The sequence below is a fragment of the Streptomyces sp. NPDC051041 genome (assembly GCF_044456065.1).
GTDB lineage: Bacteria > Actinomycetota > Actinomycetes > Streptomycetales > Streptomycetaceae > Streptomyces > Streptomyces glaucus.
Window position 1 is genome coordinate 228,497 of sequence record NZ_JBITFM010000006.1, and the last position, 55,216, is coordinate 283,712.

General features: G+C 72.0%; 53 protein-coding genes, 1 tRNA gene and 3 pseudogenes (1 of these 57 only partly in view). 29 read left to right on the forward strand and 28 right to left on the reverse strand.

Features of this window, described 5'->3' with window-relative positions:
• The first annotated feature begins 105 nt into the window (after nt 1-105).
• Nucleotides 106-267, forward strand: a complete 162-nt coding sequence (locus ACIBAI_RS13425) for a hypothetical protein (RefSeq protein WP_399033765.1) — start codon at nt 106-108, stop codon at nt 265-267.
• Between the two features lie 65 nt (nt 268-332).
• Here ACIBAI_RS13425 and ACIBAI_RS13430 read toward each other — a convergent pair.
• Nucleotides 333-518, reverse strand: a pseudogene (locus ACIBAI_RS13430) (DUF397 domain-containing protein); the annotation flags it as partial.
• 109 nt (nt 519-627) lie between these two features.
• Between ACIBAI_RS13430 and ACIBAI_RS13435 the strand changes: the two are divergent.
• Entirely contained in the window at nt 628-2,307 is a 1,680-nt protein-coding gene (locus ACIBAI_RS13435) for a glycoside hydrolase family 13 protein (RefSeq protein WP_399033767.1), read from the forward strand.
• Nucleotides 2,308-2,358: 51 nt separating this feature from the next.
• Here ACIBAI_RS13435 and ACIBAI_RS13440 read toward each other — a convergent pair whose 3' ends face one another.
• A complete protein-coding gene (locus ACIBAI_RS13440) occupies nt 2,359-2,757 on the reverse strand; it encodes a hypothetical protein (RefSeq protein ID WP_399033768.1) in 399 nt (132 codons plus the stop codon).
• A 134-nt stretch (nt 2,758-2,891) separates the two neighbouring features.
• On the reverse strand, nt 2,892-3,344 hold the full coding sequence (locus ACIBAI_RS13445; protein WP_399033770.1) for an Hsp20/alpha crystallin family protein: 453 nt from the start codon (nt 3,342-3,344) through the stop codon (nt 2,892-2,894).
• 202 nt (nt 3,345-3,546) lie between these two features.
• Between ACIBAI_RS13445 and ACIBAI_RS13450 the strand changes: the two genes are divergently transcribed.
• The 3 genes from ACIBAI_RS13450 to grpE (ACIBAI_RS13460) all read left to right on the forward strand — a co-directional run bounded on the left by ACIBAI_RS13450 (nt 3,547) and on the right by grpE (ACIBAI_RS13460) (nt 4,887).
• A complete protein-coding gene (locus ACIBAI_RS13450) occupies nt 3,547-3,867 on the forward strand; it encodes a J domain-containing protein (protein ID WP_399033772.1) in 321 nt (106 codons plus the stop codon).
• Nucleotides 3,868-3,958: 91 nt separating this feature from the next.
• Nucleotides 3,959-4,150 carry a hypothetical protein gene (locus tag ACIBAI_RS13455; RefSeq protein ID WP_399033775.1) on the forward strand — a complete coding sequence of 64 codons (192 nt, stop codon included), beginning with the start codon at nt 3,959-3,961 and terminating at the stop codon, nt 4,148-4,150.
• A gap of 2 nt (nt 4,151-4,152) precedes the next feature.
• A complete protein-coding gene (gene grpE / locus ACIBAI_RS13460) occupies nt 4,153-4,887 on the forward strand; it encodes a nucleotide exchange factor GrpE (protein WP_399033777.1) in 735 nt (244 codons plus the stop codon).
• 128 nt (nt 4,888-5,015) lie between these two features.
• Here grpE (ACIBAI_RS13460) and ACIBAI_RS13465 read toward each other — a convergent pair whose 3' ends face one another.
• The 4 genes from ACIBAI_RS13465 to ACIBAI_RS13480 form a co-directional block, all read right to left on the reverse strand.
• Entirely contained in the window at nt 5,016-5,387 is a 372-nt protein-coding gene (locus ACIBAI_RS13465; protein WP_399033779.1) for a DUF6479 family protein, read from the reverse strand.
• A 258-nt stretch (nt 5,388-5,645) separates the two neighbouring features.
• Nucleotides 5,646-6,458 carry a hypothetical protein gene (locus ACIBAI_RS13470; RefSeq protein ID WP_399033781.1) on the reverse strand — a complete coding sequence of 271 codons (813 nt, stop codon included), beginning with the start codon at nt 6,456-6,458 and terminating at the stop codon, nt 5,646-5,648.
• A gap of 350 nt (nt 6,459-6,808) precedes the next feature.
• Nucleotides 6,809-7,597, reverse strand: coding sequence for a hypothetical protein (locus ACIBAI_RS13475; protein ID WP_399033783.1), 789 nt, complete (start codon nt 7,595-7,597; stop codon nt 6,809-6,811).
• 168 nt (nt 7,598-7,765) lie between these two features.
• Nucleotides 7,766-7,990 carry a hypothetical protein gene (locus ACIBAI_RS13480; protein WP_399033785.1) on the reverse strand — a complete coding sequence of 75 codons (225 nt, stop codon included), beginning with the start codon at nt 7,988-7,990 and terminating at the stop codon, nt 7,766-7,768.
• Nucleotides 7,991-8,321: 331 nt separating this feature from the next.
• Here ACIBAI_RS13480 and ACIBAI_RS13485 point away from each other — a divergent pair, with 331 nt between their 5' ends.
• The 4 genes from ACIBAI_RS13485 to ACIBAI_RS13500 all read left to right on the forward strand — a co-directional run bounded on the left by ACIBAI_RS13485 (nt 8,322) and on the right by ACIBAI_RS13500 (nt 11,476).
• Entirely contained in the window at nt 8,322-8,516 is a 195-nt protein-coding gene (locus ACIBAI_RS13485; RefSeq protein WP_399033787.1) for a hypothetical protein, read from the forward strand.
• A 762-nt stretch (nt 8,517-9,278) separates the two neighbouring features.
• The gene (locus ACIBAI_RS13490) at nt 9,279-9,761 is read left to right on the forward strand and encodes a hypothetical protein (RefSeq protein WP_399033789.1); all 483 of its coding nucleotides are present in this window, start codon (nt 9,279-9,281) and stop codon (nt 9,759-9,761) included.
• Nucleotides 9,758-10,492, forward strand: a complete 735-nt coding sequence (locus tag ACIBAI_RS13495; RefSeq protein ID WP_399033791.1) for a hypothetical protein — start codon at nt 9,758-9,760, stop codon at nt 10,490-10,492. The genes ACIBAI_RS13490 and ACIBAI_RS13495 overlap by 4 nt, the downstream gene beginning before the upstream one ends.
• 93 nt (nt 10,493-10,585) lie before the next feature.
• On the forward strand, nt 10,586-11,476 hold the full coding sequence (locus ACIBAI_RS13500) for a transporter substrate-binding domain-containing protein (protein ID WP_399033792.1): 891 nt from the start codon (nt 10,586-10,588) through the stop codon (nt 11,474-11,476).
• Nucleotides 11,477-11,549: 73 nt separating this feature from the next.
• Here ACIBAI_RS13500 and ACIBAI_RS13505 read toward each other — a convergent pair whose 3' ends face one another.
• From ACIBAI_RS13505 to ACIBAI_RS13535, 7 genes are all read right to left on the reverse strand, one after another.
• Nucleotides 11,550-12,527, reverse strand: coding sequence for an NAD(P)H-dependent flavin oxidoreductase (locus ACIBAI_RS13505; RefSeq protein ID WP_399033793.1), 978 nt, complete (start codon nt 12,525-12,527; stop codon nt 11,550-11,552).
• Nucleotides 12,528-12,867: 340 nt separating this feature from the next.
• Nucleotides 12,868-13,599, reverse strand: a complete 732-nt coding sequence (locus ACIBAI_RS13510; RefSeq protein WP_399033794.1) for a hypothetical protein — start codon at nt 13,597-13,599, stop codon at nt 12,868-12,870.
• Between the two features lie 663 nt (nt 13,600-14,262).
• Nucleotides 14,263-14,613 (reverse strand): MerR family transcriptional regulator, encoded by a 351-nt coding sequence (locus ACIBAI_RS13515; RefSeq protein WP_399033795.1) that lies wholly within the window; start codon nt 14,611-14,613, stop codon nt 14,263-14,265.
• Between the two features lie 908 nt (nt 14,614-15,521).
• Complete coding sequence (locus ACIBAI_RS13520) at nt 15,522-15,839, reverse strand: SCO5918 family protein (RefSeq protein ID WP_399033797.1); 318 nt, start codon at nt 15,837-15,839, stop codon at nt 15,522-15,524.
• 53 nt (nt 15,840-15,892) lie between these two features.
• A complete protein-coding gene (locus ACIBAI_RS13525) occupies nt 15,893-16,240 on the reverse strand; it encodes a CBS domain-containing protein (RefSeq protein WP_399033799.1) in 348 nt (115 codons plus the stop codon).
• A gap of 47 nt (nt 16,241-16,287) precedes the next feature.
• Complete coding sequence (locus tag ACIBAI_RS13530; protein ID WP_399033801.1) at nt 16,288-17,787, reverse strand: DEAD/DEAH box helicase; 1,500 nt, start codon at nt 17,785-17,787, stop codon at nt 16,288-16,290.
• Nucleotides 17,788-18,019: 232 nt separating this feature from the next.
• Nucleotides 18,020-18,223 (reverse strand): cold-shock protein, encoded by a 204-nt coding sequence (locus ACIBAI_RS13535; protein WP_028799214.1) that lies wholly within the window; start codon nt 18,221-18,223, stop codon nt 18,020-18,022.
• A gap of 659 nt (nt 18,224-18,882) precedes the next feature.
• Here ACIBAI_RS13535 and ACIBAI_RS13540 point away from each other — a divergent pair.
• Nucleotides 18,883-19,755 carry an aldo/keto reductase family oxidoreductase gene (locus tag ACIBAI_RS13540; protein ID WP_399033802.1) on the forward strand — a complete coding sequence of 291 codons (873 nt, stop codon included), beginning with the start codon at nt 18,883-18,885 and terminating at the stop codon, nt 19,753-19,755.
• Between the two features lie 402 nt (nt 19,756-20,157).
• Here the strand turns inward: ACIBAI_RS13540 and ACIBAI_RS13545 are convergent, their stop codons facing one another.
• Nucleotides 20,158-20,601 carry a winged helix-turn-helix transcriptional regulator gene (locus ACIBAI_RS13545; protein ID WP_399033804.1) on the reverse strand — a complete coding sequence of 148 codons (444 nt, stop codon included), beginning with the start codon at nt 20,599-20,601 and terminating at the stop codon, nt 20,158-20,160.
• Between the two features lie 200 nt (nt 20,602-20,801).
• Here ACIBAI_RS13545 and ACIBAI_RS13550 point away from each other — a divergent pair, with 200 nt between their 5' ends.
• Entirely contained in the window at nt 20,802-21,131 is a 330-nt protein-coding gene (locus tag ACIBAI_RS13550) for a hypothetical protein (protein WP_399033806.1), read from the forward strand.
• A gap of 241 nt (nt 21,132-21,372) precedes the next feature.
• The gene (locus tag ACIBAI_RS13555) at nt 21,373-21,813 is read left to right on the forward strand and encodes a hypothetical protein (protein WP_399033808.1); all 441 of its coding nucleotides are present in this window, start codon (nt 21,373-21,375) and stop codon (nt 21,811-21,813) included.
• 392 nt (nt 21,814-22,205) lie between these two features.
• On the opposite strand, the gene ACIBAI_RS13560 is transcribed toward ACIBAI_RS13555, so the two are convergent.
• The 6 genes and pseudogenes from ACIBAI_RS13560 to ACIBAI_RS13585 all read right to left on the reverse strand — a co-directional run.
• Nucleotides 22,206-22,772, reverse strand: coding sequence for a GPP34 family phosphoprotein (locus tag ACIBAI_RS13560; protein WP_399033809.1), 567 nt, complete (start codon nt 22,770-22,772; stop codon nt 22,206-22,208).
• Complete coding sequence (locus ACIBAI_RS13565; RefSeq protein ID WP_399033990.1) at nt 22,733-22,924, reverse strand: hypothetical protein; 192 nt, start codon at nt 22,922-22,924, stop codon at nt 22,733-22,735. The genes ACIBAI_RS13560 and ACIBAI_RS13565 overlap by 40 nt, the downstream gene beginning before the upstream one ends.
• A gap of 115 nt (nt 22,925-23,039) precedes the next feature.
• Nucleotides 23,040-23,264 carry a cold-shock protein gene (locus ACIBAI_RS13570; protein WP_399033811.1) on the reverse strand — a complete coding sequence of 75 codons (225 nt, stop codon included), beginning with the start codon at nt 23,262-23,264 and terminating at the stop codon, nt 23,040-23,042.
• Between the two features lie 278 nt (nt 23,265-23,542).
• On the reverse strand, nt 23,543-24,016 hold the full coding sequence (locus ACIBAI_RS13575) for a DUF6924 domain-containing protein (protein ID WP_399033813.1): 474 nt from the start codon (nt 24,014-24,016) through the stop codon (nt 23,543-23,545).
• Nucleotides 24,013-24,330, reverse strand: a complete 318-nt coding sequence (locus ACIBAI_RS13580) for a transposase family protein (RefSeq protein ID WP_399033979.1) — start codon at nt 24,328-24,330, stop codon at nt 24,013-24,015. The genes ACIBAI_RS13575 and ACIBAI_RS13580 overlap by 4 nt, the downstream gene beginning before the upstream one ends.
• A 75-nt stretch (nt 24,331-24,405) precedes the next feature.
• Nucleotides 24,406-24,907 (reverse strand): annotated as a pseudogene (locus ACIBAI_RS13585) (DUF1152 domain-containing protein); the annotation flags it as partial.
• Between ACIBAI_RS13585 and ACIBAI_RS13590 the strand changes: the two are divergent.
• From ACIBAI_RS13590 to ACIBAI_RS13600, 3 genes are all read left to right on the forward strand, one after another.
• Nucleotides 24,908-25,123 carry a UTRA domain-containing protein gene (locus ACIBAI_RS13590; protein WP_399033815.1) on the forward strand — a complete coding sequence of 72 codons (216 nt, stop codon included), beginning with the start codon at nt 24,908-24,910 and terminating at the stop codon, nt 25,121-25,123.
• 59 nt (nt 25,124-25,182) lie between these two features.
• Nucleotides 25,183-25,956, forward strand: a complete 774-nt coding sequence (locus ACIBAI_RS13595) for a class I SAM-dependent methyltransferase (protein WP_399033817.1) — start codon at nt 25,183-25,185, stop codon at nt 25,954-25,956.
• Nucleotides 25,957-26,115: 159 nt separating this feature from the next.
• A complete protein-coding gene (locus ACIBAI_RS13600) occupies nt 26,116-27,090 on the forward strand; it encodes a transposase (protein ID WP_399033981.1) in 975 nt (324 codons plus the stop codon).
• 143 nt (nt 27,091-27,233) lie between these two features.
• Here ACIBAI_RS13600 and nhaA read toward each other — a convergent pair whose 3' ends face one another.
• Nucleotides 27,234-28,559: a Na+/H+ antiporter NhaA gene (nhaA, locus tag ACIBAI_RS13605; protein ID WP_399033819.1), complete on the reverse strand. Its 1,326-nt coding sequence runs from the start codon at nt 28,557-28,559 to the stop codon at nt 27,234-27,236.
• Between the two features lie 401 nt (nt 28,560-28,960).
• Here nhaA and ACIBAI_RS13610 point away from each other — a divergent pair, with 401 nt between their 5' ends.
• The 3 genes from ACIBAI_RS13610 to ACIBAI_RS13620 all read left to right on the forward strand — a co-directional run bounded on the left by ACIBAI_RS13610 (nt 28,961) and on the right by ACIBAI_RS13620 (nt 31,435).
• A complete protein-coding gene (locus tag ACIBAI_RS13610) occupies nt 28,961-29,554 on the forward strand; it encodes a DUF5994 family protein (RefSeq protein WP_399033821.1) in 594 nt (197 codons plus the stop codon).
• A gap of 305 nt (nt 29,555-29,859) precedes the next feature.
• Entirely contained in the window at nt 29,860-30,297 is a 438-nt protein-coding gene (locus tag ACIBAI_RS13615; RefSeq protein WP_399033823.1) for an NfeD family protein, read from the forward strand.
• Nucleotides 30,298-30,328: 31 nt separating this feature from the next.
• Nucleotides 30,329-31,435 (forward strand): SPFH domain-containing protein, encoded by a 1,107-nt coding sequence (locus ACIBAI_RS13620; RefSeq protein WP_399033825.1) that lies wholly within the window; start codon nt 30,329-30,331, stop codon nt 31,433-31,435.
• A 485-nt stretch (nt 31,436-31,920) separates the two neighbouring features.
• Here ACIBAI_RS13620 and ACIBAI_RS13625 read toward each other — a convergent pair.
• Together ACIBAI_RS13625 and ACIBAI_RS13630 are read right to left on the reverse strand one after the other, a co-directional pair.
• Nucleotides 31,921-33,635, reverse strand: a pseudogene (locus tag ACIBAI_RS13625) (SpoIIE family protein phosphatase).
• Between the two features lie 1,021 nt (nt 33,636-34,656).
• Nucleotides 34,657-34,730, reverse strand: a tRNA-Gly gene (locus ACIBAI_RS13630).
• Nucleotides 34,731-35,375: 645 nt separating this feature from the next.
• Here ACIBAI_RS13630 and dcd point away from each other — a divergent pair.
• Both dcd and ACIBAI_RS13640 read left to right on the forward strand, forming a co-directional pair.
• The gene (gene dcd / locus ACIBAI_RS13635; RefSeq protein ID WP_344605534.1) at nt 35,376-35,951 is read left to right on the forward strand and encodes a dCTP deaminase; all 576 of its coding nucleotides are present in this window, start codon (nt 35,376-35,378) and stop codon (nt 35,949-35,951) included.
• A gap of 10 nt (nt 35,952-35,961) precedes the next feature.
• Nucleotides 35,962-36,459, forward strand: a complete 498-nt coding sequence (locus ACIBAI_RS13640; RefSeq protein ID WP_344605532.1) for a phosphoribosyltransferase — start codon at nt 35,962-35,964, stop codon at nt 36,457-36,459.
• A 69-nt stretch (nt 36,460-36,528) separates the two neighbouring features.
• Here the strand turns inward: ACIBAI_RS13640 and ACIBAI_RS13645 are convergent, their stop codons facing one another.
• Entirely contained in the window at nt 36,529-37,533 is a 1,005-nt protein-coding gene (locus tag ACIBAI_RS13645) for a Yip1 family protein (RefSeq protein ID WP_399033828.1), read from the reverse strand.
• A 327-nt stretch (nt 37,534-37,860) separates the two neighbouring features.
• On the reverse strand, nt 37,861-40,155 hold the full coding sequence (locus tag ACIBAI_RS13650) for a (Fe-S)-binding protein (RefSeq protein WP_399033830.1): 2,295 nt from the start codon (nt 40,153-40,155) through the stop codon (nt 37,861-37,863).
• Nucleotides 40,156-40,393: 238 nt separating this feature from the next.
• Between ACIBAI_RS13650 and ACIBAI_RS13655 the strand changes: the two genes are divergently transcribed.
• From ACIBAI_RS13655 to ACIBAI_RS13675, 5 genes are all read left to right on the forward strand, one after another.
• Complete coding sequence (locus ACIBAI_RS13655) at nt 40,394-41,635, forward strand: MraY family glycosyltransferase (protein WP_399033831.1); 1,242 nt, start codon at nt 40,394-40,396, stop codon at nt 41,633-41,635.
• 94 nt (nt 41,636-41,729) lie between these two features.
• Nucleotides 41,730-43,574: a molecular chaperone DnaK gene (dnaK, locus tag ACIBAI_RS13660; protein WP_399033833.1), complete on the forward strand. Its 1,845-nt coding sequence runs from the start codon at nt 41,730-41,732 to the stop codon at nt 43,572-43,574.
• Nucleotides 43,571-44,260, forward strand: a complete 690-nt coding sequence (gene grpE / locus ACIBAI_RS13665; RefSeq protein ID WP_399033835.1) for a nucleotide exchange factor GrpE — start codon at nt 43,571-43,573, stop codon at nt 44,258-44,260. Before dnaK ends, grpE (ACIBAI_RS13665) begins: the two co-directional genes overlap by 4 nt.
• Before the next feature lie 36 nt (nt 44,261-44,296).
• A complete protein-coding gene (gene dnaJ, locus ACIBAI_RS13670; RefSeq protein ID WP_344605520.1) occupies nt 44,297-45,463 on the forward strand; it encodes a molecular chaperone DnaJ in 1,167 nt (388 codons plus the stop codon).
• Between the two features lie 5 nt (nt 45,464-45,468).
• Nucleotides 45,469-45,921, forward strand: coding sequence for a heat shock protein transcriptional repressor HspR (locus ACIBAI_RS13675; RefSeq protein ID WP_344605518.1), 453 nt, complete (start codon nt 45,469-45,471; stop codon nt 45,919-45,921).
• A gap of 63 nt (nt 45,922-45,984) precedes the next feature.
• Here ACIBAI_RS13675 and ACIBAI_RS13680 read toward each other — a convergent pair whose 3' ends face one another.
• Nucleotides 45,985-47,709, reverse strand: coding sequence for a PA14 domain-containing protein (locus tag ACIBAI_RS13680; protein WP_399033837.1), 1,725 nt, complete (start codon nt 47,707-47,709; stop codon nt 45,985-45,987).
• Between the two features lie 295 nt (nt 47,710-48,004).
• Here ACIBAI_RS13680 and ACIBAI_RS13685 point away from each other — a divergent pair, with 295 nt between their 5' ends.
• Nucleotides 48,005-49,105 carry a sugar ABC transporter substrate-binding protein gene (locus ACIBAI_RS13685; RefSeq protein WP_399033839.1) on the forward strand — a complete coding sequence of 367 codons (1,101 nt, stop codon included), beginning with the start codon at nt 48,005-48,007 and terminating at the stop codon, nt 49,103-49,105.
• A 488-nt stretch (nt 49,106-49,593) separates the two neighbouring features.
• A complete protein-coding gene (locus ACIBAI_RS13690) occupies nt 49,594-50,631 on the forward strand; it encodes a LuxR C-terminal-related transcriptional regulator (protein WP_399033841.1) in 1,038 nt (345 codons plus the stop codon).
• Between the two features lie 28 nt (nt 50,632-50,659).
• On the opposite strand, the gene ACIBAI_RS13695 is transcribed toward ACIBAI_RS13690, so the two are convergent.
• The gene (locus ACIBAI_RS13695; protein WP_399033843.1) at nt 50,660-51,604 is read right to left on the reverse strand and encodes a helix-turn-helix transcriptional regulator; all 945 of its coding nucleotides are present in this window, start codon (nt 51,602-51,604) and stop codon (nt 50,660-50,662) included.
• Nucleotides 51,605-51,973: 369 nt separating this feature from the next.
• On the opposite strand from ACIBAI_RS13695, the gene ACIBAI_RS13700 reads away from it, so the two are divergent.
• Nucleotides 51,974-52,309: a hypothetical protein gene (locus ACIBAI_RS13700; RefSeq protein WP_399033845.1), complete on the forward strand. Its 336-nt coding sequence runs from the start codon at nt 51,974-51,976 to the stop codon at nt 52,307-52,309.
• A gap of 492 nt (nt 52,310-52,801) precedes the next feature.
• Nucleotides 52,802-55,216: the 5' portion of an ATP-dependent chaperone ClpB gene (gene clpB, locus ACIBAI_RS13705; RefSeq protein WP_399033847.1), read on the forward strand. 183 nt of this gene lie beyond the right edge of the window; the window shows 2,415 of its 2,598 coding nt (coding positions 1-2,415); it begins with the start codon at nt 52,802-52,804; its stop codon lies off the right edge, out of view.

Consider the following 55,216-nt stretch of genomic DNA (forward strand, 5'->3'; position numbering starts at 1 on the left):
GGCATCGGCGGCGGACACCGGGTGGGACACCCGGACCGGACACCGATGCCGGACACCGCCGCACCACGCCACCCCCCACCCCACCGTCGCCGTTGCGAGGTCGCCGTGCTCGAACGCACACGCACCGCAGAGCGTTACACCAGAGGCTTCACCGCGGCCGTCATCGCCGTGACCGCCCTGCTCCTGGCCGCGTACGCGGGTCCCGGGGGAGCGGCGGAGGGGGAGCCGGTCAGCTCCGGGGACAACGCCGTGTCCGTGCGGCGGTAGGCGGAGGACTCCGCCCGGGCCGTCCTCCCCCGGATCCCCGCGGAGGGCGACGGTTCCGGGGAGACGGTGACGGTCCCGGCCCCGGGGTTCTCGGAGTCGCGGACGGCTGTGCGGGGGGCGAGGCGGGCGACCTCGACGCAGTCGCCGCCGTTGCTGCTGCTGCGGCTGGACCTGCGACCGCGACACCCGGAGCGCGCGCCGGTCGCACCGGGAGTGAGCGATCCGGGGGATGCTGGGTCCACCGGTCGCACGGGCCGCTGGAACCGCCTGTTCCGATCCGCCCCCGGTGTTCACTTTTCCGGTGTTGTGGACAGATTTCTGCTGTCGCCCGTCCGCACCGCACCCCGCAGAGGAGGCCGCGTGACCGTACGCACCGACGAGTCGCACTCCACGCCCGACCTGTCGTCCCGGGACCCCAACTGGTGGCGGCAGGCCGTCATCTACCAGATCTATCCGCGCAGCTTCGCCGACGCCGACGGCGACGGGTTCGGTGACCTGCGCGGAGCCACCCAGCGCCTGACCCACCTCGCCGCCCTCGGCGTCGACGCCCTGTGGCTGAGCCCGTTCTACCCCTCCGAGCTGGCCGACGGCGGCTACGACGTCGAGGACTACCGCGACGTCGACCCCCGCCTCGGCACCCTCGGCGACTTCGGCGCCCTGGTCGCCGAGGCGCACCGGCTGGGGCTGAAGGTCCTCGTCGACCTGGTGCCCAACCACACCTCGCACCGGCACGCGTGGTTCCAGGAGGCGCTGAGCGCGGGACCCGGCTCCCCGGCCCGCGACCGGTACGTCTTCCGCGACGGCCGCGGCGAGCACGGCGAGCTCCCGCCCACCGACTGGCAGTCCGTCTTCGGCGGCAGCGCCTGGCGGCGGGTGCCCGACGGGCAGTGGTACCTGCACCTGTTCACGCCCCAGCAGCCCGATCTCAACTGGGCGAACGAGGAGGTGCGGGCCGACTTCCGCACCACCCTGAGGTTCTGGTCCGACCGGGGCGTGGACGGCTTCCGGATCGACGTCGCCCACGCCCTCGCCAAGGACCTCGACGAGCCGCTGCGCGACCTCGGCGCCCCCTGGGTGCGCGGCGAGGCGGCCCTGGCGCGGTTCGCGCCGGGCGAGCACCCCTTCTACGACCGCGACGAGGTGCACGAGATCTACCGCGACTGGCGCAAGATCCTCGACGCCTACAGCCCGCCCCGCATGGCGGTCGCCGAGGCCTGGGTGCCGGGCGCCCGGCGCGCGCTGTACGCCCGCCCGGACGAGCTGGGCCAGGCCTTCAACTTCGAGTACCTCCAGACCCACTGGGACGCCGGCGAGCTGCGGCGGGTCATCACCGGCGCGCTGGCCGACGCGGCCGCCGCCGGGGCCTCGGCGACCTGGGTCCTGTCCAACCACGACGTCGTGCGGCACGCCTCCCGCCTGATGCTCCCGCCGGGCACCGACGCCAACGCCTGGCTGCTGTCCGGCGGCCACGCCCCGGCCGTCGACGAGGCCGCCGGGCTGCGCCGGGCCCGCGCCGCGACCCTGCTGATGCTGGCGCTGCCCGGGTCGGCGTACCTCTACCAGGGCGAGGAACTCGGCCTGCCCGAGGTCGCCGACCTGCCCACCGAGGTGCTCCAGGACCCGGTCTGGGAGCAGACGGGCCATGTCCGCAAGGGCCGCGACGGCTGCCGGGTGCCGCTGCCGTGGACGACGACCGGGCCGTCGTACGGCTTCGGGCCGGGCGGCGCCTGGCTGCCGCAGCCGCCGGGCTTCGCGGCGTACGCCGTCGAGGCGCAGGACGGGGTCGAGGGCTCGACCCTGGAGCTGTACCGCACGGCCCTCAAACTGCGCCGCAAGCTGCTCGGCGGGGAGTCGCTGACCTGGGCGGACGACGTCCCGGAGGGGGTGCTCCAGTTCGACCGCACCAGCGGCTGGCGGTGCGTCGCCAACCTGTCCGGCGCACCGGTCCGGCTGCCGGCCGGCGAGGTGCTGCTGAGCAGCGCGCCGCTGGAGGAGGACGGACGGCTGGGTCCGGACACGACCGTGTGGCTGGGGCTGTAGGGGCCCGGAGGCGGCTCCGGAGCCGCCTCCGGGCCGCGCCGGAGGAGTCCCTCAGGAGATCCGCCCGGCCTCCTCGGGGGTCCCGGCCTCCCGCGGAGCGCCGGGCGCCGGCTGCCGGTGATCCCCGGCCTCCAGCAGCGGGGCCGTGTGGCGTTCGGGGCGGTGGGCGCCCTCCGCCGGCACGCGGCTGCGGGGCGCGCCGGGCGCGCCGGGCAGCGGGACGGGGCGCCGGGCCACGAGGCGGCCCACCCAGCGCCGGCCGCAGTGCGCGCAGGCCGGCGCGCCCTCCGGGGTGTAGGGGGAGGGGACGGCGGCGTTGTCCCGGTGGAAGTACTCCCACTCGTCCCCGCGGTCGTCCAGGCAGCGCTGGACGTCGTAGTCGACGCTCCAGCGGTGCCAGCAGGTCCCGCAGGTGAACTCGACGCGTTCCACGGCCAGTTCGGTGATCATCGCGGCACACCTCCGTTCGGACGGGCCGGGGCGCGGGCTCCGGACGGGCAGGCGCCCGCTCCCCGGGCTCTCCGGGCTCCCGACTGCCCGGTCCCCCGGTTCCCCGGCTCGCTCACCTGGTTCGGCGGGACGGTTCACGCGGTGCTCCGCGGCGCCTCCCGGCTCCCGCCGTCGCCGCCGTCCGCGGCCGTGCGGCCGACCCGGACGCGGCGCGGCTTCGGCTCCTCGGCGGCCGGCACGGTGACGGTGAGCACGCCGGCCTCGTAACGGGCGCTGATCCGCTCCGTGTCCAGGGTGTCGTCCAGGATCAGCAGACGGCTGAAGGCGCCGTGCGGGCGTTCGGCGACCAGCAGGTCGGCGCCCTCGGCGGCGGGGCCGGGGCGCTCGGCGCGGACGGTCAGGACGTTGCGCTCGACGCTGAGGTCGACGGCGGCGGGGTCGACGCCGGGCAGGTCGAAGTGGAGGACGAGGTCCTCACCGCTGCGGTAGGCGTCGAGGGGCATCGCGGCCGGCCTGGCGAGGGTGCCGAGCGTCTGCTCGGTGAGCCGGTCGAGGTCCCGGAGGGGATCCGTACGGACGAGCGTCACTGTTCCACTCCTTTCGCCCGGTGGGTGCCGTCGGAACCGGTCGTGATCGGGCCGGATCGACCCGCGGCTGGTCACGCGGGTCTACACACGGCTATACCTCGACGATCCATACTTGACAAGGGGGCGCTCAAGTTTTATTCAGGCTATGAGGCAAGACGGAGGCGAAAGCGCAGCTCGCGGCGGGTGAGGAGGCAGCCGGGCGATGCGGGAACCGGACCTGTACGCGGTGCTCGGGGTGACGCCCTCGGCGTCGGCCGAGGCGATCACGTCCGCGTTCCGCCGCCGGGTGCGGGAACTGCGTCCCGACACCCGCGTGGACGCCGTCACCGCGGAGCGGTTCGGACGGGTCCGGGCGGCGTACGAGACCCTCCGCGATCCCGTGCTGCGGGCCGCCTACGACCGCGAGCGGGCCCCCGCCCCGGCGGCCCCCCGCCCCGTGCGCCGGGCCCGTCCGGCCGGCGCCGCGCAGCCGCCGGCACCGCCGCTGCGCGCGGGCCCGGTCCGGTGGGAGCGCGGCCCCTGACCGGGCCCGGGGCCCGTGAGCCATCAGCGGCACGAGGCGCTTGACCAGCGGTACGAGGTACTTGACCAGCGGCACGAGAGGGAGGATGCGGATGGCGCGCTCGGTCGGCATCGGCCCCGGCACGACGGACTCGGTGGTCCCGGTCCTCGACGGCGGCGAGCCCGCCGCCGTCACCGGCACGGAAGGGGGCGGGACCACGCCTCCTGCCGCGGCCTTCGCGGGGAACGGCGACGGGGCGGACGCCGGGACGGCGGGCGACGACAGCGACTCGCGGGCGGGTTGACCATGGACGGGAGCCAGGCACGGAGCACGGAGGAGCTGCGCCGGCTGCTCCGGGAACGCACCGCCGATCTGCAGCGGGTGAAGGCCGAGTACGACAACTACCGCAAGCGGGTGCGGCGCGACCGCCTGGCCGTGCGCCGGATCGCGGTGGCCAACGTGCTCACCGCCCTCCTGCCGGTGCTGGACGCCGTCGACCGCGCCCGCGCGCACGAGCCGATGACACCGGGGCTGAAGGACATCGCCGACACGCTGGAGAGCCGGACCGGCGGCCTGGGACTGGTGGCGTTCGGGGAGGTGGGCGACGAGTTCGACCCGGCCCGCCACGACGCCCTCGCCCACCACGTCTCCGAGGACGCCGACCGCCTCGTCTGCACGGCGGTCCTCCGCCCCGGCTACCGCATCGGCGACCAGCTCCTGCGCCCGGCCCAGGTGGAGGTCACGGGACCGCGGTGGACCCCGGGGACACCTTCCGCACCGGCGCCGGCGCGGCCTTCGGAACCGGCGCGGTCTCCCGCGCGGGCGCTGTTCCCCCGGCCGCCGTCGCCGCCTGGGCCGGCGGCGTCGCCGAGGCCACTGCGGTCACCGGAACCACTCGCATCACCCGGATCGCCGCCGTCACCACCATCGCTGCCGCCCCCGCAGCCGCGCCCGTCGCTCAAGCCGTCGGAATCACCGAAGCCGACGGGGGCGCCGGGGTCGCCGGGGCCGTCCGAGCCGCCCGGCGGCGACCGTCGCTGACGGTTCCGTCCGTCCGGCTCGGGCGGATCCGTCGGCCCGGCACCCGGCACCCGGCACCCGGCACCTGTCATCCGCCGTCCGCCGGCGGACCGAGGCGCACGTGCCGGGGCCCGGAGCCGGGGCACGGGTCACACGTGCCCCAGGCCCCCGCTGCCGAAGGAGCCGCTGGACCCGGGCTGCCAGCGCCGTCGGCTCTGGTCCTTGCACGTCCGGGTGTTGGCGTGGTGGAGCTCGTACGGCATGAGCCGTGGCCCCCCGTTCACGATCGGGACCTCGTCCGGCTCCCGCTGCTCCCGGATCTCGCGGACCGGCCCGCTGTCGGGCAGCTTCGGCTGCTCCTCCGGGCGTGGGTGTCCGGTGTCCTTGTCCATCAGGCGCATACCGACGGGTACGGCCCAGATCAGCAGACCGGCCACGACCATCCCGCCGATGAACGCCGCGGTCATGTTGAGCGCGTGCTCGGACGACGCGGTCAGCAGTTCATGCGTTGCCGTAGTCATATTCCGATTATGACCGACGGAATGCCAATAAGCTCCCGAAATGTCCGATTGTTAAATCGGTGACCGGCGAGTGCCGCGGAGGCCGGCGGATGCCCGTGGCGAGGCCCGCGCCCCGTGGGTCCCCTCCGGCGCCACCTGGCCGGGCGGCCGGGCCGCGGGCAACGACCTCACCGCCCGGTACGCGCCGGCCGGGCGTCCACCGCCCCGCCACGCGCCGGCCGGGCGCCGGCGCCCGCGTGCCCGAACCCGTTCCCGGCGTCAGCCGAGGCACAACCAGAGCAGGCACACCCGGCCCGAGGGCGAGGGGGAGGCGGCCGGCGTGGGGCTCGGCTGCGCCGTCGGCGGTTCCGCGGCCGGGACCGACGGCGGCGCGGACGTCTTCGTACGGGAGGGGGAGGCGGTCGTCGGCGGGACCGCCGCCGTCCGCGTGCCGACGGGCGTGGGGGTGGGGCCGGGGCCGGGACCGGGGTCGGAACCGGGGCCGGGTGCGGAGGCGGGGCCGGAGGCCCGGTCGGTGGTCCTCGGACCCGCCTGCGGAACCGGCCGGCCGGAAGCGGTCCGGCGAGCGGCGGGGGACGGCGGCACCGACCGGGCGCCGGGCTCCTGCGCCGCGTCCCGCGTGGCGCCCGGGCCGGTGAGGCCGGGGACGGGGACGTCCGGTGCCGTGGCCGCCTCGGCGCGGTCGGGGAAGTTCCGGTCCGGCACGGTGACGACCAGAACGCCGCCGAGGAGGGTGACGACCACCGCGACCAGGGCCCGCCGCCGGTTCCTCCTGCGCCGGGCCGACCGCCGCCGGGCCGCCCGCCCCCGCGGGACGGGTGTCGCCCCGGCGGGCTCACCACCGAATTCACCGCCCGGCTGCTCGCCGTCCGGTTCCTTCCCGTCCGGCTCTTCGCCGTCCGGCTGTTCGCCGTCCGGCTCTTCGCCGTCCGGCTCTTCGCCGTCCGGCTGTTCGCCGTCCGGCTCTTCGCCGTCCGGCTCTTCGCCGTCCGGTTCTTCGTCGGTTCGCGGACGTCCGTCGTCCCCCGAGCCGGAGTTCGCCGCCCGTCCCGCGACGGTCCGTCCGGTCACGGCCTCCGGGGCGATGTCCGGGGTGTAGGCACCACACCCCGGACACACCAGGGCGCCATTGAGGTGCCGGCGACACGGGGAGCAGTAGTCCATCCGCACTCTTCCTGGGTCGGCCGGGTCAACGATCGGCAAGATCGAAAACGGGAGGCCAGAACGGTAGCGAGGCTTTGGACGGACGGTGTGTGCCCTGTGTGTCGTTCCTGCGTGAATTCCCGTAACACACCGTGTACGCGCGGTACCGCCGCCACCGGCACCCTCCCGGCCGGCCCAGCCGCCGGACGGACCGCGTACGGCCGGCTCCGTCCGGCGGCGGGGCCGGCCGTACGCCACGGGACCCCGGCGGCCCGCTCCTACCGGTAGGGGGAGAAATGCCCCGCGCCGCCGGGACCCGGCGTGCCGGGCCGCGGGGGAGCCGCCTCGGCCTGCTCCCCCGGAGCCATAGCCGCAGCCGCAGCCGGGCCCTGCATCTGGGCCGTGGCCTGGGCGGGGACCTGGGCCGCGGCGGCGGCCTGCACACGGTGCCGGGGCATCGTCCGCCGGGGCGGACGGGTCAGGGTGATCTGGCGGACCAGTTGCTGGAAGCACGCCAGGGACGCGAGCCCCGGCAGCGCCGCCGCCGCGGTGTCGACGACGGTCCTGGGCGCCTGCACGACGCACAGCATCATCGCCACGGAGGAGAAGAACAGCACCACGCACCAGGCGTGGACCGCGCGCCGCTGGTGCAGCGCGGCGCGCAGCACGGACAGCGACGACACCAGCCACGGCCCGTAGATCAGCAGCGGCCACCAGGCAGCGATGCCGCCCTCGACGCGGGGCACGGCGGACAGGCGCAGGGGGACGTAGGCGACCATCCCGCCGAAGAAGCTCACGCTGCAGGCGATGAGCGCGGTCACCGCGGCGATGAGATGACTGACGGTCCGCAGACCGTTCTTCCCGCCGCGTTCCCGGGCCTTGCGATGGCCCCTGGGGGAGTCCTTCAACGGCGGCAGTTCCGCGGTGATCTCCTGGAGGTTCTCCAGTGGTGTGCCGGGGGCGGGCGCGGCGGCCGGCCCGTCGTCCGCGGAGTGGGGGGAGGCGACCTGGGGGACGACGTGGGGGGCGATATGGGGGGCGTGTTCCACCATGGCGTCCTGGAGCATGAACGCCAGTTCCTCGGCCGGATCCCAGTCCGGCGGTACCAAGGGCTGCGGGAAGGGTTCGGACGGGCCCCGATGGCGGCCGGTGCCCCTCTCGTTGAACATCCCCGCGTGCGGGTCTGCGTGTTCTCGACGGTGATCCGTTCGTCCGCGATACATGACACCGTCTGGTTATTCGGCCGGCCTGCGGCCGGGTGTTCCCTGCGCCGTGATCCACCGTCTGCCGAGATCGGCTTCCAGCTCCGCCAGGATGTCCAGGAAATTCCGCAGAATGGGCTCGGTCACCCGCAGCGTGACGGGGAGTCCGCCTTTGGTGAGGGCGCCGTTGGGAACGGGGGATCCGTGCGCCGGGGCGGGGAGATAGGTGTAGGGCCCCAACCTGGTTGCCTTGGTCATGTCTCGACTAACGCGGCCTTCATTCCACCGGATGCGCGGCAAAAGAGTGAAGGATTACGCAGACAAGTATCTCTTTCATAGGGCCGGGTTAAATGAGATCTTGCGTACGTCACCGCGTAACCGCCGGTGGCGCGCCGCGCGTTGGTGGTCCAAGGCAAGACGCTCCGCTTCCCGCGGGGAGATGCAGGTGCAAGGCCTGCCCAACGCTCCACCGGATCCCGGCCGCGGGACGTCCCGGCCGGGTCCTCACTCGAACGGCCCTCACCGTTTCACTCCTGGGCGGTCATGGCGTGTCCTGGGAGAAAGACACGTCCAACCTGGGAGGCCGGACATGTACGAGATGCATGCGGGCCCGGATAAGTCGGGTGGAACGCTGGTGTGGCATGTGATGGCCAAACAGGCCGATCTCACGCTCTGCGGGCAGAAGCGGTTCGCGGGGGTGGAGGCGTCCGATGCGCAGCAGGCGGGCCACTGCACGTCGTGCATGGCGCTGTTCACGGAGTTGATGACGTCCGCGCAGCAGTGAGCTTTTCAGACAGGTCGCCGATCGGGTGACGGACGCCGTCGGCGGAGGCAGATTCCGCCGCAGGCGAAGGGCCGGTCCGCCGAAAGGCGTTGTCCACCCCGAGGAGCGGCTGCTGAAAAAACCCGGTGGGCCGGGCCGTTCCCGGCGACGGCGTCCCGGGGCGCCGGGTGGCCGAACGTCCCTCGCCGCACGGCCGATCGCGCGCGACGGGACGCGCACCACGGCCGGGGCCCGCGCCTCGACGGGTGCGGGCCCCGGCCGTGCCGTACGCCTCTGGACGGCCCGCGCCGTCACCGCAGTCACCGGCATCACCGCTGTCACTGCCGTCACCGCCGTCACCGGTGTCGTCACCGTCGCCGCCGTCACCGCTGTCCGGGGCCCGGCGGACACCGGCGGGCGTTCCGGGTCCGGGGGCGCGACGGGTCCGCGGCCATCAGGCGGGGGAGCGGCAGGTCCAGGGCCGCGGCTCCCGCCAGGACGCCCGAGGTGCCCGCGCGGCTCTGCGCGAAGGGCCGTCGGCGTCCTCCTCCGGCGATACGGGTCCTCCTCCGGCGATACGGACGGCCCCGGCGCGACAGCGCTCCGCACGCTCCTCCCCGGAGGGCCGTTCCCGGTCGCTTCCCGGTCGCTTCCCGTGACGTCTCCCGCGGCGCCTCCCGCGATGTCCAGGTATGGAGTGGGGGGTACATGGGTAACTCCCTTTCCCCACAGTTCCGTTGAAGACTCATGTCGTCATGGCCAACGGTGGCGGAGGACGCTCGCATGACCGATCTCATGACCCTGGCGGCTCAGGTAGCCCCATATCTCACGCTCGCCGCCGCCTCCATGGGGCAGAGCTTCCTCACCTCCGTGCAGACCCGGATCACCGACAACGCGGTGGACCGGGGGAGGCTCTTCCTGGAGCGTGCGCTGAGGAGGGAGGAGGCGGAGCAGCACCGGGCGGAGGAGGGGGCGGACGTGCCGGCCCGGCAGGTCCAGGACCTGATCGAGGGGCTGAGCGCCGCCGACCGGGCGGTCCTGGAAGCGGCGCTGGGGCAGTGGCTCACCGACCCTGAGAGCCGTGACCACGCGGGCCGTCCGACCGTGGCGGCCCTGGAGCGGCACATCCGCGAGCAGGCCGCGCCGGTCCAGTCGGGGCCGGTCTTCTTCAGCGTGCAGGCCACCGGTCCGGGCGCCCAGGCGATCGGGCAGGTCGTGGGAGACGTGCACGGGGGATACCGGTCCGCGACCGGGGACGGGAGATGACGGCGTCCTCGTCCGGCGGACAGAGCCACTACAGCGCGCACAGCGAGGGCTCGAACGCGCTCAGCATCGGCCAGGTCGTGGGGAACCTGATCCTCAAGTTCTTCACCGGCGTGGGCGATGTCGAGAGGTGGAGCGTATGGAACTGGGTGCCCTGCGGGGTCGTCCTGGCGCTGTGCGCCGTGTCGGCGCTGCTCGTCCCGGAAGGTCCCTGGACCCAGTTCGCCGGGGCGGCCGTGTGTTTGGCGCTTCCTCTGGTCGCCACGTTCTGGCGGGCCATATGGGGGCGCGACCGGGCCATGTGGTGGCGGGCCCTGCTGTCCTGGGGCTCCGTCGCGCTCGCGGTCGCCGGCCTGGCCCAGACGGTCCATCTCCGCGCGCACGGTGAGGTCGACGTCAAGGGCAGCACCAGCATCAGGCCCGATTCACCGGTCGGCGACGGCGCGGCCCTGACGGTCACCGTGGACAGCGGGACGGTCCGCCGCCACCTGCGCCTGACGCTCGGCGTCGCGGAAGGATCCGTCGGCACCCAGTCCTGCGCACCGGACACCACCTTCGACGTGGCACTCGCCGGGCGGCAGCCCGAGGCGGAGAACCGCTCGCTCACCTCCGGTACGACCGCCGACATCGCCCTCGGCGGGCAGCCGACCGACGTACGCGTCTCCGTCACCGTGCACACCCTGCCGGGTTGCCTGATGGAGATCTCCGTGGACAGCGCAGTCCTCCATGACTGACGCGACGACTCCGGTGACGACGGAACACGGCGGGCGAACGAGACGGACGAACGAGACGGGCGAACGAGACGGGCGAACGAGGAGGACAGGCCGATGACCACCTGGCTCGCGGGCGGAAGGGCACGAAAAACGCGGACGCGGTGGGCCGCGGCCCTGGCCGTGGCCGGTCTCCTGGCCGTCTGCGCCTGTTCCGATCCCGAACCCACCTTCCTCGGCAAGGAACGCATCACCATCGCCCACAAGAACGACCAGCCGGGCACCTCCTACAAACCCGACTACAACTACTCCGGTTTCGACTACCTCCTCGGCAACCGCATCGCCGACGAACTGGGGATCAAGGCGAACCGCCTCGACGTTCCCTCCGACGAGCGGGTCACCGCCCTCACCGAGGGCGACGTCGACCTGGTGATCGCGACGTTCTCGATCACCGACGAACGCATGGAACTGGTCGACTTCGTCGGCCCTTACGCCGTCACCTACCAGGGCTTCATGGTGGCCGAGGACAGCGATGACATCCGTACCGTCGAGGACCTGCGCGGACGCAGCGTGTGCACCTGGGGAGGCACCACCTCCGCCGAAGTCCTGGACAGCCCGGCCTACGAGGACATCGAGGACTACGAGGCCGGCGACGCCTCCGACTGTCTCGAAGACATCCGGCGGGGACGGGCGGACGCGGTCTCCACGGACCAGATGATCCTCTACGGTTTCGCCGAGCAGTACGCCGGCGAGGGGCTGCGGGTCCTGTCCGGCGTGACCATCGGCCCCCCGCAGTACTACGGCATCGGCATGTCCAAGGGCCACCGGGCCGACTGCGAGAGACTGCGCGAGATCGTGAAGAGGTACGTCGGCAGCAGCGACTGGCTCGCGGACCTCAGGCAGTCGCTGAGCCTGATCCCGGAGAAGGAGAGGAACTGGCAGACGCAGTACCGCCCCAGCGACACGGACATCGACGCCAGGTCGTGCCAGGACCGGACGAGTCCGTGAGCCGCGGGCGGACCGCCCGGCGGGCACGCCCGTCCGGAATCCGCACCACCAGCCGTTGCGCTCCGGCCGGCGCTCAGTGCGCTGTGCCGCGGGTGTACGCATCGGCGGCCCGGCGGAGAGCCGTCTCCGCCTCGTCGACGATCCTCCGCACGATCTCGGCCGCCGGGAGGACGTCGTGGACGAGGGCCGCGGACTGGCCGGTGAACGGCAGGAACTCGTGCCCGCGTCCGCTCAGCATGGCCTCCACGATGCGGGGACCGGCTTCGGCCGGCCGCACCCGCTCGGGATGCGCTTCGGCCTCCTCGAGGAAGGGCGTACGCAGCGACCGGGGAAAGGCGTAGCCGCCGGGCCGGGAGAAGGGCGGCATGAATCGGTCGCTGTGCGCCAGCTTGACCGTGTCGCGCGCCTCGGCGGCGACGATGCGGTTCTTCCACTCCTCGGCGATGTTCATCTCGGTCGACGCGAGCAGCCGCGTACCGATGGACACGCCCTGGGCGCCCAGCGCGAGCGCCGCCGCCAGCCCCCGCCCGTCCGCGATGCCGCCCGCGGCGACGACCGGGATCCCCTCCGCGACGTCCACGACCTGAGGGACCAGCACCATGGTGGCCACCTCGCCGCCCTGACCGCCCGCCTCGCCGCCCTGGGCGACGATGACGTCGACGCCCGCGCGCACCGCCTGTTCGGCCTGCCGGACGTCCATGACCTGCTGGATCCACCGGACGCCCGCGTCGTGGGCGCGCTCGACCAGGTCGTCCGGAACCCCGAGGTGGAAGGAGATCGCGGCCGGCCGCTCGTCCAGCGTCGCCTGGAAGGCCTCCTCGTCCAGCGGGCGGAGGGTGTGGTTGACGGCGAACGGCCGGTCGGTCAGCTCCCGCATCCGGGCCCACTGGCGCCGCAGGTCGGCGACCGGGCGCACCGCCGTGCCCAGGCTGCCGAGGGCCCCCGCCCGGCACACGGCCGCCGCGAGATCGACCTGTTCGTACGGCCCGTACGGTGCGCCGATGACGGGCACCTCGATACCGAGTACGTCGCACAGCCGCGTCCGCAGCATCCTCGCCTCCTCCCCGCATGTCGGGTCGGGCGCAATGAAGCCGTCCCGACCCATCCTGCTCCGCCGGCGGGTCCGGCGCACGGCGAGGACGAGCCCCGCTTGCGGGACCCGCGGCTCCGGCACCCGCCGCCCGTCACGCGCCGTGCCCCCGGAGCGCCCGCTCGGGCGCTCCGGCCGGCCGCCGGACGGGCGCGCCCCGGGAAGCCCGCGTCCCATGGGGCCGACGGTTCGCCGGCCCGCCGCGGAGCGGCGCCATGGCCGGAGGGCGCGCTGAGCGCGCCGAGAGGAGGGCCGCGTCAGCGGCCCGGTCCGAGCCGGCTCCGCCCGCGGCCGTCGTCCGTCATCGCCGGCCGCCCGCCGGCAGTCCCGCGGCGGCCCGGGGCTCCTCACCGCCCAGGGTGCCGCGTAGCGCGGCGGTGGCGAACGCCGCCATGGAGGCCAGGAGGAGCAGCGCGAGCACCCCCCAGACCGCCGGGATCGTCCACAGGGGCCAGTCGTTGGCGGCCTGCACCCACAGGGTCAGGATGGCCGCGGCGCCCAGGCCGACGCCGTGCCACCGCACCACGGCAGCGGCTGTCAGGTGACCGCGTCGACCTCGTGCGAGGAGCGGCCACAGCGTTCCGGCGAGGGCGGTCACACCGAACGAGACGCAGGCGAGCGCGCCGCCGAGGCGGTCCTCGGGCCACCCCACGGGCCCGTCGGACGTCTGCTGCCGCCGCCCGTCGGCGTCCCGCACCTCGACGACCTGCCCGTGCCAGATCAGGCCCACGACCTTGTCGCCGGGCTTCATCCGCGACGCCACCGGACCGGTGTTGCGGAACGTCACCTCCCACGGCTCGCCGGACGGCAGCGACAGCTCCGCCTCCGGCGACTCGCCCCGCTCCCCGTTGTGCATGTCGGCCCGCCGCACGGCGAAGTCCTGCTCCCACAGGCATCCCGACGCCTCCACCGGGACGGAGGCGCACGCCGGTGCGGCACGGAACTCCCGCTCCCGTTCCAGCGCCCCGCGGACCTCGAGGGCCGACGCCACCCCCGCGACGAGCGTCACGACAGCGAGCACCAGCCACGTCACGGTCCGTGCCGTTCTCTCCACCTTCGACTTCACCGCGCCCCCGTGCTTCCCGGGCCTCTCACTCCCCCCATCCGAGCACATCGGCCGGCAGCTGCCCATGCCCACGACCGGCAGCGTGCGGCGCTCCGGGGCTGCCGGAGGAAGGAAACCGGCCCGGGCCCGCCCCCGAGGCGCGCCGGCGGACGGCCGCGCGGTCGGCGCAGTCCGGGGGTCCCGACGGGCGCGCCGGGCTCCGTCGAGCGCGATCAGCAGCCGGGGAAGTGAAGGGCCGGCTCCCTGGCCTGCGGCCGTGCGACCGATCGACGCCGCGACCTGCGGCCCGGCCGTCGCCGGTGATCGGCCCCGGGCGACCCCGGACGGCCCGGGGGCGAGCAGCCGGCGGGCGGCTTCGGCCGGGGGGGGCGAGGGCAGGTACGCCCGGTCGGGCTCGTGGTTCGCCCGACAAGTCCGACCCGCCGCTCACCCGGCTCCCGTCCGCCGTCGGCCCGCACACCTGCGGAGCGGGCGTGGCCCGGGAGGCCGGGCTCGGGAAAATGTGCGTCCGGGCCCGCGGGGAGCGATTCCTCTCCGCTCACCCGTCGGGGCGGGTCACCCGTGTGCGTCTTCCCCCATGCGCATCGCGGAGCCGTACGTGCCCGACCCGGCCCGTCCGTGCCCGCGGGGTCAGCTCGAACCGGGACCGGGCCCGCCGGACGCTTCGTTCGCGGCCCGGCGGTACTCGGCGTTGATGCGCTGCGCCTCCTCGAGCTGGTCCTCGAGGATGATGATGCGGCAAGCAGCCTCGATCGGGGTGCCCCTGTCGACGAGCTCGCGGGCGCGAGCGGCGATCCGCAGTTGGTAGCGGGAGAACCGGCGATGTCCGCCCTCCGAGCGCAGCGGAGTGATCAGACGGGCCTCACTGATGGCCCGGAGGAAGCCGGGGGTGGTGCCGAGCATCTCGGCGGCCCGGCCCATGGTGTAGGCGGGGTAGTCGTCGTCGTCCAGGCGGTCGCTGAGTGGAGTGTCTGCTGCCATGTCACCTCGTTGTACAACGCGTCAAGGGGCCCTGGTGCCGTACGGCACCAGGGCCCCGAAGGGAATTCAACACCATCTGTCGGCCCTCGTGCTGTGCCGACCTTCTGTTTCCGCTATCCGGCCCCGCGAGGGGAGGGATGCGGGGATCGCGGCTGCGTGACCGGGGACCACCATCCGTTCCGGGGTCTTGCGGTACCCGGACCGAGCGTTTCTCGGGCCGGGCGATCCTGATGGCGTCTGCTCCTCCGTTCTTCCTCCGAACCGACCACTGGGTGAACGGGTGCTGCGGTACTGCTCGGTGATGCTGTCGGCAGCCCCTCGGCCTGCGGGCCGCCCGGTGCGGCTCCCAGCCCCGTCACCGTTCTGCGAAAACCTTGGCTTCGGAACTCCAGAGCCGCACCGACCTGCGAACTTCAAGTGTCGCTACCCGCCAGTTCGTGTCTGCCGGGTCTTGTTCGACCGTGTCAACGGGAAAGACACTAACCGCGACCCGGGGCAATGTCTACTCTGACAAAAGTAGATTTTGGTTTTCGCGGATCACAGGGATCCTGTGATCCGCGGTAACGGATGGAGCAAGTCGTCGCGGACGGCGGAACGTGACCGGGGCTCTCGGAGCCCGGTCGGGCAGTCACCTCCGGCCGCCCCGGCGGCCGCCTCGCGCGCGGGGGGGGGCGGTGCCGAACAGGCCGGTGCGCGCGTGGGGGTGCGTGGGCCGGCGGTCCCGGGGGACGGCGTCCGGCTCGGCCGCCGTGGGCGGTGGGACGCCGCCTCGCCCCTCCGCCCGGCCAGGGAGCCCTCGCACGGACGGCGAGAGGGCGATACGGAGGGCGATACGACGGTGAGGGCCCTGCCGACGCGCGTCGGCAGGGCCCTCACCGGGTCCGTGATGGCGGTTCTCCGCCCCTTTCTCACGCCTCCTGGGAGGAGGCGGTGCCTCCGAGCAGCGCCGACGCGGCCTGGAGCGGAGTGGGGACGTCCGCCGGCGCGGTCCCGGGGTGCTCGTGGCAGGTGAAGCCGAGGCGGGTCATGGCCCGGACGACTTCGCCGCTGGTGAAGTCGCGGCGGTCCTGCCGGGTGATGACCTGGCCCACCTGCTTGACCGGGTAGCGGCGGCGGCCGATGGTCACGGACTCACCCGTGACGGGCTCGGGCGTGACGTCCTTCATCGAGGCCAGCACTCCGTTCTTGGTCAGCTCGAACGGGTACCGGGCGATGACACAGCGCATGATGCCTCACAAGGAAGAGGAGAAGGGGGAGCGGGCCGACCGGGCGGGACGGATCAGCGGACAGGGACGAGGGGGCCCGGGGCCCGGTCGTGCTCCCCGACGGCGCCGGGGCGAGCGCCGGGAGAGGTGAACGGACCGGCGAGGACGTCCCGTAGACGGATCCGGTCCGTGTAGGCGGGGCTGTTGCGGAGAACGATGAGCCGAGCCAGGGTGATCAGGCCCGTCCCCTGGTCGTCCCCGTCGCAGAGGACGAGGTGATCGACCCGGGCACCGGCCATCAGGGACAGGGCCACCTCGACCGTCATGTCGTCACGGACCCGAGGCCCGGACGCGTCCTTGTCGTCGACCACGGCCTTGGGGGAGGGGACCACCGCATGGTGCTGCGTCCGAGTCGGCGTCATGGGTGCCTCCTGCCGGAAATGGGGCGTACTTGTGGTCACAGCGGTTGCTAGGCGGCCGAGCCGAAGCCGGAGCCGGACCGCTGCCGTGCCCCGCGGCGCGCCGCTTCGCCGAGCGGCCGGCCCTGGCCGGCGCGGCCCCGGCGACGTGGACGGCCCTGGGACGAGGAGGACGCGCCGCGGGGACGCTCCACGCTCGGCGGGGTGACGACGACCGGGACGCCGGACGGGGTCCGGGCGCCGGTGATGCGGCTCAGCTCCGCCTCGCCCGAACGTACCTGGGCGATCCGGGGGGTGATGCCCGCCGAGACCATCAGCCGGTTCATACCGCGGCGCTGGCCGGGGGTCACCAGGGTGACGACGCTGCCGGAGGCGCCGGCGCGGGCGGTGCGTCCGCCGCGGTGCAGGTAGTCCTTGTGGTCACTGGGCGGATCCACGTTGACGACCAGGTCGAGGTCGTCGACGTGGATGCCGCGCGCCGCGACGTTGGTCGCCACCAGGACCGTCACCTGTCCGCTCTTGAACTGGGCGAGGGTCCGGGTGCGCTGCGGCTGGGACTTGCCGCCGTGCAGGGCGGCGGCGCGGACGCCGTTGCTCAGCAGGCACCTGGTCAGCCGGTCCGCCGCGTGCTTGGTGTCCAGGAACATGATCACACGACCGTCCCGGGCGGCGATCTCGAGGGTGGTCTGCTGCTTGTCCGTGTCGTGCACGTGCAGGACGTGGTGCTCCATGGTGGAGACCGCGGCCGCCGACGGGTCGACGGAGTGGACGACGGGGTCGGTCAGGTAGCGGCGGACCAGCCGGTCGACGTTGCGGTCGAGGGTGGCCGAGAACAGCATCCGCTGCCCCTCGGGACGCACCTGGTCGAGCAGGGCGGTGACCTGCGGCATGAAGCCCATGTCGGTCATCTGGTCGGCCTCGTCGAGGACCGTGATGCCGACATCGTCCAGCCGGCAGTCGCCGCGGTCGATGAGGTCCTTGAGCCGCCCGGGCGTCGCGACGACCACCTCCGCGCCGGACCGCAGCGCACCGGCCTGCCGGCCGATGGACATCCCGCCGACCACGGTGGCCAGCCGCAGGCTCACGGCGCGGGCGTACGGAGCGAGGGCGTCGGTGACCTGCTGGGCGAGCTCGCGGGTGGGGACGAGGACGAGGGCCAGCGGCCGCCGGGGCTCGGCGCGCCGGCCCGCCGTACGGGCCAGCACCGCGAGGCCGAAGGCGAGGGTCTTGCCGGAACCGGTCCGGCCCCGGCCGAGTACGTCCCGCCCGGTCAGGGAGTTCGGCAGGGTGGCCGCCTGGATCGGGAACGGCACGGTCACGCCTTCACGGCCGAGGGCGGCCAGCAACCGTTCGGGCAGGGCGAGATCGGCGAACGACTCGACGGCGGGCAGTGCGGGCGTGACCGTTTCCGGCAGCGCGAACTCGCCCCGCGCGGCCTGTCCGGACCGCCGGTCTCCGTAGTTCCTGAAACGGCGCGGACCACCGGAGCGGTCGGCACCGGTGCCCCCTCCGGAGCGGTCGTGGGTGCGGGATGTGTGGGCACGCTTCATGCGGGACCTTCCTTGATGGGGCGCGTAGCAAGGAATTCCCGCAGCAGATGAGCGGCGCAGAGAATCTCGAGACGAGCCGAAGACGATATGGGCCGAGTCGAACCGACGGAGAAAGTGCCACCGGCCGGTGATGCGGTGGATTCTTCCCGTCGCGCGCCCTGAAATGCGGCGAGCCGGGGCCCGCACCCCAGAGGTGCGGGCCCCGGCTGCGAAATAAGCGTCAGCGCCGAGGTCAGGCGGGAACGATGTTCTCGGCCGTCGGGCCCTTCTGGCCCTGCGCGATGTCGAACGACACCTTCTGACCTTCCAGCAGCTCACGGAAGCCCTGGGTGGCGATGTTCGAGTAGTGGGCGAAGACGTCGGCGCCGCCGCCGTCCTGCTCGATGAAGCCGAAGCCCTTTTCCGCGTTGAACCACTTCACGGTGCCAGTAGCCATGTTGTTTCTCCTTCGGAGACGGTGTCAGAAATTCGCCCTGTGCGAATTCCGTGTCGCCGTGATGATTACCCCGTCGGAAATGAACCTTCTGGCAACCACACCTGCAACTGACAACGACAGTAGCACGGTGCGATCAGCCCTGCACGGTCGATGATTACACTCCGCCCGGCGACCCGGAAATACTCGCCGCGCCCCGCGCCTATTTCTCATGTCGCGGGCATAGATATTGCTTTTCGCGGGTGCAGTCTTCCTGTCGTGCCCTCCCCTGCGCAGCCCTGTGACCTCGGTCGACGGGGGATGTGCCGCTGCCGCCGTCGTCGGCGGGCGGCGCGGCGGCGAACGCGCCGAGACCCCGCTGCCGCGATGAAGGTCACATCACCGGGAGGAGCGCGAGGGCGATGGCCGGCGGGCGGTCGCACGTGACCGCACGCGCGTCGCCCCTCGGCGCGCGCGGCCGGTGCGGGCCGCCACCCGTGCGCGCGCCCCACCCCTGCCCGCGTCCCGGTCCGGCCCGCCGGCACCGTCACCGTCCGGCTCTCCTCCCACCCGCGGGTGCCTTACGCACTTCGAAGTGCCTTCTTCCTGTGAAGGAGCCACTCACCCACGATGAGCAGGGCGCTGTCAGGCACCACCTCCTCGATCCACGCGAAAGGCAAGCAATGAGCACGTTCCCCGCCTCGCTTCCCGGCGGCACCTGGACCCTGGGCGACCTGACCGTCACCCGGTTCGGCTACGGCGCCATGCAGCTCGCCGGCCCCCACGTCATGGGCCCGCCCGCCGACCACGACGGCGCGCTCGCCGTCCTGCGCGAGGTCGTCCGCCTCGGCATCACCCACATCGACACCGCCGACGTCTACGGGCCGCGCGTCACCAACCGGCTGATCCGCGAAGCGCTGCACCCGTACTCCGACTCGCTGCACATCGTGACCAAGGTCGGCGCGGTCCGGGACGAGCAGGGAGGCTGGCCCCCGGCCCGCGAGCCCGAGGACCTGCGCCGGGCCGTCCACCGCAACCTGGAGGACCTCGGTCTGGAGACGCTGGACGTGGTCAACCTCCGGCTCGGCGACGCCCGGGGCCCCCGGCCCGGCTCGCTCGCCGAGGCGCTCGGGACGCTCGTCGAACTCCAGCAGCAGGGCCTGATCCGGCACCTCGGCGTGAGCAACGCGACGGCGGAGCAGGTCGCCGAGGCACGCTCGATCGCGCCGATCGTGTGCGTGCAGAACATGTACAACCTCGCCCACCGCCAGGACGACGAGCTGATCGACGAGCTCGCCGAGCAGGGCATCGCCTACGTGCCCTTCTTCCCGCTCGGCGGCTTCACGCCGCTGCAGTCCTCGGCGCTCATGGCCGTGGCCTCCCGACTGGACGCGACGCCGATGTCGGTCGCCCTGGCCTGGCTGCTGCGGCGGTCGCCGAACATCCTGCTCATCCCCGGAACCTCCTCGGTGGCGCACCTGCGCGAGAACGCCGCGGGCGCGGGACTCGCGCTCTCCGACGAGGATCTCGCCGAACTGGACAAGATCGGCCGCTGACGGCGGCAGGCGAGGGCCTTCCCCGCGGCACGGGGCGGACCCCCGCACGCCCCCCGCGGCCGAGCACAGGACCCGGCCGCGGGGGCACCGACGGGACCATGCGCCGGGACGCCGGCGCCGGCCCGGCCGCCGCCACCGACGGATCCCAGCCCGTCGAGCACCACACGATCACCCGCAGATCCCGCCCGGAGCCGGCGCCCCGGCCGTCGCCGCGGAGCCCGGGGCCCGCCACCCCGGCGGCCCCGACGCCCACCCCGGCGGCATCCGCCCTCGCCCGGCCGTGCCGGACGCCCCCGGCCGCCCGGATCACCGGTCGAACCGCCAGAGGCCGGAGCCGGAAGTCACCTGGCCGACGGCACCTGCCGAAGACAGTGGGAGAGACCCGTACGGCGTGGCGCCTTCTCAGGCGACGCGGGCGTCGTACGTCTCGCGGTGGGCGAGCACATCGTCCATGTGCACCTCGGCCCAGGCCTTGAGACCGCGCACCGTCTCGTACAGCGACAGGCCGAGATCGGTCAGCTCGTAGGAGACGGTGACGGGCACGGTCGGCACCACGGTGCGCGCCACCAGGCCGTCGCGCTCCAGGGAACGCAGCGTCTGCGTGAGCATCTTCTGGCTGACGCCGGCCAGCAGGCGGGACAGCTCCGAGTAGCGCATCGCCCGCGGCTCGCCCGCGCACTCGGCACCCGGCCGGTGCGTGCTGTCGCTGCCGAGCGCGGCCAGGACCAGCGTGACCCATTTGTTGGAGATCCGGTCGAGCAGCTTGCGGCTGGGGCAGGCCGCCACGAAGGCGTCGTACTCCGCCTTGGCCTGCTCCCTCCGCTGGGCCGCCGTCATCGTCGCCATCCGCCGCTCCTCTCACCGGTGAGCGCTGCACGCACTCCTCAACACCAGCTTCCTGTCGGGAAGTTGCATCCCCATCATGATGCAAGGTTCTGCCAGAGGCCGCCCCGGGCCGCCTGCGGACGGCGCGAACCGCTGAGCTCACCCACTGCGCCGAGAAGACGTGGACGGCACGAGAACCGCGACGGGCCGGCGCGGAGACCGTGGCCGATCCCGGCGCCGCAGCGGTACCGCACCTGCTCGCACCCGAGAACGCCTTCGGACTGGCGGCGATGGGGTCGGCCAACGAGATCTGCGCCGACGTGTGGATCCCGCACTTCACGGACGCGCCGGCGGACGCGCGCCCCCGCACCGGGGACGGACCGCGGGTGGTGCGCGCAGGCGCCGGCGACCTCTCTCCATGGCAGGGCTGCGACGAGTGGCTGCTGCTGCTCTCCGCCACCCGCTACGAGTTCCAGGACTTCACCGCGGTCCGCCCGGCCGCGCCCGTGCCGACCGGTCGGGAAGACGCCGGGCACGGAGGCGACACGTAGACAGGACGCGCGCCCTGGGAGGTCCGGCACAGCGACAGGTCCCCTGCCGGCGGAAGAACCCCGAACAGGGGGCCTGGGGGGGGCGGGCCCACTTCTCCTCCTGGAGCTTGCCGGGAATCTTGGCGAACTGGGGTTTCCCCGATCAGAGGCGGTGGACCTGTGTGCCTGGTGGTCGTCGTCGGCCCCTGTCGCGCAGGCGTGTCGCTTCGCCGGCTCCGCGTGCAAGGATCACCTCGTGGTCATGTGCGAGTACTTCTCGGCCTCCGACGACGATGCCGCCGTCCGAGTGCTGGACCAGCCCGGTGGCCCTCACCGGTCTGCGTTTGATGTGGTCCCGCTCAAAGGGTTCGATCCGGTGGTGGTGATGGCCCGCCTGGAAGCGGTCCTCACCGGGTGCACTTACGAGGAGGCCTCGGAGCGGCCTCGCTCTGGACAGGTGCTGTCGTCCCCGGAAGCCGAGAGCGCGTTCATCCTCAGCGTTTCCGACAGCCTGCAGGAGGCGCTGGCGTCGGCCTCGCACACATCCCTGATTGACGCCGCTGGGCGGTGGGCCGAAACCGATGAACTGCGGCAGTTCGGAGTCGCCCCTGAGACCGCGCTGGAAGCACTGGTCCAACTTGGCGGACTGGCCGACCGGGCGCGGTCGGCAGGGTTCCGGTTGTTCTGCTGGTGGGCGCTCTGAGATTCGAGGGCCGCAGCGCTTGCGGCACGACTCGTGCTGCCGGCGGGCTGAGGAGGCGATCAGTCACCGGTCTACTGACCACCGGTTCCGCTGACCAGCGGAACAGAAGAAGCGCACGGCTCCGACCAGGTCGGACGCCGTGGGCTTCTGTCGTTGTCGGTCGGTGTTGGGCGACCCCGTACAGCCCGGGGACGGCCCAGTGCCCGCGTTGTGTCTGCCCCTTTGCGGCCCCGTCGATGATGGCCCGGAATTCCGATTCATAGTTCCACAAGGACGGGCGATGAGGTTTACAGGATCGCCGTTCAGCTCTTCGGAGTCGTCGCCGACCATGATCGGCTGCTGAGGCTGCTGTACTTCTGGCAGGCCGCCTTTTCCTTCGACATCGCATTTCTCTACAGGGCGGGCTCGGCGATGACCGCGGCGAGAGCCGCCACTGTATCGCGGACCGTCTCTGCGAGTGCCGCGGCCGGCCCCTGCCCCTCGGCGATCGCGACGAACCGGGATTCGGCCGCTGCCGTATCGGCACTGTGGGACATGACAGACCGGAGGCCCGCGTGGTGCAGTACGGTGATCAGTGCGGCTATCCGCTCGTTGGAATTCCGGTCTTGGGTGAGCGCGGCGGCCAACCGCTCGCGCAGTGCCACGAGCACCGCGAGGTCCGTGACCGGATACCTGATCGATCCGAAGGCGCCGAGGACCCGACGATCCTGCCTGCGTACCAACTGCCTTGCTGACAGTCCGCCGTACACGGCGACGAATTCCTGCTCGCGTACGGCCAACAGCCATTCCCGAAACGTCTCCTCGGGATGGTTTCGCATGTGTTCAGCCATGACCGCTGCCGCCGGATCCGCCGGCGCAGGCGCCGATGTCCGGGCCGGGACGAGTGCGCCGTCACGCACTACTGCGTGCCCGGTTAAGGTCAGCTCCAGCGAGGCAGCCGCCGAAACGGCCAGAGACACCCGTAGTGGCGCCTCCCGCAGGGCGCCGCTCTTTTCACCAGGGCAAGCAGCACGATCTGTTCGCCGATTGTCAGATTCTCAATCATTTGTTCCCCTTCTTGACGCAGGAACGCGCCGGGGAATCCTTGTTTCCCGTTGAGAATCTCGGCCATCGGTTCAGGAGTTCGGGCAACGCGGTCCCAGGAGCTTCGGGTACCCGGCAGGCGAGACTGTGACGGACCGCTCGTAGCTACTGCCGTACGTCGTCGTCGGTGTCAGCTGTGGATGTCAGACTGGCTGAGGGAAAATGTTCACCGCTCGGTAGTCGTACCCGTCTTGCTTGAAGCCAGGGGCCTCCCACTCGAGGTCCACCCGCTGTCCCGGCGACAGCGTGCGGAAGCCTTCCATCTGGATATGGGAGTAGTGGCCCCAGCAACCGCCGGGCGTCTCCGGCGAGTCGAGCACGCCCCACCCTTCCTCGTCGTGCCACTCACGGACAGTCGCAGTCACCATGCGGGGAACCTTACAAGGTCGATCACCGGCGACCGCCGATATCGGTCAACCGAGCCCACGCCTGGGCCGATTGTCCAGTAAGGCCCGGCATCGGTCGCTGCTGTTCACGCTTGTCGGTGTCAGCCGGTGATGTCGGCAGCCGCATTCAGTTTTGACGGGTGCGGTTCTTCACTCCGGTGTGGAGTGCCGGCTTGAAAGGTCGTCACCACCGGACCGGGTCCGTTCCGGGGGAGGCCGGCTTGCGGAACGGTATGCATGGATCATGAGTGCATGCATCCTCAGGACCGGTAGATCCCCTCGGGATCATCGTGAGCCCATGCCGCGTACTCCTCGAAGCCCAGGTTGCCGATGCTCAGATTCGCGTGGACGTCGTGGACACCTGCGGGGATGGCGCGGAACTCGCGGCCGAACTCGGTCAGCTGTTCGTAGTCCTCCTCGTCCACGCACTCCTCCCGCGTCAGCGTGGTGACCGCCAGCAGCGCATGGCCCTCGGCCTGCATGGTTGTACGGTCGGCGAGAAAAACAACCGCCAGGTCGTCGTCGTCGCGGACCGCGGTCAGCACCTCGTCAACGGTCGCCCCCGCCCAGACCGGATCGTCGACGAAGTGGACGTGCGCCTCGTACTGCCTGTCACCCCAGGGCTCCATCAACGCCGCCGCCACGTCCTGCCACGCATGGTCGTCGTGGTAGTCGGTCCTGACGACCAGGACATCGAACTCATCACGTCTGGTGATGGCGGGCAACGCTCTCATGGATCCTTCTCCTCGGTGACGATCGGTGAGCCGTGCCCGACTGTCTCACGGGCCGTTCTCGAGGATGCGGGTCCGCAGAAGTATCGGCGCACCCGCAACCGGATGATGACCCGGCGCGACCCCAACGACCTTTCGTCCACGGTGCGTTGGTACGTGCTGTGTACGCGGCGGGCCTGCTTGCGCCGATTCGGGCACCGGCCTGGGCTGGCCGGTGACACCGCTTCCACCACCAGAATGCCGGAGGAGCCGCTCACCCCCTCCACCCGCACATCGATCCCGGGAAACAGCACATCCTCAACCGTCTTGCTCGCCATGGCAGGAAGGACGCTGCCGAAACGGCCAGCGTTCTTGCCGCTGACCTGGGGATTCACGGAACCGCGGACGGAGCCGCTCTGGGTGATGCCGCGGCTTCGGGGGCGGCCCCGAACCGGTCGAGCCGGGGCAGCACCGCCTCGGCGGCCAGCTCCGCCGCCGGCTGCTCCTTGAGCCACAGCGCCTTGCTGCGCTCGTAGTCGATCTCGGAGAAGCCGCACACCTCACGACTGAGGGCCTCGACCTCGTCCAGGGTGGCCGTCGTCATGATCGCGCGGGCCAGTCGGTTGCGGCTCAGGGCCTCGTCCAGGTCGACTTCGTGGATCGCCGGGCCCTCGTCGGTGAGGGGGACGGGGAGTCCCGCGTCCCGGACCTCGCAGGCGCCGCGTACTCCGCGGGCCGTCGCCGCGAGCATCCCGGTGGCCCCGGAGGGGTGCCACTCCAGAACTGAGCCGACCGGCTCCGCGTCCTTGGCCGTGAGGGTGTGGACGACCGGCCGAGCATGCCGCGCAGGTCGGCGACCGGCAGTTCCCCGTCCAGGCCCGGCCCCGCGATCAGCAACCGGATGCGCGCGTTCACGTGGCGGCGTGGAAGAAGGTCCGCTTCGACCACGTGACGGAACGGGTCTCGGCCCGGCTGCCCGAACGTGCCGAAGCCGAACTCCGCGGCCTCCCGGACGGCGTTCCCGTCCTCAGCGTCCTGGTCGTCGCGTGCGACGCCTCCGGGCAGGCGCTGCAAGTCTCCGACGTCCTGCTCCCGCCGAGCGGCAGGAACTGGAAGACACCCACCGGCTGAATTGAGTCGGCCCGTGGTGAGCTCCCGCAGACGGAGCATGTGACTACTAGGCTGCGACGATGGAACGCGTAACCGGCGTGCCCGAGAGTCCCGCTCAGCCTGCGGATCCGGTCCAGGCGAACGACTACGACAGCTTCGCCGAGGCGTACGCGGCGGAGAACGAGAACAACCTCGTGAACGCGCACTACGAGCGGCCCGCGATGCTGGCCCTCGCCGGGGACGTGACCGGCCGCCGCGTCCTGGACGCCGGCTGCGGCTCGGGCCCCCTGTCCGCCGCCCTGCGCGACCGCGGCGCCGTTGTCACCGGCATCGACGCCAGCGCCGGGATGCTGGCGCTGGCCAGGCGGCGACTCGGTGGCGACGTGGCCCTGCACATGGCCGACCTGCGTGACCGGCTGCCGTTCGGCGACGGCGCGTTCGACGACGTGGTCGCGTCACTGGTCCTGCACTACCTGGAGGACTGGGGGCCGACGCTGGCCGAGATACGGCGCGTGCTCAGGCCCGGCGGCCGGCTGATCGCGTCGGTGGACCACCCCTTCGTGGCCTACGCGATCCAGGATCCCCGGCCCGATTACTTCGCGTCCACCAGCTACACCTTCGACTGGACGTTCGACGGGCAGTCCTTCCCGATGAGGTTCTGGCGCAAGCCGCTGCACGCGATGACCGATGCCTTCACCACCGCCGGCTTCCGCATGTCCGTCATCAGTGAGCCGCAGCCCGACCCGGCCGCCCGTGACCTGTTCCCCGACGACTTCCACGCCCTGTCGACCAAACCGTGCTTCCTGTTCTTCGTCGTCGAGGTACCGGCGTCGGCCGCGAGTCCGGACGGCTAGTACCCCAGCCTGGTTTCACGATCTTGTGGCCGTACCCGGATGGGAACGGGTACGGCCACCGCGTGATCACCGGTTGGTGTGTGAACGAACGAAGATCGTGCGGTAGCCGCGGGCCATGGCGTAGACCCCGCCCGTTGTCGGGAGATGTTCGACCAGGCCATGGCCCGGATCGCGGGCCGTGTCGGCCGAGTCGAGCCGGGGGCGAGTGCCCGTGCCCGTCCGCTCGGGCTGCTGTCGAACGCGGAGCGGAAGAACTGCCGGCAGCCGGCCGAACAGGCCGGCCCGACCTGGCCGGGGCCGATGCGGCGCCTGCTGCGCTACGCCCGCTGGGATGCCGACGCCGTCCGTGATGACCTGCGTGCCTACGCCGTCGAACACCTCGGCACCGACGGCGCGGTGCTGATCGTGGACGAGACCGGCTTCATGAGGAAGGAGTACGCCTCGGCGGGAGTGCAACGCCAGTACACCGGCACCGCGGGGCGCATCGGGAACGCCCAGTTCGGGGTCTTCCTCGCCTGCACCACCAGCCGCGGGCGGGCGCTGGTCGACCGCCGGTTCCACCTGCCCGAGCACTCCTGGGTGACGGTGACGAAGCCTACGGGCAGGACCCTCGGCTTCGTGCCGCCCTTGAAGCCGCGCGGCACCGGCTACGTGATGGTCGTCGCCTGCTCGAGACGGATGCGGATCAACGCAGGCCCGCACGCCTGCCTGCGCGGACACCGTCGCCGCACGCCTGCCCGCCACCGCCTGGCAGCGGCACAGCGCGGGCAACGGCGCGAAGGGCCCGCGCCACTGCGACTGGGCCTGGATTCACACCGGCACCGACGAACACCGCCCCCTCCTGATCCGCCGCAACCGCACCACCGGCGAACTCGCCTTCTGCCTGTGCTGATCACCCACCACGGTCACCCTTGCGGAGCCGGTCCGCGTCGCCGGCGTCCGCTGGAGCGTCGAAGAGTGCCTCCAGGCAGCGAAGGGCCAGGTCGGACTCGACCACTACCAAGTCAGGCACTGGACCTCGTGGCACCGGCACATCACCCTCGCCGTGCTCGCCCTGGCCTTCCTGGCCGCCGTCGCCGCCGACGCGGCACCGAAGCGGCCCACCGATCCGCACCGCCCAGCCCGCAGCAGTGAACGGATCTCCTTGACCATCCCGGAGATCCGCCACCTGCTTACCGCCGTCCTCGGCCCACCGCTCGGCGCCAGGCGAGACCGTGGGCAGCCACGACGCGGCCACAGCACCCGCAGGGGGGCGGCCGGTGGGTGCTGTCCGGCGTTCAGTGCTCGCCCGGGGCGCCGGGCGCGGGTCTGTCCGTGCCCTGCTGGTGGACGTCGGGGATGCCGTCGGCGTCCGCGTCGCGGTTCTCCGCCTCCCACAGCCTGCGGTAGATGCGGTCACGGCGTTTGACCAGCGGCGCGGCCACGCCCGCGGCGAGCAGCGAGCCCAGCAGGACCGCGACCTTGACGCGCCCGGCGTCGGCCGGGTCGGGGAAGGACACCTCGGCGATCAGGAGCGCGACCGTGAAACCGATACCGGTCAGCACCGCGAGGGCGAAGACGTCGGCCCAGGCCAGGGCGGGATTGAGCCGGGCGCGGGTGAACCGGGCCGCGAGGTAGGTCCCAGCGAAGATCCCCACCGTCTTGCCGATCACCAGTCCCAGCACCACGCCCAGTGGCTCGGGGCGGGTGAACACCTCGCCCAGCGCGGAGACCGAGATGCCCACTCCGGCGGCGAACAGGGCGAACGACGGCACGGCGAAACCCGCGGAAACCGGCCGCAGCAGGTGAGCGGCGCGTTCCCCGGGTGAGGCGTCCTCCCCCGCTTCCCGGTCCCGGACGCAGCGCAGGGCCAGGCCCATCGCCACCCCGGACACGGTGGCGTGCACCCCGCCGTTGTACGTCAGTGCCCAGATGACCACGCCCAGCGGTACGTACCACCACCAGCCGCGCACCCGGAACCGCTGCAACAGGGAGAGGACCAACAGTCCGGCGCAGGCGCCCCCGAGCGCGACCGGCTGCAGGCCACTGGAGAAGAACACCGCCACGACGAGGATCGCGCCCAGGTCGTCGACGACCGCCAGGGTCAGCAGGAAGGCCCGCAGAGCGGTGGGCAGGTGGGTGCTGAGCACGGCGAGCACCGCCAGGGCGAAGGCGATGTCGGTGGCCATCGGTACCGCCCAGCCTCCGGTACGTCCGCCACCGGCCGTGACCGCGGCCAGGTAGATCGCCGCGGGTACCACCATGCCGCAGACCGCGGCGACGACCGGCAGGGCGGCCGTCGCCGGGGTGCTCAGCCCGCCGGCTACCAGTTCGCGCTTGAGCTCGATCCCGGCGACCAGGAAGAAGACGGTGAGCAACCCGTCGGCGGTCCAGTGCTGCACCGACAGGTCCAGCCCCAGCGCGGGTACGCCGAAATGGACGTCGCGCAGTGCCTCGTAGCTTCCGCTCCACGGGGTGTTCGCCCATACGAGCGCCACCACGGCGGCCCCCAGCAGCACCAGGCCGCCGACCGTCTCCGTCCGCAGGGCCCGGGCCACCTGCACGCGCTCCGGCCAGGGCAGCAGCCCGAGGAAGGCCGAACGCTCATGCGGTGCGGGGCACAATGAGGCACCTCCTGGGGGTAGCGCCGTATAGCCACAAAACCTGCTTTGTGTGCTTTCGGCGCATTTCCATACGCTATCGTCGCAGCCTCCCCGGCCCGCGCATCTGCCCGGGCACATCCGGGCGCCGCCCGTCCGCGCGACCTGGACGGCGGTGGCGTCGCCATCGGCACCGAGCGAACCGGCACCGGCACCGAGCGAGTGGATCCGGAGCGCCCGGGCCCACCATGATCAGCTGTGCGCCTCGGCGCTCGGTACGGCCGTCCGTCGGGGTCGTCCGGCCCGTCCGGGGAGTAGGCTGAAGTCACCGAGGACATTTCGCACACCGGCTTCCAGGCCGGTGTCGTTTTCGGTGATCGAATACGCCGGGCCGGCCGCGGTCGGCCCGGGGCAGGGTTCGGATCATGACTGAGACCGTTCACCGCCCGCCGGCAGCCGAAGCCGACGACCGGTTCCCCCCGTCCTCTCCTCGGCTGTCGCTTGCTCCCGCCGGCCCCGCGCCGGCACTGCTGGACGGCGCCTGGTGGCCCCGCTCCCGCGATCTGGCGGCGGAACTCCCCGCCCTGACGGCCGTACTGGATCCCCGGTGGGGGCGGATCACCCGGGTCACGGTCAATCCCACCCATTGGCCGGTCGTACCGCACAAGGTGTCCGTCGCCGGGCACGTGGTGAAGGTGGGCTGGTTCCTGTCCGAGCAGGACCCGCACGAGCTGCTGCTCCTCTCGTACCGCACGGGCCGCTGGAACCTCCTGGTGGTCCCGCCGCGGACGAACCCCGGCACGGCCGCCCGGCTGATGGCCGCCGCGAGCGATCCGCTCGGTACGTCGACCGCGAGCCGGCTGATGGAGGAAGCGGTCCGCCCGCGGACGGTGGACGAGGCCGGCCGGGCCGGGGAGGCATGGGACTCCGAAGGCGGCCACGAGGTCCGCGATCCGGCCGTACGTCCACGGATTCCGGCCGTGACCGCCGCGACGCCGACTCAGCAGAGGGGAAGGTGAGGGCCGTGGAGACGTTCGTGACCGTGGCTGTGATCCTGGCAGTGATCGCTCTCGGGGCGATCCTCATCCACCGCCTCAACTCGCAGCACGGAGACCGCACCACCGCCTTCCACTACGGCCGCTCCGGGGCACCCGTCCGGGGGCCGGCCCCGTCGGCTCCGCGCGGGGCCCGCGGCCGTCACCACGGCGGACACAGGTGGCTCCAGCACCGCAGCCGTAAGGCATCCGGCTGAGCCCGGGCGCCCGTCCGCCCGGTGTTCCGGGAGGCGGCCCGGTGAGGAAGGACGCTGAAGGAGGGTGATCCGATGCCGTGGTTCGTGTGGCTGCTCGCCGCCACGGCGCTGGGTGTCGCGGAGTTCTTCACACTGACGCTGGTCTTCGGGTTGCTGGCGGGCGCCGCGCTGGTCGCCGCCGTCGTCGCCGGTGCCGGCATCGGTCTCCTCGGCCAGCTCGTGGCCCTCGGAGCGGCAGCGGCGGCGGGCCTTCTCGTCGTCCGTCCTGTCGCGCTGCGGCACATGGCACAGCAACCCCTCGTCCGCGAGGGCAGTGACGCGCTGATCGGCAGGCGGGCCGAGGTCGTGCAGGAGGTCACCGCGACCCGTGGCCTGATCAAGCTCTCCGGCGAGGAGTGGTCCGCGCGCGCCCTCGACGAGAGCCTGGTGATCCCGGTGGGAGCGCTGGTGGACGTCATGGAGATCGAAGGCGCCACGGCCGTCGTCCACCCCCGCGAACTCCTTCCTTGAACGACTGAACACAGGCAGCGACGGAGGCACTGTGGACCCGGTTGTCATCCCCATCCTCGTGGCGGCCCTCGTCGTCGTCTTCCTCGTGGCCGCCACGGTGCGGATCGTCCCGCAGGCGCGCCGTTACAACATCGAGCGGTTCGGCCGGTACCGCCGGACGCTGCAGCCCGGCCTGAACCTGGTCCTGCCCGTGGCGGACCGCATCAACACCAAACTCGACGTCCGCGAGCAGGTCTACTCGTCCGACCCCAGGCCGGTTATCACCGAGGACAACCTCGTGGTGAACATCGACACCGTCCTCTACTACCAGATCACGGACCCACGGGCGGCGGCCTACGAGGTCGCCGACTACCTCCAGGCGATCGACCAGCTCACCGTGACCACGCTGCGCAACGTCATCGGCAGCATGGACCTGGAGGAGACGCTCACCTCGCGTGAGGAGATCAACTCCCGGCTCCGCGCGGTCCTCGACGACGCCACCGGCAAGTGGGGCATCCGGGTCAACCGCGTCGAGATCAAGGCCATCGATCCACCGCACACCATCAAGGAAGCGATGGAGAAGCAGATGCGGGCCGAGCGTGACAAGCGCGCGGCCATCCTGCACGCCGAAGGGGAGCGGCAAGCCAAGATCCTCACCGCGGAAGGCACGAAACAGAAGGACATCCTGGAGGCCCAGGGCACGCAGCAGGCCATGATCCTGCGGGCGGACGGCGAGTCCAAGGCGGTGGAACTCGTCTTCCAGGCCGTCCACCGCAACAATGCCGACCCGAAGGTCCTGGCCTACAAGTACCTGGAGACACTCCCGCACCTGGCAGGCAGCGACAACAACACGTTCTGGGTGATCCCGGGCGAGCTGACCGAGGCGGTGCGGACCGTCACCCGCGCATTCGGTGACGACTCGGCGGCAGGCCCTGCCGGACCCGTGCCGTCCAGGGAAACAGGCACCGCCGACGATGACGACACGCCGGACGCTCCCCGGACGGCGCAGCTCGACGCGGGTTCGACGGTTTCCCTGGACGCCGCCATGGCCGCCGGGGAGGCGGAGAAGGAGGCCGCCGCCGCGGTGAACGACGCCAAGGCGGAGGCCGAGGCCGCGAAGTCTCCCCAGGTGCGCCGGGGGCGGACGTCCGGCGACTGAGCCTTCCCGACGGCCGTGACCCGCCCTTCTTCGAGCCCAGGCCAGTGACCCGGGCTGGTGCAGTGGCGAGGCGTCGTCTCCCGCACCCGCCGGCGCCCGCCGGACGGGCACGGCGAGGAGCCTGGCCACGGGCCCGCCCACGGACCGCCCGGTCGCTCTCCCCGAGGACGGGGCCGGCCCGCGAAAGCCCTCGGTTCCCTCGGCCTGCTCCTCGCGCAAAGACGGCATCCGGCGAGGCGCCCCAGGTACCAGGGGCGCCCGCCTGCTCCCCGCGTGCAAGGACGGCGTGACGGCCGGTCACCGGTAGCGGCGTGACGGCCGGTCATCGGTACCGGAGGGGCGACGGGCGGTGTCGCCGCGCTCGCCCTGCCGACGCCGCGCGCTTCCCGCTCGCTCACCGCGGCCTCCTCGGCGCGGCCGCGCCGCTCGGCCGCCACGAGCGGGGGCGCGGGGGTGCGGCAGCCGTGGGCGGCGCCGCCGTCATCTCATGGCGGCGGCATGCGCAGGGCGAGCAGGGCCACGTCGTCGGCGCTGCCGGGAGGCACACGGGCGAGGACTCGGTCGCACAGCGTGTCCAGCGGTTCGTGGGCGAGGGCGAGGGCGTGCCGGCGCAGCCGGTCCAGCCCCGTGTCGAGGTCGCTGCCCGGTGTCTCGACGAGTCCGTCGGTGTACAGCAGCAGGGTGGAGCCGGGCTCCAGGGGGTGTGCGGCGTCCGGCCGGCCCGCACCGGTGACCGGACCGGTGCCGAGGAGCAGCCCCTGGCCGGCTTCCAGGTAGTACGCCGTGCCGTCCGGGGAGAGGAGCAGCGGGGGCGGGTGCCCCGCGCTGGTCCAGCGGAGCGTCCACGGTCCCGTGTCCGGGTCGCCCTCGACCCGGGCCAGGATCAGGGTGGCCAGAGGGACGGTGGTGATGACGGGCATGGCGGCGTCGAGACGGTCGACGACGGCACCGGGCGGACCGGTGTGGTCCCAGGCCAGTGAGCGCAGTATGCCGTGCAGTTGGGCCATGCCGGCTGCCGCGGTCAGGTCGTGGCCCACGACGTCACCGATGACCAGGGCGAGCGCGCCGTCCTGCAGCGTGAAGGCGTCGTACCAGTCCCCGCCGACCTGCGAGCCCGCCGGGGCGGGCTGGTAGCGGGCGGCCAGCCGGAGGCGGCCGGGCCGGGGCAGCGGGGCGAGCAGGTTGCGCTGCATGGCCTCGGCGACGGCGCGCTGACGGCCGTAGCGGCGGGTGTTGTCGATGACCATGCCGACCCGGCGGCCGACGTCGCTCACCGCCTCCAGGTCGCCGTCGTCGAAGGGATGCGCCGGGTCGGTGCGCACCACCGTGAGCGCCCCGGTGATCCGGCCCTCGGCGCCCAGCGGCACCGTGACGGCGGAGCTCGCGCCCACGACATCCAGGAAGCCGCTGTGGAGAGCGGCCAGAGGGGAACGTCCGGCGGTCGGTGCGACGGCTCCCACCCGCACCTGGAGCACGGATTCCCCGCCGGTCAGCGCCCGGCCCAGAGGGGAGTCCCCGGCCTCACCGGCCTCCGGGCCGGGGGCGCGCCGGCCCTTGAATCCGGCGTCCCGTCCCTCCGGACCGGTCACCGCCACACGGTGGACCTCCCCGGAACCGGTCCGGAGATCCACCGCCGCCCAGTCGGCGAGGCGGGGCACCAGCAGGCGCACCAGGCGGGCCAGGGCCTCGTCGGTCTCCAGGGTCTGCCCCAGTACGTCCGTGATCTCGGCGACCAGGGACAGCCGCTCGTTGAGGTCCTCCAGCGCGCGTGTGCGTGCCGTTCGCTCCCGGTGGACGCGGTGGCATCCGTGAACAGGAGGGCCATGCCCCTGCCGGAGCCGTCCTCCGCCAGGGGAGAGGCGCACCAGGAAACCGTCAGCAGACTGCCGTCGCCCCGCAGATAGGTGCCGCCCTCCCCGCGGGCTCCGCTCCCCTCGGCCAGCGCGCGCAGCAGCGGGCACCGGTCCCGCGGCACCTTGTTGCCGTCCGCATCCCGGTGCAGCAGATCGTGCGCGTCCGCGCCCCGCATCGCCGCGGTGGTGCGGTCCAGCAGCCGCCCGGCCGCCGGGTTCACGGCGACGATCCGTCCGGCGCCGTCCAGCACCAGCAGGGCCGTGTCCAGCCGCTCGACGACCTGCCGCCAGAAATCCGGGTCGCCCGCCGGCCACGGCCCCACGTCATCACCCACCGCACCACGCACGGGTCCTCCAGAGACTGTCTCCCGTCGATGGTCCTCCGACGCGGGCCCGCTCGCAGGGCGAAGCGGGGACGATCGGCCAGGGAAGCGATGCGGAGCCCGACGCCGCCGACGGCCTGCTCCCCGGCGGCCGTCGGCGGGGGCCTGCGGCGTCCCCGCCACTCCAGCTCCCGGCGTACGGAATCCCCGCCGCGGCACGGTGCCGTCCGTGCGCTCTGTCGCCCCGCGTCGTCTCCTCCCGGCGCATACCGCGCGCCTCGGCACGGATCCACGGATCCACGGGTCGGCGAAGCGGCCTGCGCCGTCACCGAGGTGACGGGGATCGAGGGCGGAGTCCGTACCGACGGTGAGGAGTGGACGGCCCGCTCCTGCGTGGATGTCCCACCCGCTCTGATCACAGGCCCGGTCGTGGCCCTCCCAGGCCGTGGGCCCGGCGACACCAGGCTCGGTGGTGACCGTGCGGCTCAGGAACGATCCGGGCGTCTCGCGGGTGTTCCCCTGCGGGTACCGCGGGCAGCTCGGGCTGCGGCAGTGGCCCGGCCTCCACCGGGGAACGAAGTATCCCGTCGTCTGGTGCCGCGTGATCTCCATGGGCACAGCGGCCTGGCGGGTCACCTGTCGGCGTCATCCAGCCCCAGCGGATCCGGCGAGCCTCGAGCAGGCTGCCGAGCGAGGCCACCTCGACCGTTCGCGGGGCCGCGAGCGGGACCTCCGCCGCGGCATCGACGTCCGCGCCTGCCTCGTGGTGGTCGGTGAGGACGGTGCCGGCGGTGTCCGCGCAGCAAGGAAGGCTGCGGGGGAGCAGGTGCTGCGGCCCGTGCGCGGGGTGGCGCGGCCGGCGTATTCGGCACGGCCTGTCCAAGACCGACCTGCGCATGCCGCCCCGCTACTCCCCACCTCCAGGCCGTTGGCCAGGGTGAACGCAGAAGTCCGGCTGGAGTGTTGTGGCACGTAAGGAGCACGCTGCACCCGAATGGGACCAGACAACAAGCGAACCCCAGGTCGCTGACCTGGGGTTTCAATCTGGAGCGGGTGACGAGAATCGAACTCGCGCTCTCAGCTTGGGAAGCTGATGTTCTACCATTAAACTACACCCGCGTAAGACGCCGACCGGTGGATATCCGGAGTCGGTGCCCGAACGCTCGCCCACTGTACCTCATCCCAGGCCCTCGGTGTTCACGCCGTGGGCCTGAGTGCGTTCCGGGGGGAGGGACGCGGCTGCGGGGGGCCGGAGTTGGGGCGTACGGTGGGGGTAGGAGAGGGGCCGGGCGGGGGCGGAGTGCCGCCTGGAGAGTCGTCTCTTTAATCCCGTAATGTGGCTTTTGTCGTCAGGCAGTTGGCCAGACGCGGCTCTTGGGGAAGGGACTCTAGGACTTGATGGAGCGCACCGTCGTCCGCTGTGCCGATGGGCACGTGTTCACCACCGCTTCGTTCCCGATGCAGCAGGCCGAGCGACTCGGCCCCGGACGGCTCCTGCGCTGTCCGCGATGCGCACGGTTGCGCAGTGTCGTGCCGGTGAGCTTGCAGAAGCGGTAGCAGGAGCAGAGGCGGCTGCCCGTGCGGCCGCGTGAGCGACTGCACGGGCAGGTGCGAAAAAGGACACGGGCACGGCCGCGAGGACGGCTGTGACCGTGTCCGCGGGACGCCGCGGCCGCGGCAGCGGTGCACCGTACCAGCAGTTTCCCGGGCGCGTGGAGTCGGCGCGATTGTGGCCGTTCCGCGCGCCTTGCGTATCCTCGGGGCGTGCTTCTCTCAGACAAGGACATCCGGGCCGAGATCGACGCCGGGCGGGTGCGGATCGATCCCTACGACGAATCCATGGTGCAGCCGTCCAGCATCGACGTGCGCCTCGACCGTTACTTCCGGGTGTTCGAGAATCACCGGTACCCGCACATCGACCCCTCCGTCGAGCAGGCGGATCTGACGCGGCTCGTCGAGCCCGAGGGGGACGAACCGTTCATCCTGCACCCCGGTGAGTTCGTGCTGGCCAGCACGTACGAGGTGATCACCCTCCCCGATGACCTCGCCTCGCGGCTGGAGGGGAAGAGCTCGCTCGGGCGGCTCGGGCTCGTCACGCACTCCACGGCCGGGTTCATCGACCCCGGCTTCTCGGGGCACGTGACCCTGGAGCTGTCGAATCTCGCGACCCTGCCGATCAAGCTGTGGCCCGGAATGAAGATCGGGCAGCTGTGCATGTTCCGGCTCACCTCGCCGGCCGAGTACCCCTACGGCAGCGAGCGGTACGGATCCCGGTACCAGGGGCAGCGCGGGCCCACTGCCTCCCGGTCCTTCCTCAACTTCCATCGGACCCAGGTGTGAGCGCGGCGACATGAGTGACGTACGAGAGAACCTGACCTACGAGCAGTTCGGCACCGCCGTCCGGGAGCTCGCGCAGACCATCGCCGACGACGGGTACGAGCCCGACATCGTGCTCTCCATCGCCCGGGGCGGCGTCTTCGTCGCCGGCGGGCTCGCCTACGCCCTCGACTGCAAGAACATCCACCTGGTCAACGTGGAGTTCTACACGGGCGTGGGGACCACCCTGGAGATGCCGGTGATGCTCGCGCCGGTGCCCAACGTCGTCGACTTCTCCGACAAGAAGGTGCTCATCGCCGACGACGTCGCCGACACCGGCAAGACGCTCAAGCTCGTGCGGGACTTCTGCCTCGACGCCGTCGCCGAGGTGCGCAGCGCCGTGATCTACGAGAAGTCGCAGTCGCTGGTGAAGTGCGAGTACGTGTGGAAGCGGACCGACGACTGGATCAACTTCCCGTGGTCCGTCCAGCCGCCCGTCGTCCGGCGCGGCGGACAGGTGCTCGACGCCTGAGCGGACGGCGGCGGAGCGACGACGAAGGCCCCCGGCTGTGCCGGGGGCCTTCGCGCATGGCGGGATCGTCTAGAACGTGCCCAGCTTCACGATCGACAGCAGCGCGGCCAGCTGGATCGCCGACGCGCCCAGGGCCTTCGGCCACGGCAGGTCGTGGGAGCGGTTGACCATCACGGTCAGCAGGGCGCCGGCCGCCACCCAGGTCGCCCAGCCCAGGATCTGCACGAAGGAGGCGTCGCCGCCGAAGAACATCGCGACGATCAGGCGGGGCGCGTCCGTGAGGGACATGATCAGCATGGAGAGGCCGACCGTGGGCTGCCAGGCGCCGTCGCCGCCGAGCTGGCGGGCCAGGGTGTGGGTGACCACGCCCAGGACGAAGGCGCTGAGCACCATCGCGACCGCCGTCGTCAGGACGATGGGGATGGCGTTCGACAGGGTGGCGCCGATCGCCTCCGCGCGGGCTTCGTCGAAGCCGAAGACCGCCAGCAGGCCGTAGAGGAACGTCACGACCAGGGCGGGGCCCCACATCGTGTAGTCGCGCATCTGCAGGAAGGTCTGGCCGGGGGCGGTGACGATGCCCTTCAGCAGCTCCTTCCAGTGCAGGCGCGGGCCGATCGGGCCGGGCGGCGGGGCCGAGCCCGCGCGGTAGGTCTCGCCCTGGCCGTAGGGCTCCTCGCCGATCGAGAACACCTGGGTGTGGCCCGGGTTGTTCGCCGCGTACGGGTCGTGCGGGCCGGCCGGGCCCTGGTCCGGCGGGTAGGTGCCGTCGCCGAAGTACTCCGGCTCGCCCTGGTCGCCGTAGCCGCCGTGGTTCCCCTGCGGCCAGGGGCCGCCGCCGCTGCTGCCGTACGGCGGCTGCTGCGGGTACGGCTGCGGCGCCGGGGGGTAGCCGTACGACGGTCCCTGCGGCGTCTGCTGTCCGTACGGAGGGTGTTGCGGTCGCGTCTGAGGAGCGCCGTTGTCCCGGCCGCGTCCGATCCTGAATCCAGCCACGCCTTCGAACGTACCTGGTCCCGAAGAATGACGTGCCGGGCCCGGGCGTCCGGACCCGGCTTTGCGGCCGAGCTGTGACATCCCCTAAGGGGGCGAACGGCCTTGTCCCCGTGGACGGTCGGGGATGGGCCGTACGGGGGAGGCCCCGGTCCGCGGCAGCGGTGTCACCTCGGCACGGCCCGGTCGGGCCCGGGGCGGCCGGACGCCGTCGGCGCCGGCGGCCGGGTCCGTCGGACCGTCCGCGTCGGCGGGAGTTCTCCCGGGGCCGCGGTGCGGCCGGTGATCAGGAGACCCGTGCCGGGGGGCGGGGGCGTACGCGCGTCCGGGGAGTCTCCGAGCCCGCGGATGCGACGACACCCCCGGGTTCCGTGCGGAACCCGGGGGTGTCGGACGCGGCGTCGGCGCCGGCTACTTCACCGGCTCCGGCTCCGGTGCGCTCTCCGACTCGGCGGTGCCCGCCGGGGGCTCGTCGTCCGGGGCGGGGGTCCTGACGGAGTCCAGCAGCAGCTGGGCCACGTCGACGACCTGGACCGACTCCTTGGCCTTGCCGTCGTTCTTCTTGCCGTTGACCGAGTCGGTCAGCATGACCAGGCAGAACGGGCAGGCGGTGGAGACGATGTCCGGGTTCAGGGAGAGGGCCTCGTCGACGCGCTCGTTGTTGATGCGCTTGCCGATGCGCTCCTCCATCCACATCCGCGCGCCGCCGGCGCCGCAGCAGAAGCCCCGCTCCTTGTGGCGGTGCATCTCCTCGTTGCGCAGGCCCGGGACCTTGCCGATGATCTCGCGCGGGGGCGTGTAGATCTTGTTGTGGCGGCCCAGGTAGCACGGGTCGTGGTAGGTGATGATGCCCTCGACCGGGGTCACCGGGACCAGCTTGCCCTCGTCGACGAGGTGCTGGAGCAGCTGGGTGTGGTGGATGACCTCGTAGTCGCCGCCGAGCTGCGGGTACTCGTTGCCGAGGGTGTTCAGGCAGTGCGGGCAGGTGGCGACGATCTTCTTGGCCGACTTCGGCTTCCTGGACTCCTCGGTGACCTTGCCCTCGTCGTCCAGCTCCTCGCCGAACGCCGTGTTCAGGGCCATCACGTTCTCCATGCCGAGCTCCTGGAACAGGGGCTCGTTGCCCAGGCGGCGGGCGGAGTCGCCGGTGCACTTCTCGTCGCCGCCCATGATCGCGAACTTCACGCCCGCGATGTGCAGCAGCTCCGCGAAGGCCTTGGTGGTCTTCTTGGCGCGGTCCTCCAGGGCGCCCGCGCAGCCGACCCAGTACAGGTACTCGACCTCGGACAGGTCCTCGATGTCCTTGCCGACGACCGGGACCTCGAAGTCGACCTCCTTGGTCCACTCCAGGCGCTGCTTCTTGGCCAGGCCCCAGGGGTTGCCCTTCTTCTCCAGGTTCTTGAGCATCGTGCCCGCCTCGGACGGGAAGGAGCTCTCGATCATCACCTGGTAGCGGCGCATGTCGACGATGTGGTCGACGTGCTCGATGTCCACCGGGCACTGCTCGACGCAGGCGCCGCAGGTGGTGCAGGACCACAGCACGTCCGGGTCGATGACGCCGTTGTCCTCCGCGGTGCCCACCAGCGGGCGCTCGGCCTCGGCCAGCGCGGACGCGGGCACGTCCCTCAGCTGCTCCTCGGACGCCTTCTCCTCGCCCTCCACGGTCTTGCCGCCGCCGGCCAGCAGGTACGGGGCCTTGGCGTGCGCGTGGTCGCGCAGCGACATGATCAGCAGCTTCGGGGAGAGCGGCTTGCCGGTGTTCCAGGCGGGGCACTGCGACTGGCAGCGGCCGCACTCGGTGCAGGTGGAGAAGTCCAGCAGGCCCTTCCAGGAGAAGTGCTCGACCTGGGAGACGCCGAAGACGTCGTCCTCGCCGGGGTCGGCGAAGTCGATCGGCTTGCCGCCGCTCGTCATGGGCGGGAGCGCGCCGAGGGCCGTGGAGCCGTCCGCGTTCCGCTTGAACCAGATGTTCGGGAAGGCGAGGAAGCGGTGCCAGGCCACGCCCATGTTGGTGTTGAGCGAGACCGTGATCATCCAGATCATGGTCGTGCCCAGCTTGATCATCGCGAAGAGGTAGACCAGGTTCTGCAGCGTGGCGACGCTCAGCCCCTTGAAGGCCAGGACCAGCGGGTACGAGGCGAAGTACGCGGCCTCGTAGTGGTCCACGTGGTGCAGGGCGCCCTCCAGGCCGCGCAGCACGTAGATCGCGAGGCCGATGGTGAGGATGACGTACTCGACGAAGTACGCCTGGCCCATCTTCGAGCCCGCGAAGCGTGACTTGCGGCCCGGCCGCGAGGGCAGGCTCAGCAGGCGGATCACGATCAGCACGAGGATGCCCAGGGTGGTCATCGCGCTGATGAACTCGATGTACAGCTCGTACGGCAGGAAGCCGCCGAGCACCGGAAGCGTCCAGTCGGCCTGGAAGAGCTGCCCGTAGGCGGTGATGATCGTCGGCGGCAGCGTCAGGAAGCCGACGGCGACGAACCAGTGGGCGATGCCGACGATGCCCCACCGGTTCATCCGGGTGTGGCCGAGGAACTCCTTCACCAGCGTCACGCTGCGCTGGTAGGGGTTGTCGGTCCGGCTGCCGGCGGGTACGGGCTGGCCCAGTCCGAAGTACCGGACGAACTGGCCGACGGCGCGCGCGAGCAGCGCAACGCCGACCACGGTCAGGACCAGCGACACGACGATCGCGGCGAGTTGCATGGGGGCTCCTCGGGCCTGCGAGGGGTTTGCGTCGGGGAACTCCTCGACGAGTTCCCCGAGATTACTAAGCGGTAACTTATGCAGTCCGTCTGAGACTACCCCTATCCTCCGCCGCACTGTAGCCGGGTGTGCGGTGATCTGCGTCGCTGAGGCGACCCTGACCGGCCCGGGGGCGACGCCACGCCGAGCCGATCGCGTCATTCATCGCAAATCGTGACAGTCGGCTTAGTTTAAGGCCGTGCTCTACGGGATCGTCGCCGCCGCCACCGCCGTCCTGCTCACCGCCCTGCTCACCGCGCTGCTCCGCCCGCTCGCCCTGCGCCTCGGCGTCGTCGAGCCGCGCGGGCGCGGGCGCTCGGAGGAGGCCCGGAGCCGGCCCCTGCCGCTGCTCGGCGGCGTGGCCGTCGTCCTCGGCACGTCGCTGGTCGCGGGGGCCGGGCAGTGGACGGGCGCCGCCCCGCTCGGCGCGGAGGCCGGGCGGCTGCTCGCCGCCGGGGCGGGGGTCGCCCTGCTGGGCCTCGCCGCCGACGCGTGGCGGCTGCGGCGGCGGTTCGTGCTCGCGGGGACGGCCGTGGCGGCGGCGCTCGTCGTGCCGTACGGCGAGACGGGGGTGCCGGGCGGGGTGCTCGCCGCGGGCTGGATCGTCTGTGTCGCCGCCGCCTTCCGGGGGCTCGACCACAGCGACGGGCTGGCCGGCACGGCGGGCGTCGTCACCGCCTTCGGCGTGGCGGTGTGCGCGGCCGTCGACATGCTGGACGGGGTGGTGGCGCTGCTGAGCACGCTGGCCGCCGCGCTGGCCGGGTTCCTCCTGCACAACTGGCACCCCGCGCGGAGCGCGCTCGGGGCGTGCGGCTCGCTGTTCGCGGGCTTCGTGCTCGCCTCGGCCGCGGTGTTCGCCCGCGCCGGCCGCGAACCGTCCGCCGGCGCGGCGGTGCTCTTCGCGCTCACCTCCCTCGCGATCGCCGACGCCGTCCTCGTGGTGCTCTCCCGGTGGCTGGCCGGGCGGGCGCTGTCGCGCGGCGGCCCGGACCATCTCGCCCACCGGCTGCGGCGGCTCGGGCTCACCGCGCGGGGCGCCACGGTGCTGCTCGGCGTCGGCGCGGTCCCGGGGGTGCTCACCGGGGTGCTCGTGCACACCGGCTGGGCGGGCGGGGGCGCCGCGCTGTGGATCGCCGCGGGCGCGCTCGTCGTCGTCCTCGGGCTGCTGCGGGTGCGGGTGTACGAGCCGCGCCGGACGACCGGGGGCGGGGCGGGCCGGGTTCCCCGGAGCGGTGGGGTCGCGGCGCGGCAGGGCTCGGGTGCCGCCGGGGGCGGGGCGGGCCGGGTTCCCCGGAGCGGTGGGGTCGCGGCGCGGCAGGGGTCCGGTGCCGCCGGGGCCGTGGCGCGCCCGGGTCCTCGTACGGCTGGATTTCCGGTGCGGCAGGTCTCCCGTAGTGCGTCTTCGCAGGCCAGGAACCAGTTGCGCGTAAGAAGCGGATAAGAGTTGAGTCAGGTTGACTCAGCTCTGTTGACCCAGCGCCGGGTGTCCGGCACACTTGAGCCTGTTCCACTCAAGTCAGCTGGAGGAATCAACCATGGCACGTGCGGTCGGCATCGACCTGGGCACGACTAACTCCGTCGTCAGCGTTCTGGAGGGCGGCGAGCCCACCGTCATCACCAACGCCGAGGGCGCCAGGACCACGCCGTCCGTCGTCGCCTTTGCCAAGAACGGCGAAGTGCTCGTGGGCGAGGTGGCCAAGCGCCAGGCGGTCACCAACGTGGACCGGACGATCCGGTCCGTCAAGCGCCACATGGGTACCGACTGGAAGATCGCGCTGGACGGGAAGGACTTCAACCCGCAGCAGATCTCCGCGTTCATCCTGCAGAAGCTGAAGCGGGACGCCGAGGCCTACCTGGGCGAGAAGGTCACCGACGCGGTCATCACCGTCCCCGCCTACTTCAACGACGCCGAGCGCCAGGCCACCAAGGAGGCCGGCGAGATCGCCGGCCTGAACGTGCTGCGCATCGTCAACGAGCCCACCGCCGCCGCCCTGGCCTACGGCCTGGAGAAGGAGGACCAGACCATCCTGGTCTTCGACCTCGGTGGCGGTACGTTCGACGTCTCGCTGCTGGAGATCGGCGACGGCGTCGTCGAGGTGAAGGCCACCAACGGCGACAACCACCTCGGTGGCGACGACTGGGACCAGCGCATCGTCGACTACCTGGTCAAGCAGTTCCAGTCCGGCCACGGCGTGGACCTGTCCAAGGACAAGATGGCCCTCCAGCGGCTGCGCGAGGCCGCCGAGAAGGCCAAGATCGAGCTGTCCTCCTCCACCGAGACCTCGATCAACCTGCCCTACATCACGGCCTCCGCCGAGGGCCCGCTGCACCTGGACGAGAAGCTCACCCGCGCCCAGTTCCAGCAGCTCACGTCCGACCTGCTGGAGCGCTGCAAGGTGCCGTTCCACAACGTCATCAAGGACGCCGGCGTCTCCATCAACGACATCGACCACGTCGTCCTCGTCGGCGGCTCGACCCGCATGCCCGCCGTCGCCGAGCTCGTCAAGGAGCTGACCGGCGGCAAGGAGGCCAACAAGGGCGTCAACCCGGACGAGGTCGTCGCCGTCGGCGCCTCGCTCCAGGCCGGCGTCCTCAAGGGCGAGGTCAAGGACGTCCTGCTGCTCGACGTCACCCCGCTGTCCCTCGGCATCGAGACCAAGGGCGGCATCATGACCAAGCTCATCGAGCGCAACACCACGATCCCGACCAAGCGCTCCGAGATCTTCACCACGGCCGAGGACAACCAGCCGTCGGTGCAGATCCAGGTCTACCAGGGCGAGCGCGAGATCGCGGCGTACAACAAGAAGCTCGGCATGTTCGAGCTGACCGGTCTGCCCCCGGCGCCGCGCGGCGTCCCGCAGATCGAGGTCTCCTTCGACATCGACGCCAACGGCATCATGCACGTCACGGCGAAGGACCTCGGCACCGGCAAGGAGCAGAAGATGACCGTCACCGGCGGCTCCTCGCTCCCGAAGGAAGAGGTCGACCGCATGCGCGAGGAGGCCGAGCGCTACGCGGAGGAGGACCACAAGCGCCGCGAGGCCGCCGAGACCCGCAACCAGGGCGAGCAGCTCGTCTACCAGACCGAGAAGTTCCTCAAGGACAACGAGGACAAGGTCCCGGGCGAGGTCAAGACCGAGGTCGAGGCCGCGGTCAGCGAGCTGAAGGAGAAGCTCAAGGGCGAGGACACGGCCGAGATCCGCACCGCCACGGAGAAGGTCGCGGCCGTCTCGCAGAAGCTCGGCCAGGCCATGTACGCCGACGCCCAGGGCGCCCAGGCGGCCGGCGGCGCCTCCGCCGGCGCCGGTGACGCCAAGGCCGACGACGACGTGGTCGACGCCGAGATCGTCGACGACGAGCGGAAGGACGGTGCCGCGTGACGGAGGAGAACCCGGGCTTCGAGGAGAAGCCCGACGTCCCCTCCGGCGCCAACTCCGACGACGCCGAGCAGCCGCAGGCCGCCTCCTCCTCCCCGGAGGAGCAGGCGGCCCCGGCCGGGGACACGAGCCAGAACGCCGGTCTGGTGGCCCAGCTGGACCAGGTGCGCACCGCGCTCAACGAGCGCACGGCGGACCTCCAGCGGCTCCAGGCCGAGTACCAGAACTACCGTCGCCGGGTCGAGCGCGACCGGGCCGCGGTCAAGGAGATCGCCGTGGCGAACCTCCTGACCGAACTCCTGCCCGTGCTCGACGACATCGGCCGCGCGCGGGAACACGGCGAGCTCGTCGGCGGATTCAAGTCCGTCGCGGAGTCGCTGGAGACCACCGTGGCCAAGATGGGCCTGCAGCAGTTCGGCAAGGAGGGCGAGCCCTTCGACCCGACGGTCCACGAGGCCCTGATGCACTCCTACGCGCCGGACGTCACCGAGACGACGTGCGTGGCGATTCTGCAGCCCGGGTACCGGATCGGCGAGCGGACCATCCGCCCCGCGCGGGTGGCCGTGGCCGAACCCCAGCCGGGGGCGCAGACGGTGAAGCCGGCGGAGGAGTCCAAGGACACCGGGGACGCCAAGAACCCGGAGCAGCCGGCGGACGACAAGGAGAACGGTGGCCCGGAGGAGGGCTGACGTCGAAACGAACGCAGGGAAGGAGGGGCGTCGGGGATGAGCACCAAGGACTTCATCGAGAAGGACTACTACAAGGTCCTCGGCGTCCCCAAGGACGCCACCGAGGCCGAGATCAAGAAGGCGTACCGCAAGCTCGCCCGCGAGTACCACCCGGACGCCAACAAGGGCAACGCCAAGGCCGAGGAACGCTTCAAGGAGATCTCCGAGGCGAACGACGTCCTCGGCGACCCCAAGAAGCGCAAGGAGTACGACGAGGCGCGCGCCCTCTTCGGCAACGGCGGCTTCCGTCCGGGGCCCGGCGCGGGCGGCGCCTCCTTCAACTTCGACCTGGGCGACCTCTTCGGCGGCGCCCAGGGCGGAGCCGGCGGCTTCGGCGGCGGGCTCGGTGACGTCTTCGGGGGCCTGTTCAACCGCGGCGGCGCGGGCACCCGCACCCAGCCGCGGCGCGGTCAGGACATCGAGTCCGAGGTCACGCTCAGCTTCACGGAGGCGATCGAGGGCGCGACGGTCCCGCTGCGGATGTCCAGCCAGCAGCCGTGCAAGGCCTGCTCGGGCACCGGCGACCAGAACGGCACGCCGCGCGTGTGCCCGACCTGCGTCGGCACCGGCCAGGTCGCCCGGGGCTCCGGCGGAGGGTTCTCCCTCACCGACCCCTGCCCGGACTGCAAGGGCCGCGGCTTGATCGCGGAGCACCCCTGCGACGTCTGCAAGGGCAGCGGCCGGGCCAAGTCCTCCCGGACGATGCAGGTCCGCATCCCGGCCGGCGTCTCCGACGGGCAGCGCATCCGGCTGCGCGGCAAGGGCGCCCCCGGCGAGCGGGGCGGCCCGGCGGGCGACCTGTACGTCGTCGTGCACGTCGACGCGCACCCGGTGTTCGGCCGCAAGGGCGACAACCTCACCGTCACCGTGCCGGTCACGTATCCGGAGGCGGCCCTCGGCGGGGAGATCCGGGTCCCGACGCTGGGCGGCCCGCCCGTCACGCTGAAGCTGCCCCCGGGCACGCCGAACGGCCGTACGATGCGGGCCCGGGGCAAGGGCGCGGTCCGCAAGGACGGCACCCGCGGCGACCTGCTGGTCACCGTGGAGGTGAGTGTCCCGAAGGACCTGTCGGGGAAGGCTCGTGAAGCGCTCGAGGCGTATCGCGAGGCAACCGCGGGTGAGGACCCGCGGGCGGAGCTGTTCCAGGCCGCGAAGGGAGCTTGAACGAGATGGATGGCCGTCGACGCAACCCGTATGAACTGACCGAGGACACCCCGGTCTACGTCATCTCGGTGGCGGCCCAGCTCTCCGGCCTGCACCCGCAGACGCTGCGCCAGTACGACCGCCTCGGCCTGGTCTCCCCGGACCGCACGGCCGGCCGCGGCCGGCGCTACTCGGCCCGCGACATCGAACTGCTCCGCCAGGTGCAGCAGTTGTCGCAGGACGAGGGCATCAACCTGGCCGGCATCAAGCGCATCATCGAACTGGAGAACCAGGTCGCCGCCCTCCAGGCCCGCGTCGCGGAGCTGGAGGACGCGCTCGACGGCGCGGCGGCGGCGATGCGCCAGCGCGAGGCGGCGGTGCACGCCTCCTACCGGCGCGACCTGGTGCCGTACCAGGAGGTGCAGCAGACCAGCGCGCTGGTGGTGTGGCGGCCGAAGCGGCAGCAGCAGTCGGACTGACCCGTACGCGCGGGAAGGGGCCCGGAGGCGGTGAACCTCCGGGCCCCTTTCGCGTCGTCTGGGTCACCCCGCCGGCGCGGTGACCGCCCAGTCGCCCGCCGGCGGGGACTCGGTGCCGTCCGCGGCCACCGCGGTCACCCAGTAGTACGAGGTGGTGCCGGGCCGCGCGCCGGTGTCGACGTACTCCACCGTGCCGCTGCCGGGAGCGGCGATCCTCTCGTAGACCCCGGTGGCCGGGTTCCACCGGTGGACGCGGTAACCGCCCGCCGCCCGGGGATCGTCCCCGCCGAGGCCGTACCAGGTCAGCCGGTTGCCCTCGGCGCCCTCGGCCCCGGTCGCCTCCAGGGTGAGCGGGGAGCCCTCGGGCGTCGCCACGCCCGGCGTGGTGTCCAGCTCGGTCGCGGTCACGATCAGCGCCTCGCCGGTCCACTGGAAGGCGGAGTTCCCGGCGTCGTCGACGGCGTCGACGACGAAGCAGACCTCCTCGCCGTCGGGCAGGGTGGTGTAGGCGTACGAGGTGGTGTCGGCCGAGACGTGGTAACCCGCGTACAGGGAGCACATCCGCTCCCCCTCGTCGCCGAGGAGCTCGCCCCGGCGGACCACGTAACGCGCCAGGTCGGGCGTCGGGTTGGCGTCCCAGCGCAGCTGGAAGCCGTACTCGGTCGGGGTGACGGCGAGCCCGGTGACGGCGGACGGCGGGGTGAGGTCGCGCCGCTCGCCGCTGACCGCGGCGGACCGCGCGGACTCGTTGCCGGCCGCGTCGAGGGCGGCCACCCGGTAGTGGTAGGCGGTGCCCTCGGCGGCCGAGGCGTCGAGGTACGAGGTCCGGCCGGTCGCGCTTCCGATCCGGGTGTACGTGCCCGACGCGCTCGTCGCCCGGTACACGCGGTACGACGCCGCGTCCGGGACCGCCCTCCAGGCGATGCGCAGGCCGCCCTCCTCGGAGGCGGTGCTCAGCCCGGTGGGCGCCGCGGGCGCGGTCCGGTCGGCGGTGGTGACGAGCAGGTCGGCCGTCCCCGCCGACTCGTTGCCGGCCTTGTCGTGGGCGCGGACCTCGTAGTAGTAGGCCTGGCCGGTCGCCGGCAGGGTGGCGTCGGTGGCGGACGTGGCGGTGGTGGCCGTCAGCGGCGTGCTGCCGTACGCCGCGCCCTTCGGGCGTCGGTAGACGCGGTAGCCGGCGAGGTCCATTTCCTTGTTCTTGGCCCAGGTGACCTTGGTCTTGCCGGTGGCGGGGTCGTAGGTGGCGGCGGCGTTCGTGGGGGCGAGGGGTTTGACCTTGTCGGTGGTGGCGGTGGTGCGGGGGGTGTAGGTGAATTTGACGTTGGCGGTGCCGGTCCAGTTGACGAAGTCGATGCGCAGGGTGTGCTTGCCGGGGGGGATGGTGAGGTTGACCGTCTTCTTCGCGGTGGAGGAGACGTTCTTCCACAGGTCGATCCTGCGGGTGCCGTCGAGGTGGACGCGGATGCCGTCCTGGGCGGAGGCGGTGAAGGTGAAGGGGCCGCCGGAGCCGAAGTCGCGGGTGAGGGACCAGCGGACGCCGAAGTTGTTGGAGGGCAGGCCGGAGGCGGGGGCGCCGGTGCCCCAGTTCTGGTCGATGGCGCTGTCGCAGTCGGTCTTCTTCGGGGTGCCGGAGAAGGTGGTGTTCGCGAAGAACTGCCGCTTGTACACGGGGGAGGTGCAGCTGACGGCGGCGGACGCGGGCGCGGTGACGGCGGTGAGCAGGCCGCCCGCGGTGGCGAGCACGACGGCGGACGCGGCCGCGGTCGTCGTGCGTCTGGCTGGGATCATGCGGTCCTCTACTGGGGATCGGGAGGGCCGGACACCGCCCTCATGATCATGACTCGCGAGGAAAGGCCTTGGTTGTACGGCCTTTCGCGCACCGTTCGCCTCCATGGAGTGGATACTCCGTAAAGGGTGTTGGGAGGAGGTTCCGCTCTGTCTTCACAGCGAACGCGGAGCGTGGTGTTGTCATCTCGTTAAGTGGTTCCGCTTGACGCTGGGGGCCGCCGCCGCGTTGGCTTTTCAGTCACATGGGCCGCAATGTTGTGCCCACGTCCGGAACGCACCTGAAGTGAGCCCTCGAATGCGTCGTATCGCCATATCCGTGGCCGTCACCACGATGTCCGTCACGCTCGCCGGCTGCGGCATGTTGAACGCGTCGGGGAGCAGCGACGATGCCAGTCCCACCAAGGGCAACGACCTCACCGTGGGGCTGCTGCTGCCGGAGCGGGACAACACCCGGTACGAACAGTTCGACTACCCCATCTTCAAGAAGAAGATCGAGTCCCTCACCGGCGGCCGGGGCCACGTCGTGTACGCCAATGCCGAGGCGAACGCCGGCAAGCAGACCGAGCAGCTCCAGCAGCTGGTCGAGGACAGGGTCGACGTGATCGTGCTGGACGCGGTCGACGCGCACGCCATCGCCGACGGGGTGGAGAAGGCCAAGGAGGCCGGCATCCCGGTCATCGCCTACGACCGGCTGGCCGAAGGCCCGATCGACGCGTACATCTCCTTCGACAACGAACTGGTCGGCGAGGTGCAGGGCCGCTCCCTGCTCGAGGCCCTCGGGGGCGGCGCCTCCGACAGGATCGTCATGATGAACGGCTCGCCCACCGACCCGAACGCCAAGCAGTTCAAGGCGGGCGCGCTGTCGGTGCTGACCGGCAAGGTGACGATCGCGCAGTCCTTCGACACCAAGGACTGGAAGCCGGAGAACGCCGAGGCCAACATGGCCGAGGCCATCAACACGCTCGGCAAGGACAACATCGCCGGCGTCTACTCCGCCAACGACGGCATGGCGGGCGGCATCGTCAAGGCCCTCAGGGCCGCGGGCGTCACCGACCTGCCGCCGATCACCGGCCAGGACGCGGAACTGGCGGCGGTGCAGCGGATCGTCGCCGGCGAGCAGTACATGAGCGTGTACAAGTCCTACCCGCAGGAGGCCGAGAGCGCCGCGGAGATGGCCGTGGCGAAGGTGCAGGGCCGGGACATCCAGTTCGAGGCGCTGGCCCGGGACAAGGTCGACAGCCCCACCCACAAGGGCATCCCCGCGCAGCTCGTGCCCGTCGTGGCCCTGACGCGGGAGAACATCGAGGACACCGTCGTCGCGGACGGCATCTACGAGGTGTCCGACATCTGCACCGCCAAGTACCAGACCGCCTGCGCGGCGATCGGCCTGAAGTAACACCGGCGGCGGAGCCGTCCGATACGGGCGCGGCCGGGGCGCGGTGCCCACCCCCCGGCCGGGGCTGCGCACTCTTTCCGGTGATGCGCGGCCACGCCCTGGCGGCCGCCGGACGTCCGCGCACCGTCCGTCCCCCGGCCCCGGGCCGGGCCGCCGCCTCTCGTCGCGGGTGCGCCCCGCCCACGGGGCGGCCGTAGCCCGTAAGACCTGTGGTCCGCGAGGCCTTCGCGGCTCATGGGATACCTGTGCGGGGCGCCTGGCCGGTCCGCGCGGGCGGCGGCTTTTCGGAACCATGTCTTCCGCCGTGTTCGCCGGGTATCCGGAGACCCTGGTCGTTCCGCTGCGACGTGCCGGGCGGAGGCGCGGAGATACCGGTACGTACCGGTCCATTTCGCAGATCACGGCGGAGGGAGCCGTGTTGCGGACCCGGTCGGCTCCGCGCATAGTTGCGCTGCGGAACGAGGCTGGAACCGGGGGTGGAACGGGCGATGGCCGGGCACGGGACGGACGAGCATCCCCATGGTGCTGACCGACTGTGCGAGGCCGGGGATCGCGTGTATTCCCGGGCCGTACGGCGCGGCCGCGTGCCGCGCCGGGACGCGGAGACGGCGCCCTGCCTGCTGGACCTGGCCCTGCTGCACCCGGACCCGGACGACATGGACTGGCTGGTGCCCACCCCTCCGCAGGAGGTCATGACCCGGCTGCTGCGCGGGATGTACGACGAGGTCAGCGCGAGCCAGCGGCGGGTGGGCTCGGCGGTGGCGGCCTTCGAGCGGTACGCCGGACTCGGCCGCCAGGTGCAGCCGGTCCCGTCGGCGGCGGAGGGCTCGGCGATCCGGGTGCTGGACGGGCTCGCCCGGATCCAGGCCGCGATGGACGAGGCGACGGAGGCCTGCACGACCGAGGTGCTGACCGTCCAGCCCGGCGGCATCCGGCGCGAGCACGAGCTGGCGGAGGGCCTGCACCGGGCGCTGACGCTGCGCGGCCGCGGGGTGCGCATGCGGGACCTGTACAACCACGTCGCCCGGCACGGGCAGGGGCTGCTCAACTACCTGGAGCTGATGGGCGACGCGGTGGAGGCGCGCACCCTCGACGAGGTGATCGACCGGCTGATCCTGTTCGACCGCAAGGTGGCGTTCATCCCCGCCAACGCCGACCGCACGATGGCGCTGGAACTGCGGCACCCGGCGCTGGTCGAGTACCTGGTCACGGTCTTCGAGCGGCTGTGGCGGCTGGCCATCCCGCTGACCGCGCCGCTGCCGGACACCGGCATCGAGGGCATCTCCCACCGGGAGCAGTCCATCGCGGCGCTGCTGGCGGAGGGCCACCAGGACGCGGTGATCGCGGAGCGGCTGGGGATCAGCGTCCGCACCTGCCGCGCCCACATCGCCCGGCTGTCGGAGACCCTGGGCGCGGCCAGCCGTACCCAGCTCGGCGTCCGCATCGCCCAGGTGGGCCTGGACGGCCCGCCGCGCACGGCCGTCTCGCCGGGCGTGCGCGAGCCGGGGCCGCGGACGGTCCGGTGAGCCGGCCCGGCGCGGCCGTGCCCGGAACTCAGCCTCCCTGTTCCAGGATCCCCGACTGCGCGATGAGGTAGCCGAGCTGGGCGCGGCTGCCGCTGCCGAGGGCCGTCGCCAGTTTGGCGATGTGGGCCCGGCAGGTGCGGACGTTCATGCCGAGCCGCCGGGCGATGGCCTCGTCGACATGGCCCTCGACCAGGAGCTTGGCGATGGAGTGCTGGATCTCCGTGATGCCGTCGAGGGCCGCCTCGTAGGGCTTGCCGGTGCTCAGCGGGACCGCGCGGTCCCACAGGTACTCGAAGAGCTTGGTCAGGTAGCGGATCAGGCCGGGGTGACGCAGTTCGAGGGCGACCTGCTGGTCGTCGCGGGCGGGGATGAAGGCGACGGCCTCGTCGCAGATGATCAGGCGTTCCACCAGCTCGTCGATGGTCCGGTACTCCGCCTTGCCGTCGGAGAGCCGGGCCGCGTAGGCGAGCTGTTCGGGGTTGTAGCGGGCCGTGTGCTGATACAGCGTGCGGATGCGCACACCACGTTCGATCAGCGGCTTGTCGCGCTCCAGGCCGCGCAGCAGGCTGCGTTCGGACATGCGGTCGCTGGGCTGGACCGTGAGCATCTCCGTCTGGCACTGGGCCGTGGCCATGTTCAGGGCGGCGTTGATCCGCTCCCCGCCCTCCAGCACGGTGATGGAGTCGCTGGCGGAGGTGACCTGGGTCCCCAGCGCCAGGAACGGCTGAAAGGTCTCTGCAAGTTCGACCGCCAGCCGCCTGCGCTGGGTGATCTCGTACTCCAGGGGGCCGAGCTGCCGGGACAGGGCGACCGCCGGGAGGACCGGGCGCAACCAGTTCGGGTCGTCCGGATCGGGATGGAGCAGGGCGAACTCCATCAGACAGGGGGCGGGTTCCGCGTCCTTTCGGGCGATGCGTCCGGCGCGCAGGGCGGCGGCATACAGGCGCTCCCCCTCCGCGCACCACTCGGTCATCGCATGGGGATGCACTGCTTTATTCCGATTTGATGCCAAATCTCCACCCCCCAGGCTCCTGAACATGCAGGAACATGATGCATCGATTGTGTGGCCATGACGTGCCCGAATGAGCCATCGTCGTACCCGACGGGGGAAAAGGGGACCTTCAAGTGAGGACGAAGCCGACCATGCGTAACAGAATGCTTCGCTCGGTGCTTGTCGCCGCCTTCTCCACCGTTGTGGCCCTCGGCGCGCTGAGCGGCTTCTCCGAGGCGAGGGACGATGTCCGAGCGAACAGCAGCTGGCCGTCAGTGGGCGTGAACACGGTCTACGGCGCGGACAACAGCAGCTGGCCGAGTTCCGGGGCAGCGGGATCCGGGAGCTGACGTGACCACTCCACCCGACGACCGCTCCTTCCGCCGCGAGATGGCCACCGCCTACCGGTCCGGCTGGCACTTCATCGACCTGGTCACCGCCATCCCCCACAGCGGTGACTCGCTGATGGTGACCGTGTTCGGCGAGCCGGTCGTCGTCACGCGGGACGAGGACGGAGACGTACGGGCGTACCGGTGTCTGCGACGGCCCCGGGGGGCGCCGCAGCCCGTGCGGTGTGCCATCCGGTACGGAATGATCTTTGTGAACCTCGACCAGAGGGACCACCGGCAGGTGGAGTCCGGCTCCCCTGTCCATCGGACTGTTTCAGCCACCCCCCGCAGTGCCTGACGCGATTCCCCCGTCGCAAAAGATCGCTCAGGTGCTTCCCCCCGCAGCGGCGTCACCGTGACCTGAACACGGTGACGCCGCTGCAGTTTGAGGGGACTTTTCTGGACATCGGCTCGCTGTCGACTGGCCGAAAATAGTCGATCACCGGTGCGGATCTCCCCGGTCGAGCCGATCTTCCCCATCACTCCGCGCATCACCCGCCGTGGACGCGTATCCGTCCGCCCGTCCGGCGTGCGCGCCTGCCGCTCCCGCCGGAAACTGAGCGGCGGCGCGCCCGGATCGACGGCATTCCGGCCGCCGGGCCGGCTCGCCGGTGCCCGGACCGCCGGATCGGAGGGTGTGCGCAGCCGTGGCCCCGGAACTCGGCCGCGTGGACCCTCCCGCACCGGCCTTGAGTGGAATAGACTCAACTTTGTGTACGTTGATTAAGTCAGCATTGGGAGACGGCACAAGAACGGCTGCAGACAGCTGACGCCAGGAGGAGACGCGAACGTGGACGCCGAGCTGACCAACCGGAGCCGGGACGCGATCAACGCGGCCAGCAACCGGGCCGTGACCGAGGGGCACCCGGACCTGACCCCCGCGCACCTGCTCCTCGCTCTGCTCCAGGGGCAGGACAACGAGAACATCATCGACCTGCTGGCCGGCGTCGACGCCGACCAGGCGGCCGTGCGCACCGGCGCGGAGAAGATCCTCGCCGGGCTGCCCAGCGTGACCGGGTCCACCGTCGCGCCGCCGCAGCCCAACCGCGAACTGCTCGCCGTGATCGCGGACGCGCAGACGCGCGCCCGCGACCTCGGGGACGAGTACCTGTCCACCGAGCACCTGCTCATCGGCATCGCCGCCAAGGGCGGTCAGGCCGGTGAGGTGCTGCAGCGGCAGGGGGCCGACGCCAGGAAGCTCCAGGAGGCCTTCCGGAAGGCGCGGGGCGGACGCCGGGTGACCACCGCCGACCCCGAGGGCCAGTACAAGGCCCTGGAGAAGTTCGGCGCCGACCTCACCGCCGCCGCCCGCGAGGGCAGGCTCGACCCGGTCATCGGCCGGGACCAGGAGATCCGCCGGGTCGTGCAGGTGCTGTCCCGCCGTACGAAGAACAACCCCGTCCTCATCGGCGAGCCCGGCGTCGGCAAGACCGCCGTCGTGGAGGGGCTCGCCCAGCGGATCGTGAAGGGGGACGTGCCGGAGTCGCTGAAGGACAAGCGGCTGGTGGCGCTGGACCTGGGCGCGATGGTGGCCGGCGCCAAGTACCGGGGCGAGTTCGAGGAGCGCCTGAAGACCGTCCTGGCCGAGATCAAGGCCTCCGACGGCCAGATCATCACCTTCATCGACGAGCTGCACACGGTCGTCGGCGCGGGCGCCGGCGGCGACTCGGCGATGGACGCGGGCAACATGCTCAAGCCGATGCTCGCCCGTGGTGAGCTGCGCATGGTCGGCGCCACCACCCTGGACGAGTACCGGGAGCGGATCGAGAAGGACCCGGCGCTGGAGCGGCGCTTCCAGCAGGTGCTGGTGGCCGAGCCGACCGTCGAGGACACGATCGCGATCCTGCGCGGCCTCAAGGGCCGGTACGAGGCCCACCACAAGGTGCAGATCGCGGACAGCGCGCTGGTGGCGGCGGCGACCCTGTCCGACCGCTACATCACCTCCCGCTTCCTGCCCGACAAGGCCATCGACCTGGTCGACGAGTCGGCCTCCCGGCTGCGCATGGAGATCGACTCGTCCCCCGTCGAGATCGACGAACTCCAGCGCGCCGTCGACCGGCTGAGGATGGAGGAGCTGGCCCTCGGCAAGGAGACCGACGCGGCCTCGCGCGAGCGGCTGGAGAAGCTGCGCCGCGACCTCGCCGACAAGGAGGAGGAGCTGCGCGGTCTCAACGCGCGCTGGGACAAGGAGAAGCAGTCCCTGAACCGGGTCGGCGAGCTGAAGGAGAAGCTCGACGACCTGCGCGGCCAGGCCGAACGCGCCCAGCGCGACGGCGACTTCGACACCGCCTCGAAGCTGCTGTACGGCGAGATCCCGGCCCTGGAGAAGGAGCTGGAGGCCGCCTCCGAGGCCGAGGAGGAGGTCACCGGGAACACGATGGTGAAGGAGGAGGTCGGCCCCGACGACATCGCGGACGTCGTCGCCTCCTGGACCGGCATCCCGGCCGGCCGCCTGCTGGAGGGCGAGACGCAGAAGCTGCTGCGCATGGAGGAGGAGATCGGCAAGCGCCTGATCGGCCAGAGCGAGGCCGTGCGGGCGGTCTCGGACGCGGTGCGCCGCTCCCGGGCCGGGATCTCCGACCCCGACCGGCCCACCGGCTCGTTCCTCTTCCTGGGCCCGACGGGCGTGGGCAAGACGGAGCTGGCCAAGGCGCTGGCCGACTTCCTCTTCGACGACGAGCGGGCGATGGTCCGCATCGACATGTCGGAGTACGGCGAGAAGCACAGCGTGGCCCGCCTGGTCGGCGCCCCGCCCGGCTACGTCGGCTACGAGGAGGGCGGCCAGCTCACCGAGGCGGTGCGCAGGCGGCCGTACAGCGTGATCCTGCTGGACGAGGTGGAGAAGGCCCACCCGGAGGTCTTCGACGTCCTGCTCCAGGTCCTGGACGACGGCCGGCTGACCGACGGCCAGGGCCGCACGGTCGACTTCCGCAACACGATCCTGGTGCTGACGTCCAACCTGGGCAGCCAGTTCCTGGTCGACCCGCTCACCAGCGAGGCGGAGAAGAGGGAGCAGGTGCTGGAGGTGGTCCGGGCCTCCTTCAAGCCGGAGTTCCTCAACCGCCTGGACGACCTGGTGGTCTTCTCGGCGCTAACCAGGCCCGAGCTGGAGCGCATCGCGAAGCTCCAGGTCGACCGCCTGGCCAGGCGGCTCGCCGAGCGGCGCCTGACGCTGGACGTCACGCCCGAGGCCCTGGCCTGGCTC

Bases quoted from the DNA above. Each gene is read 5' to 3' on its own strand.
- ACIBAI_RS13440 (WP_399033768.1), bottom strand. From the start codon at position 2,757: ATGATCACCGAACTGGCCGTGGAACGCGTCGAGTTCACCTGCGGGACC.
- ACIBAI_RS13450 (WP_399033772.1), top strand. From the start codon at position 3,547: ATGCGGGAACCGGACCTGTACGCGGTGCTCGGGGTGACGCCCTCGGCG.
- ACIBAI_RS13455 (WP_399033775.1), top strand. From the start codon at position 3,959: ATGGCGCGCTCGGTCGGCATCGGCCCCGGCACGACGGACTCGGTGGTC.
- grpE (WP_399033777.1), top strand. From the start codon at position 4,153: ATGGACGGGAGCCAGGCACGGAGCACGGAGGAGCTGCGCCGGCTGCTC.
- ACIBAI_RS13465 (WP_399033779.1), bottom strand. From the start codon at position 5,387: ATGACTACGGCAACGCATGAACTGCTGACCGCGTCGTCCGAGCACGCG.
- ACIBAI_RS13475 (WP_399033783.1), bottom strand. From the start codon at position 7,597: ATGCTCCAGGACGCCATGGTGGAACACGCCCCCCATATCGCCCCCCAC.
- ACIBAI_RS13480 (WP_399033785.1), bottom strand. From the start codon at position 7,990: ATGACCAAGGCAACCAGGTTGGGGCCCTACACCTATCTCCCCGCCCCG.
- ACIBAI_RS13485 (WP_399033787.1), top strand. From the start codon at position 8,322: ATGTACGAGATGCATGCGGGCCCGGATAAGTCGGGTGGAACGCTGGTG.
- ACIBAI_RS13490 (WP_399033789.1), top strand. From the start codon at position 9,279: ATGACCGATCTCATGACCCTGGCGGCTCAGGTAGCCCCATATCTCACG.
- ACIBAI_RS13495 (WP_399033791.1), top strand. From the start codon at position 9,758: ATGACGGCGTCCTCGTCCGGCGGACAGAGCCACTACAGCGCGCACAGC.
- ACIBAI_RS13500 (WP_399033792.1), top strand. From the start codon at position 10,586: ATGACCACCTGGCTCGCGGGCGGAAGGGCACGAAAAACGCGGACGCGG.
- ACIBAI_RS13505 (WP_399033793.1), bottom strand. From the start codon at position 12,527: ATGCTGCGGACGCGGCTGTGCGACGTACTCGGTATCGAGGTGCCCGTC.
- ACIBAI_RS13515 (WP_399033795.1), bottom strand. From the start codon at position 14,613: ATGGCAGCAGACACTCCACTCAGCGACCGCCTGGACGACGACGACTAC.
- ACIBAI_RS13520 (WP_399033797.1), bottom strand. From the start codon at position 15,839: ATGCGCTGTGTCATCGCCCGGTACCCGTTCGAGCTGACCAAGAACGGA.
- ACIBAI_RS13525 (WP_399033799.1), bottom strand. From the start codon at position 16,240: ATGACGCCGACTCGGACGCAGCACCATGCGGTGGTCCCCTCCCCCAAG.
- ACIBAI_RS13530 (WP_399033801.1), bottom strand. From the start codon at position 17,787: ATGAAGCGTGCCCACACATCCCGCACCCACGACCGCTCCGGAGGGGGC.
- ACIBAI_RS13535 (WP_028799214.1), bottom strand. From the start codon at position 18,223: ATGGCTACTGGCACCGTGAAGTGGTTCAACGCGGAAAAGGGCTTCGGC.
- ACIBAI_RS13540 (WP_399033802.1), top strand. From the start codon at position 18,883: ATGAGCACGTTCCCCGCCTCGCTTCCCGGCGGCACCTGGACCCTGGGC.
- ACIBAI_RS13545 (WP_399033804.1), bottom strand. From the start codon at position 20,601: ATGGCGACGATGACGGCGGCCCAGCGGAGGGAGCAGGCCAAGGCGGAG.
- ACIBAI_RS13555 (WP_399033808.1), top strand. From the start codon at position 21,373: ATGTGCGAGTACTTCTCGGCCTCCGACGACGATGCCGCCGTCCGAGTG.
- ACIBAI_RS13565 (WP_399033990.1), bottom strand. From the start codon at position 22,924: ATGGCCGAGATTCTCAACGGGAAACAAGGATTCCCCGGCGCGTTCCTG.
- ACIBAI_RS13570 (WP_399033811.1), bottom strand. From the start codon at position 23,264: ATGGTGACTGCGACTGTCCGTGAGTGGCACGACGAGGAAGGGTGGGGC.
- ACIBAI_RS13575 (WP_399033813.1), bottom strand. From the start codon at position 24,016: ATGAGAGCGTTGCCCGCCATCACCAGACGTGATGAGTTCGATGTCCTG.
- ACIBAI_RS13580 (WP_399033979.1), bottom strand. From the start codon at position 24,330: ATGGCGAGCAAGACGGTTGAGGATGTGCTGTTTCCCGGGATCGATGTG.
- ACIBAI_RS13595 (WP_399033817.1), top strand. From the start codon at position 25,183: ATGGAACGCGTAACCGGCGTGCCCGAGAGTCCCGCTCAGCCTGCGGAT.
- ACIBAI_RS13600 (WP_399033981.1), top strand. From the start codon at position 26,116: ATGGCCCGGATCGCGGGCCGTGTCGGCCGAGTCGAGCCGGGGGCGAGT.
- ACIBAI_RS13610 (WP_399033821.1), top strand. From the start codon at position 28,961: ATGACTGAGACCGTTCACCGCCCGCCGGCAGCCGAAGCCGACGACCGG.
- ACIBAI_RS13615 (WP_399033823.1), top strand. From the start codon at position 29,860: ATGCCGTGGTTCGTGTGGCTGCTCGCCGCCACGGCGCTGGGTGTCGCG.
- ACIBAI_RS13640 (WP_344605532.1), top strand. From the start codon at position 35,962: ATGAGTGACGTACGAGAGAACCTGACCTACGAGCAGTTCGGCACCGCC.
- ACIBAI_RS13645 (WP_399033828.1), bottom strand. From the start codon at position 37,533: ATGTCACAGCTCGGCCGCAAAGCCGGGTCCGGACGCCCGGGCCCGGCA.
- ACIBAI_RS13650 (WP_399033830.1), bottom strand. From the start codon at position 40,155: ATGCAACTCGCCGCGATCGTCGTGTCGCTGGTCCTGACCGTGGTCGGC.
- dnaK (WP_399033833.1), top strand. From the start codon at position 41,730: ATGGCACGTGCGGTCGGCATCGACCTGGGCACGACTAACTCCGTCGTC.
- dnaJ (WP_344605520.1), top strand. From the start codon at position 44,297: ATGAGCACCAAGGACTTCATCGAGAAGGACTACTACAAGGTCCTCGGC.
- ACIBAI_RS13675 (WP_344605518.1), top strand. From the start codon at position 45,469: ATGGATGGCCGTCGACGCAACCCGTATGAACTGACCGAGGACACCCCG.
- ACIBAI_RS13680 (WP_399033837.1), bottom strand. From the start codon at position 47,709: ATGATCCCAGCCAGACGCACGACGACCGCGGCCGCGTCCGCCGTCGTG.
- ACIBAI_RS13685 (WP_399033839.1), top strand. From the start codon at position 48,005: ATGCGTCGTATCGCCATATCCGTGGCCGTCACCACGATGTCCGTCACG.
- ACIBAI_RS13690 (WP_399033841.1), top strand. From the start codon at position 49,594: ATGGCCGGGCACGGGACGGACGAGCATCCCCATGGTGCTGACCGACTG.
- ACIBAI_RS13695 (WP_399033843.1), bottom strand. From the start codon at position 51,604: ATGACCGAGTGGTGCGCGGAGGGGGAGCGCCTGTATGCCGCCGCCCTG.